This is a genomic window from Psychromonas arctica, from assembly GCF_038155225.1.
Lineage (GTDB): Bacteria > Pseudomonadota > Gammaproteobacteria > Enterobacterales > Psychromonadaceae > Psychromonas > Psychromonas arctica_B.
In genome coordinates, this window is the sequence record NZ_JBAKBA010000029.1 from 1 (window position 1) to 51,205 (window position 51,205).

A 51,205-nucleotide genomic window follows, 5' to 3' on the forward strand; every position below is an offset into this window, starting at 1 on the left:
ACGAGTTATTATTTCAATTGAAAAAGAAGATATCTAAGTTAATTAAGGCTGCACATTAATGACAACATTAAAGTGTCTGGCTTTGGTGAAAAGCATCATGTTGCAGATAATAGAAATATTCTAGGTAGGCAAGAAAATAGACGAGTTATTATTTCAATTGAAAAAGAAGATATCTAAGTTAATTAAGGCTGCACATTAATGACAACATTAAAGTGTCTGGCTTTGGTGAAAAGCATCATGTTGCAGATAATAGAAATATTCTAGGTAGGCAAGAAAATAGACGAGTTATTATTTCAATTGAAAGAAGATATCTAAGTTAATTAAGGCTGCACACTGTGTTTATCATAAGCGATTAGAATAAATAACTTAGCAATAGTATAAATAGGATTTATTCTTTTCTTGATGATTTGGCCCTGTATGACCTTACTGATTGATTGGAATATAAGTCATTTTATCGATTGTTTTTTCCAAGCCTGATAACTCTATCTGAGTAAAATTGGACAAGCGTTGTTGTAATACCGATTGCCTAGGTATAATTTCATGGCTACATAGAATCACAATATTACTATAATTATCAAACTCAATAATGGCTATGTTGATAAAGTGCTTTTTAATGATAAGTAGCATTTTCAGTAATTGCTGGTTATTTTCCGCTTTTATATTTAGAGATAGCACTGCTTTGTTAGTTGTTATTTCACATAACTGTTTATAAAAGCATTCAGTAAATAAAAAATCAGGGCTTTTTTCACCTATAAATAAATCACACAAAACAACATCATATTTAGCCTTAATACTTTCAACAAACTGTTCAGCCTGTTGGCAAATCACATCAACCTTGCCAGGCAAGTAAAAATAACGTTTAGCCATGTCAATAATAGGCTGAGAGGCTTCGATAGAAGTGATATGTAAATTAGGTATAGAAACTAAAGCACGCTCTAACGATGCTCCACCCAACCCTAAATTAAGTATTTTTTTGTGTTGATTATCCAATAACAAAAAAAGTAATAATGATTGAGAAACAGGCATTATTACTTGGTTTGGATTAACTTTCGACATTAAAGATTGGATTGAATGTCCATTATATTCAAACCACCTATAGTGTTCTGTTTCTTTCACCTCTAATAAACAACCACCAATTTCTTGTTGAAATAATAAAGTGTTGTTATTAGTAAATAATTGTTCGACATTCATAAATTAAGTAAAAGAAACTTGCTTGATATGTGGGTTTTCCACATCAACACTTAGCAACGCAATCTCATTTAATACAATATCAATATTCGTTCCCTTTACATCTAATTTAACACACTCGTCTCGTGAATCGTTACGTGCAGTATCTAAAGCAATCCCTTCGACGATCTGACCCGATTTTAAAGTTAATTTAACTGAATAGTGGTACAAACATACAATTTCAATATAATCATATTGATGACAACTTATCATTACATTTTCCTTTAATTGGCATGATCTTTTTCATTAAATAATGATAAAAATTATTCAGATCTCTTTATCCGAATTACCATAAGGATATTTAATATGGCCATAACGAATAACTAAAATAGCTATAACAATAATCAGAATTGAAGCTGATAATCCTAACATTCTCCAAGTATCTAGATTTTTCATATCTAATATCATATAACGAGCTAATGCAACGACTGCAATATAGAGTGGCATTCGAACGGGTAAGCGCCCTGACTTTAAGTACAATCCGACCATTGCAAAAACTTCTAAATAGATAAAGAGCAATAATAAGTCAGCTAAAGTAACTTCCCAGTTTTTAAACACTATCCAGACTTCATTTGCCATGGCGATAACGGTGAGTAAAGCAATAGTAAATAACGCAGTATGCTCAACCAAAGACAATGCTTTATAGCCCGCTTTTTTTATTTTCAACATTGTATATCCTTTATACAAATATAACTTCTATATAAACAACTGATTAATCGCCAGCTTTTTATTCTTAAGTAAAAATCACATTGTTCCACAATATAGTTTTTCAATGTAATTTTGTTATTTAATTTCATAGCTTGATTACACAACCTAATTTAAACCTTGCGAGCAAACGTAAAATAATTAAAAATCAAGATCACAATATCAAATTTAAACGTATAATCAATAAGTTAATAATTAAAGTAATCGTTAAAGTAATGAATATTACGAAGCCAAACCGGAAATATTGAACGCACCAATAATTCCTTCGATTATCATTTGAACGCCTATGACAGTTAAAATTAATCCCATTAAACGAGTAATAATGCTGAGCGTTCCTTCTCCTATTATCCCTAATATTTTTGAACTAAAAATAAAACATAAAAAGGTAATTAAGCACAAAAAAGCAAATACTGAAATGGTAATAATTAATCCAGTTGTTCCACCTGAAGCAGAGTAATTCATTGCTGTTGCGATGGTGCCGGGCCCTGCTAAAAGAGGTACAGCTAAGGGAGAAACTGCAATATCAGAGTCATCGTTATTTTCAGGAGAATGTAATTTAGAACCAGACCCGTTAAGCATTTGATAGCCAATTAAAAAGACTAAAAGACCGCCAGCGATCCTCAATGCAGGCAGTGTAATTCCAAATAAATGGAAAATAACTTTTCCGAGAATAGAGAAGAGCAAAATAATACCAAAGGTAATAATCAACGCTCTTGCAGCGATGCGTATTTTCTCTGTGTGAGGCTTATGCCCTACCAGTCCAACAAATGCCGCCGTATTAGCAATGGGATTCATTATAGCGAAAAAACCCATAAAAACAGTTATCAACTGCGTATACAAATCATTCATATAACCTCTTTAAAAAGTAAAAAATCAATTTTCGATTAAACGCTATCACAAGAGAAAAAATGGTTAATAAGAAATTAAATATCCTGTAATACAGTAAAGAAAGTTGCATAAAATTTCATAGAAACTCGATAAAATCTTAGACTTGCATATTTTGACTCATGATTGAAGCTACATTTGAAAACGCTTGAATCTGTTGAGGTGTTAAATTTTGGCACATTAACTCATTAACTTGCTGCTCAGCATTTAATAACTTATTGAAAAGTTCATTTCCTTGCACTGTAAACGATAAAATATAGCTACGCTTATCCTCTTCGCTAGCACGCTTATCAATTAAATTCAGACCAATAAGCTCTTTAACTAGGCGAGCAATTTGCGCTTTATCTCGTTGAGTTTGATTAACAATGTCATTTGCAGTACAGCCTTTATTACCTGCAATAATATGCAAGCAACGCACATGCATCGCATTTAGTCCTAACTCATTAGCATTAATTGCTTTACGGATAGTGACGCGATAGCTTTGCATTAATGTAAAAAGTGTATTGGCGATAGGTTTAACTGTATTCATGATGAACCTCAAAGTAGTTGACAATATCAATTAAATTGATATAGTTGATTTTATCAACCAAATGAAATTATTGCAAACATTAATAATATTATGGTCTAACAACTTTTAATAGCCGTTTAAATTAATCGCAAGTGAGATAAAGATGAGTAGACAAATTCGACAAGCCAAAGTACTGAGCACGCAACAAATAACACCTCATTTACAGCGTATTATCATTGGTTCAGATGAGTTTAAAGAATTTTCTGATGTATCCATGCCTAATTATATAGGCAACTATATAAAAGTATTACTACCCAAAAAAGGACAATCGAGTCTTAATCTAAATCCCAAAACGGCAGTCATGCGATCTTACACAATTAGAGACGTTGATAGCGAAACAGGCGCTCTTACATTAGACTTTGTGATTAATATGCACCAAGGACCCGCTACTGATTGGGCACAAACAACCCAAAAAGGAGATAGTTTAGCGATTGCAGGACCTGGGCCTAAGAAAATGGATGATTTTAGCCAACTACATTACATATTATTAGGTGATTTAACTTCAGTAAATGCGATTAAAGGTTACTTACAACAACTGCCTATCATAGCTAAAATTGAAGCTTTTATTCATGTGCCTTCCAAACAAGATATTATTGATCTTGACACGACGCGAGATGTTAACTGGATTGTTACAAATACTCCCAATCAAACCATGGAGATAGCATTAAACGACTTGACCATCACAGAGACATCTCCAACAGTTTTTATGGCGTTAGAAGCAGGATTAGTAAGCCAACTTAAAACAATGTTTGCTCAAAAATACGCGATACCCCGTTATAATATTGTGGCCTCAGGTTATTGGAAAAAAGGTGTTAATTCGGAACGCTATAAAGAACAGCGTCAGCAGCAACAGAAGAATCAAAACTCATAGATTTCATCTAATACCGATTACATTAACTAAATGATCTAAGTTTTGCGCAGGAAAAATGACTTAATTTAAGGTGTAAATTGCGGCCTTTCGAAGATTAACTTCGTTAATCTTCTATCGGAGAATTAACTAAAAGAGGTTAATTCTTTAATAAGATGTTCCCTTTACGAAATTTACAACGAAGAAATAAGTTATTTTAACCAATGAAATAGATCAGTTAATTAGTGTGGTTGGTATAATAGAGTCTCTTCACCTTGAATTAACATCAGCGCGCCCCATCTCTGATCATATACAGTATGTTTAGGTACATTAAACCTAATGACACTTTACTGAGAGGTACTATTTTGTTATCCAACATTCCTTTTTCATTATTAGATCTTACGCCTATGGTAAAAGGGGCAAGCGTATCTGAAACACTTAATAAAACGATTCAATATGCGCAAAAAGCAGATCAACTTGGCTTTAACCGTTTTTGGCTAGCAGAGCATCACAACATGCCAGGCATTATATGTTCAGCGACATCGATATTAGTAGGTCATATAGCAGGAAAGACTGAACGTATTCGAGTTGGTTCAGGCGGAATCATGCTACCAAACCATTCTACATTAGTGGTAGCTGAGCAATTTGGAACACTTGAAAGTTTATATCCAGGCAGAATCGATTTAGGGCTTGGTAGAGCACCAGGTAGTGACTCAATAACAAGCCAAGCTTTAAACAGTGACATGCGACGAGCAGACAACTTTCCAAATGAAGTCAGTGAATTGCAAAAATTATTAGGTCCTTATAACAGTACCAGCCAAATTAGAGCTATTCCTGGCGAAAATACCAATGTACCAATTTGGTTATTAGGATCAAGTTTATTTAGTGCACAATTAGCAGCAGAAAAAGGCTTACCTTATGTTTTTGCTGGACATTTTGCACCGCGCTTTTTACATGATGCCGTTGCGCTTTATAAGCAAAACTTCAAACCATCAAATGTGCTTAGTCAACCCTACTTCATGCTTGCGTTACCACTCGTTGCAGCAGAAACAGATCAAGAAGCACAATATTTATCAACAACATCAAAACAACGCGTATTAGCACTCATGCGTGGCAAAGAGTTATGGCTAACACCTCCCGTTGAAACAATGGATGGATTATGGACTGCGCAAGAGAAACAGCAAGTCGATAGCTTTTTAAGTTTAAGTGTAACTGGAGGCCCAGGCAGTATAAAACATAAATTAGAGGTGATAGCAGAACAGCTAGGCGTTGATGAATTTATATTTACTAATGATTTATACGAACCAGAAAAACGTAATAAAGCACTTGAAATTCTAATGGAAGCAAAAAAGTTAAGCAGTAATAGTTAGCTTTTGATAGTTAAATAGTAATGATTATGAGTGTGTAAATATTAAAGTATTACGTGGTGGTCATTGGCCATAAAAAGTCACTTTTTACAGTGACTTTATTCTGTAATGTTTACGCAGTTAGCGGTTGCTTGTTAAAGCAATTTTAGCACTCAGCCCCACTAAAATAGTACCAGAAACGCCCTCTAGTATTCTTGAGTATTTTTGTGCTTTAGGGCTACTAAACAACATACTGCCTAAACTGGCATAGAATAAATTACAACATGTCGCTAATGCACTAAATAACAACCCTAAAGTAAGCAATTCAGTTGTCGCGTTAGTCGCTGAAGGGTCAATAAATTGAGGAAGAAACGCTAAAAAGAACATCGCCACTTTAGGATTTAATACGCTAATAATAACGCCCTGTTTAAAAATATTTTTAGGTGGCTCATTAGATGTTTCAGCCGTTAATTTAGAATCGTTACGGTAACAATTTAATAATGAACTGATCCCTAAATACAATAGATAGAGTGCACCTAAATACTTAATAACAGTAAATAAGAATGCAGAGTTTAAAATTAATGCAGAAAGGCCTAACACAGCGGCAATAGTGTGAATTAAATAACCCACGCCCAACCCTAATGAAGCCTCAATACCAGACTTCATTTTATTTTTCATTGTCGTTGTTACGATGTAAATAACATCTGGACCAGGGATTAAATTGATAGAAAGTGCTGAAATAACAAAAAGTAGTAAGGTGTTTAGTTCCATGATAATCAAACTCCATATATAAATTAAAAACTTATCATTGCCAATCAGAAACAAATTACTGATTGGCCTTTATATTGTAAATTGAATAGGATAAAGCTAATAATAAACAAATGCTTGCAGGAATGTACAAGGCTTGAAATTTCAACAAATTAAAGAAATAAGCGCCGAATAGTCCACCAGAAATAAACCCAAAAATAATCAACAGAAATAATGTTAGTTTTCGTCTATCAAAGGGCTCCCCTCTTAATTTAGACCCCAACATAATCCCGATATCAGTAAATATTCCTGTTACATGTGTTGTTCTTACCACGGCTCCACTATAAGTAGTCGCTAGCGCATTTTGTAACCCACAAGCAGCTGAGGCTAAGTAATGCCCATTAACAGAGTCATTTGATAGGAAATAAATCGCACCAAACAAAAAAATGGCTTCTAAAGAAAGAAGTCCACTATAGTTACGACCTAATTTTAATGATCCGCCATTCAAGAAATACCCAGAAATAACAGAACCAGCTAAGAAACTAAGTAGGATAAAAACTAAATGTAAGGTATCTGAAAAGGTTGTGTTGATAAGGCCTGTGCCTAGTAAGGTTGCGGTACCAGACAAGTGTGAAACAGATTGATGTTGAAAACCTAATAAACCTACAGAATTAACTAAACCAGCAACTAGAGCAAGCACAAACGAACCGTATTCAACCCAACGAGGTAATTTTGAAATCACGTGAGTCCCTTTGGCTGATTGTGCTTAAATAAACAAAAAATAATAAGGTCTATAATCACCCAATACTATTTTCCATTATCGTCTATTACATTGTCGTCTACTAAATTGTAGTTTACTAATTGTAATAGATTATGTGTAACAGCTAATTATGCTGTTTTAGTCGCTCTTAACATCCAAGCAGTTTTTTCATGTATGCGCATACGGTCAGACACTAAAGAAGCAGTAGACTCATCGTCTGCCTCTTGTGCAACTTTCAATACTTGACGAGAAGTTTTAATGACCTGTTCGTGTCCTTTAGTCAACAACTCGACCATTTCTGCTGAACTTGGTACACCATCGACTTCTTTAATTGAACTTAATTTTGCAAATTCTTTGTAAGTTCCTGGAGCTGGAACATCAAGCGTTCTAATACGTTCAGCAATATCATCAACTGCAGTAGCTAGTTCCGTGTAATGCTCTTCGAACATTAAATGTAACTCACGAAATTGCATACCTGTTACATTCCAGTGAAAATTATGAGTTTGTAAATATAACGTGTAAGAATCAGCTAATAGTCGTTTTAAACCATCTGATATTTCCGCTCTATTCTCTTTACTTATACCAATATCTATATCAGCCATTTCATTTCCTCATGTTTATAATTGTAATCAAAAATAACAATTTATTAGGCAATTAAAAATACCACATTAATTGTGTAAGAATACATGTGCCTAAAGACGAATTAACATTATTAGAGTACTTGATTCATACTTATTCATCAACCACTGTGACACCAAAATAATGTCTATTTCCCTGACAATTAAAATGAAAATCCAAACTATAACCTGGAAAAAAATTTCCAATATAATGTCCATATAAATGAATGGTTAATGACTAAATTTAAAGTGAAAATTGAACCATAAAAAATAAATGTCTAATGACTTGATAACGACTATAAACTTTTATTATTTCTATACTCTTTATATTCTGTACAGCTATTTTTAGTTAACTGTTAGAATCCTGCTTCTTCCAATAGAGATTGACAAAAAGGCAACAAGAATGGATGCTTTAATTTCCAAGCAGATTGATGAAACATCACTAAGGTCGCCCCCTTGGACAACCATGGTATCAAATGATGATAATGCCTATATCGATTTTAAGAAACAACCTAAATTAATTCGTGGCGCATTAGAGGATCTTACTCCATTTAAAAAATGGGATTTTGTAGAAACGTTTTATTCCTTAATTGAATGGATAAACAGCGCTAGCTCAACATTAGAGAGTAATGATTGTGTCTTTAACCCTGTCGAAAAAAACACAGATCAACAATACCCTTACCCCAAAAAATGCAGTGCTCGTTTAATGATTTTATTTCGAGATATTCCAGAAAATTGCCAAGAAAAAAGTGTTGATTGGCTGAGCAATAAAATATTAACGTTAGTGTCAACTATGAAACCTAACTTTAAAGCTGGAGCAATTGCTTTATCCCATTCTCCAACCTGTTATTTAGCTTTAGGTGACCAACCGAATACAGGGGGAATGGGCTATCAAGTAACATTAACCTTTCTAGCCTATGGTAAAAATGAGAGTAAATGTTATGAGAATATGAAGGAAGTACTGAAGGTGGCACAAAGTAGCTTACAAGGCGTGAATAAAAGCATTCAACATGGTGAATTAGATTTATTATATAAAACATAACTAGGGCGAGTTGATCTTTGGTGCTCAATAATTACTCAGCATGTACAGGGAGCCACATAATAGTGAATGCTAAAGAAACCATACTTGCATAATTTTGTTCTAATTTATTGTATCTCATTGCTATTACTCGGAAATGTTTAGTTCTTCCAAATGCATTTTCAACTAAATGTCGACATTTATACAGGCACCAATCACTGTCATTGTTTCCTATTTTATTGTTTTTTCGTCTAGGAATGGTTGAAATGGTAGCTGTTCCATGCTGATCAGTACGAGTACGGCCTATACTATCGTCAATAAACAGCTATTCTGAATCTATATTTTTTGATAACCAATTAAATAAATTAAGTAAAACGCCTTTTTTACTATAAATTAAAGCACCGAAATACTGTACTCTATTGCCCAAATTCAGTTGGTTAATCTCGCTATGGACAACCGGTTCGCATCCTAAAAAGGATCTCCTCAAAGGTTATTCTATATTCAGGTTTATTATAAATTCTTCCACTGTGTTTTATTAACTGTAATAACTTTACCACAGTGTATCTGTTACCGTTGTTCTTGGTATGGTGGTATTCTTGTATGTTGATTTTTGTCGAAACCATTATACATTTCCACCATGCTGTTCGGAAATTACTCTTAAAAGATCAACACGCCCTAAAAATACAGAAAAATGATTGGCTCAAGTCAATATAGCCAATCATTTAATAGTATTTTTTCATAAATGAGGATTAAATTAATTAAATAATGAAGGTAAAAATAGTGTTATCCAAGGAATATACGTAATCAATAAAACAATAATCACATTAGCTAGAATAAACGGCAATATTGCTCGGCTAATTTTTTCCATCGACTCACCTGATATAATTGATGACGCAAACAAACAGCAACCTACGGGGGGTGTTGCCAGACCTGTAATTAAATTAACACACATGAAAATACCCGCATGTAATGGGTCAATACCTAACATGTCAAACACAGGTAGTAATACAGGTGTCACTATCATCAAGGCAGGAATCGAATCCATAAACATGCCCAAAAAGAATAATAAAATATTAATAAGTAATAATATTAACCAAGTTGATTCAATATTCTCTATTAAGTATTCTGCAAATATCATTGGCAACTGTTCATTTGATAATGCCCATCCAAAAATACCCGCTGCAGCAATGATAATCGACACGCTACCTGTTTCAACGGTTGATTCTCGAATAGCTCCCATTAACCTCTTCCAAGTTAAAGAACGATAGACAAAAATAGCAATAAAAATAGAATAAAATACTGCAATAACAGCCGCTTCAGTGGGACTTACCACGCCCATTAAAATACCACCGAGAATGATCACCGGTAGTAACATCGCATAAAAAGCACCACCAACAATATCGAAACCTTGTTTGCGTGTTATTTTTTCTTCTCTTCTTGGTAAGTCATTTTTACGGCCGTATAACCAAACAACGGCAATTTGAGCAAGTCCAACCATGACTCCAGGAATAGCACCCGCTAAAAACATATCTTTAATAGAAACTTGAGCAATTGATCCATACAGAATAAACATCAAGCTAGGCGGAATAATTGGCCCCATCGTTGAGGATGCAGCGGTGACAGCCGCACTAAAACTTTTTTTATAACCCGCTTTAGTCATCGCCGGGATCATTACAGAACCAACCGCGGTTGTATCAGAAATAGCAGTACCAGTAATACCACCAAAAAACATACTCACGACAATATTCACATAAGCAAGATTGCCTTTAACACGCCCTACTATTAAATCAGCTAAACGAATAATACGATCACTAATACCCGATTCAGCCATGACTTTGCCAGCTAAAATAAAGAATGGAATGGCTAAGAGTACAAATGAATCAAAAGAACGAAATAATCGAACCACCATAATACTGAGAGGAATATCAGCTCCAATGAAGTAAACAAGTGTTGACGCAAGCAATGCAAAAGGAATAGGTATTCTAATTGCCATCAACAAAATAAAACAAAGGATCATTAAAAAAATAAAAGTCATGAAGCACTCCGCTTGCTAAAAATTGAAATCATTTTTGTTAATAAATAAAGAAAAATTAAAAAAGCAAATATTGGAACAGATAGATAGATACTACCAATGGGAAGCCAAGGGATAATAGGTGGATGCACAGGCCACATCGTTACGGCATGTTGACTACCAACCACGATAAAAATAATGCAAAGTGCCATCATAATAATGCAATGAAAAAAATCGAAAACCTTTTTAGTCTTAGGCCCGACTCTGTCGTATAGAATATCAATTCGAGCATGGCTCTGTTGTGTATAAGCAATAGCGCTACCTACTAATGCAATAATGATGTAAATGTATCTTGATATAGTATTAGACCAAGCAATCGGTGAATCGAAGCTATACCGTAAGAAAATGTTAACTCCGAGTAATAAAATCAAAGCACACATTAATACCAGCAATGTCACGCCACATATGCTACTTATTTTGTTCATTACACCTTCGACTTTATTCTCTAGCACAGCTTTTTCTGTATCAGGCATACCGCTCACCTCATTATTCTTTGTTTGCTGTTAATTGATAGATCAACCTCTTTAGTCAAAAAGGTTGATCTTATTGAAGTGATTAATGATTATTTAAATGCCTTAGGAAGGCGGGCATTAGGATCAAGGTATTGAATTTCTTCATACCACGTTTTCCATTGAGGTTCTTTAGCAAACCATTTTGTATACACTGACTGCGATGCTTCTTTAAATTCATCAGTATTTGGATAAGTAATCGTTTGATCTTTATCTTCTTTTACTTTTTCGATGAACTTAGCTTCACGAGCATACTGCCAAGCGTCCGTTAACTCTATTGCTTCATCAGCAATATCAGTCACAATTACTTTTTGTTCTGCAGTTAATTTATCCCAGACTTTTGGAGACATAAATAATATTTTTTGCGTCCACATTTGATTCAATATTGCATAACTATCAACAACTTCACTCATTTTGAAAATATCGTTGCAATACACACCTAAATCATCAGCTTCTACCATGCCTGTTTGTAATGAAGTATAAAGTTCACCCCAGTCTGTTGGTGTCACCGTAAAGCCAAATGCTTCATAGATATCAATAAACAAAGGATTTTGCATCGCTCGTAACTTCACACCCTTAGCATCAGCTAAACTATTAATAGGCTTTTTACTGGCAATCGCAAAACCATTACAATCAGAATAGACGCCCAATGCTTTCATACCTGTTGCTTTACTGGCACCAGCAAGGATCTCTTTAACCACACTAGAACTTCTTGCTACTTTATAATGCTCCAAACTTTTAAATAAATAAGGAAGTTGAAGAAATTGAATGTCCTCGTAATAACCAGCAATATGACCCGCACTCGTCGCCGCTAGGGAAACCGTTCCAGCTTTAGCAAATTCCAACGCCTCTTCTTCTGACCCAGTTAAGGTACCTGGGTAAATTGAAACCTTTAGGTCACCATTAGTTCTTTCTTCTAATAATGTTTTAAAGGTTTCAGCCAATAGCTGATCAGCATCATAAACGTTATTTTGATGAGCAAATTTAAGCCTCATTGAATCAGCTTGCACGACAGGTGCTAACAGCAACATCACACAAGTGGTCGCAAGTGTGACTTGTTTAATTACTTTCTTTCTCAATATCATTATTTATATCCTTATTTAATGTATGTAGATGTGTGTTGAATATTGATTAAAATATTTTTAGCATTACTTTGTTAAATTGGGTTATACGCTTTTTTGAGCTTTCAACAGATCTTCTAATCGATTACCTGCTGCTTGATTTTCAAGAATTTCCATTACTTTTTCTGCAACAACACTGCCTCCTTCGATAGGCGGTAAACCTCCTTGGTAAATGTTAGTAATTAAAGTGTATTCATAACGAATTTTTTCATGTTCACTGTAAATTGCAGCGGCTTTTCTCGCCTTCTCATCCTTCAGCTTTAGCACCAAATAAGCAGACATACTTTTTGAAGAAAGAGCATCTCCCCCTGGTCGTTCTCCTGCCAATAAAATAGCAACATTACAGTCCAATACATCGGAGATACATTCAGCTAATTTAACGCGACCAAAGTGTGTAACGATAGGCTCGCCTAATGAGTAATGACGACTTTTTAATCCATCCATTAATACAGGGATCATATCTGGAACGTTATGATGAACGGCTTCAGCTGATAAACCATCGGTGATTATAATCTGTACATCATTACCTTCAGCAGAAAGACTATCTAGATCAGTTTTAGACAGTTTTGATCCAACTTCAGGATTTTTTAAATGCTCAGCATGATCAATAGCCGTAGAGACAAACTCTCTAAAGGTGAAACCAGTAAACAACTCTGGTTTAAGATGTGAATGGACCGCTTCTCGTCCTACCGATTGATTAATACGGATCACTTCTTGTACTTTATGCGCAGGACGTGGACCTGCATTTTCAAATCCAGGGGCATTTGGCGTTGCCTCATGCAGACGTTGAAACTCTAAATCACTCTTGATAAATAACCTTGGGTTTCCCCAATTTGGACCGCGCTCAACGTTACCATCGGTATGTTGAATATAAATACCTTTTTGAACTGCCCATTGTAAAAACTCAGGCGCAGGATTACGGTGATATATTTCCCTTAAGGTTTGATCGTCGTGCCCTGAATTCACAAAGTGAGCAAGCATACGATCGGTACCTAAATAGATATCCATAAAGAAGTTTGCCCCTGCCGCTGTAGCCAATTGCACAGCCATTTGCTGACCTTCTAAATGTGAATTTGAATGTAAGGTATAACTTGGGCTGATGCCCATCGGTAAGCCTAAGAGCTTCCCCATGAAGTGGTCTTGAAGTGTCGATACCATTAATTCAAAGTCATTAAGATGTGTTTCTGGACCAATGAAACCTGTTGCGTTATTGACCATAAAAGGATCATAACGTCGGCATAGTCCGTAACATAATGCTTCGCAAGTCGCCATATCCATACCGTTATGTTTACGGTAAGTCATTTCACTGCCTTGACCTGTTTCAAAGTACATAAATTGGTCCGCTATATCTTTTAGCGGACCTTCATTTTTCATGGTTTCCACAGCTTGATCTAAAAACTCTACCGTTACGTCGAACTCTCCGGTTAATGTTTCATCTGTACCTGCAAAGCTTTGGAATAAGATTTCAACTGGTGCGCCCTGTTTTAAGGCGGTAAGTTGACTTTTAATATGCCCAAGTACACAAATTTGAGTGGGAGCGCCTGTTTCGCGACGCAACTTATCTATATGCCAAAGCATCGCGGCTATATTATCGACTGACCCATCAGAGGGGTTAACACCAATTAAACAGTCCCCCATTCCCATGGCTAAATCGTTATAAACCATCATCGAAATAGCATCTAAATTATCTTTAGGATGATTAGGTTGAAGACGAAATGACAGTGTTTTAGGCGTACCAATCAAGGTTCTTGCTTTAGTTGGCCGAAATATTTTACCGGGTAAATAAACTAATTCATGTACATCCATTAACTTGGTTAAAGCGGATGCCATGACAGGTGTTAATGCTAAACCAATCGCAGCCACTCGCGTTCCATTACTGGCAAGCAAATGATCTTTAAGATCGCCCATAGTCATATGGGCAATACTTTGAAACAGTTCAAGATCTATCTCATAACCAGCACGCATGACAGAGTCAACACTGCCATCATCAGCAGTTAACGGATTATCATAAAGGTACTGCAATGTTAAAGAAGCTAGAATTGCTCTTGCCGCTTCTCTATCCATTGCATTTTTGGGTGCAAGGTCAGTTGTCCTATCCCCCGCTTTACTAATATCAGCGGCTCCTAATAGTTTTTTAAGCCCTTCAAAGTAAAAAATTTCATTCAATATTTTGAAAGAATAAACTTCATCAGGCCCTGGAACGGGAACATGAATATCTTTAAGTGGGATAATCTTTTTCATTAAATAAACCTTAAATTCTAATAAATACCATAAAAAGAAACGGGTACAACGCCGCGATACGGACTTCCAATATTTACAAACTGTGCATTACGATCTGGTATTTCATCTATGATCATTAATTTAGCGGATGATTTCCCCCAGTCCGTTGCATAGTTACCTAATGCTTTCCCAAAATTTCCGGGTACCAATATCACTAACGGTAAATCAATAGTGAGTGTCGCTAATGCTTGATTTATTCGATCACCAAGCGTTTTAATTTGTTGCAAAGAAGCAGGTAAAGCTCCCCCTTCTGAATCAGTTACTGGTAGCATTTGAATACAAGCTTTACCACTACGCTGTGCAACAACAGAAATAGAATTAAGAAGATCAGATAAGTCACAAGACATACTGAGTCGAGCAACAATAGGAACATCATTTAAAGGCAGTGCCGAGGTGTCTGGTAAAAATAAAGTTGCACCTGAAATTTCAGTATTATGAAGCGTCAACCCGTACACAGTTGCTCTACCCATATTTTCTGGGCGAATGGTTGTTATTTGTTTAGAAAAGAAAGGATCGGAGATAATTCTTTTAGCTAGGTCGATACCTAAATCACCATAAAAGGTGGTACTAGGTATCGGTTCGTTTTCAGTGATTTTATAAATAAGTTCGCCTACACCACCGGAAAATGTAATCAGAGGTGAATCAACGTTTGGAGGCAGTATAAAAGAAGTTTGGCAAAGACGCTGGCCAATATCGCTTTCAAAAAATGCTAGGCTTCCCCGAGCGATGGCTTTTAGTGCTTCAATGTAAAGGTCGAGGATTTTATTGAGGGTGCCAGCACAAAGAGTATCGCCAATTTCATTAGTTACCCCGATATGGTTTAACATTGAATAACCGTATTCAGAGATATTAATTAAGCGGTAAGTCCCTGGTTCAAAATGAAAATGCCTAGCGCCAATATAAAAACATCCCGTTGTTTTGACTTGTCCATTTTGACCTGCTGCGGGATTAGTTGTGCCGCCACCAATATCGAGATTAACGAGTGTTTCGTTCTTAAAGTGTCGAGATAATAATGCAGCACACCCCATGAAGGCTAACCATGACTCAAGATTTGGATCATCAACCGTTGCAATAACAGCTTGTCCGATACGCTCTTTAATTAAAGCGGCAATATGCACTGAGTTTTGTTGTAAAGCAGCTAAACCAGTAATGATCACTCCGCCAGAAAAAATGTTATCGCCTTTTTCTAACCAAGTATCTAATAGTTCAGCGATAGCGGATGCGTCAATTTCAGCACCTTTAAAAGGCGTAAATTCAACATTAGATCGATAGACAATTTCTGGTGCAGAGAATGCCATTCGCCCTGTCGCAGAGTTCATTCCAACTCCAGCAACAGCGATCATCGCACTGCTAGTGGTTGAACCGAAATCCATCCCTATCATTTTTACTTGTTCTTTTATGTTTTGACTATTTTCCATATGTCTATACATCACCTTGAACAATTTGAGTGCAACTGCAATCAAAAGATATGTCCAAAGCAACAGCATTAATTATACCAAGTGTATTATTAATGCTAATTTTTTGATCTCTATTCAACTTAAAGAGAGTGTATTAAATCACTGATAACAAGGAATCTATTCAAAAAAACAACAAATTTAAAAAGCGTCTAATATCATTTATTTTTTCACGTAATAAAAAGCCAAACCACCTATAAACACTCGCTTTCTATTAATTTAAATGAATTATTAACCGTCATCATAAAGTTAATAATGGTTAGTAAATATCAATTATTTTTAATTAATTAGTGATGAAAAATTTAAATTAAATCAATTTGAAATGTAATCATATTAATGGTGTTTTTTGACTAAAATTGAAATTATTATCGATTTAAATTGATCATTTATTGGATGGTATCGAAAGGAGGCTCCATATTAGCGCACTATCAATGTTCGCTTTCGCACTATTTCGGAGCGCATCGCTACATTAATAATGCAAATTGGTTTATTGCATAACCTCCGTCCTGGATAATGGAAGTGTAATACTATTAAATATCAACATGTTAAACTTTCATATTATACAGTATCGTAACTTTTGTGTAGTTCAAGGCAAATCATCGAAGCTATAACGAGTTATTCGAAGGCTATTTAACACAGAAATATGCAAAAAAAGTCCCTATAAATAAGGGGTCTGTATCGATTTATTTAACCAGAATTGAGGTAATATATGTCATTACAAAAAACTAGCAAATAACATTATATTCAAAATAGTTAAAATTAACCAAATAGATAACAACAAAAAATTCATCAACTTGGAGTTCCTATGTTTTCCCATTACCCTCTTCGATGAGGTTAAATAAATTTGTAAAAAAACGGTAATAGGTAATTGAATGCTGAGTACCATTTGAGAAATAATCAAACCTTTAAAGGGATCTGAAATCAAAAAAATAATCAATGTTGAAATAATTAATATACTCGCCACCCCCACTTTAATGTGGGTCGCTTTGATATTGTAAGGTTCTTTAAATAAACCGGCATAAACAGAGCCACCAGCCATACCAGCAGTAATAGTTGAAGAGATCCCCGCAAATAATAATGCAATACCGAATACAATAGCTGCTTTTGAACCCAACATAGGAGAAAGAAGGTGCTGTGCTTGTTCTAGTTCTGTCACCACTATATCGTTATCAAAAAAGGTAGCTGCAGCCAATATAATCATTGCACTATTAATAGCCCAGCCAATAATCATTGATACAAAAGTATCGGTAAACTCATACCTTAATTGTTTTTTAATAACGGCTTCATTGTCATTACTCCATTGCCGACTTTGAATGATTTCTGAATGTAAAAATAGGTTATGAGGCATAACAACAGCGCCTAATACCGCCATAACGATAATCATTGAACCATCAGGAATACTAACGGTTACCCAACTTCTAGCAGCCTCCGGCCAGTCAATATTAACAATGCTCATTTCATACAAAAATGAAAATCCAATAATTGACACAAAACCAATAATCAGTTTTTCAAGCTTGGTATAAGTATTGGTAAATAGTAAGAAAATGACGATAACAAGAATAATGACAGAACCAACCACTATCGGTATATCAAACAGTAATTGTAGTGCAATTGCCCCCCCCAATATCTCAGCTAAAGCAGTCGATATAACCGCTATGATACTGGTACAAAGTACAAACTGTGCCACATGAACATTGAGATTTTTCATTGCAGATTCAGCTAAACAATCTCCAGTAACAATGCCTAGGTGAGCAACATTATGCTGCAATAAAATCAACATTAGCGTAGACAGTGTTACCATCCATAGAAGTGTATATCCAAACATTGAACCCGCCGCAATATTTGAAGCCCAATTTCCCGGATCTATAAAACCAACAGTGACGAGTAACCCCGGCCCCATATATTTAAGGATTTCACTCAACCCATGTTTATTTTTATGCGAGGAATTTAATGTAAACAATGATCTTATTTTCATAGAGACTCTGAATGATGATGCATCAATGAACATATGATAGTCATAAAGACTACACTCTTAAAAACAGAGTAGAAAGGAAATAAACCGCTGGATAAGAAACTAATTTACGATGAGGTTGGAAATCGGCTTATTTTACAATACGCCTTTTTTTTCTGTAAGGCTTTTAACTTACTTCTTAACTTATGGCCTTTCTTGTCTGTATATATAACACGCATATTCTTTTTAGCCGTCATAATTTTTTCATCAATTTTCAAACATAAGCTTTTAGATACTTTGGTATTTTGTTTGGCCATTATATTGCTTGAGATAATAAGCACACAGGTGAATAAAATGATTTTATTAAGCATAGTATTTCCTACTTTTAATCGAATAAATGTAAGAGAAGAGGATCTATTAAACGTAAATCACAATTTAAAAATACGCAAATTTTAGCTAAGAATAATCAATAAATACATATTAAAACTCATTATCTTAGAATAGTAGTAACGAATTAAAATTATCACTTTTACAATACAAAACCTTTCCTATTCAATAAAAAATTCCCGCTAAAAAATAGGCTTAAATTACCAGTGAATAAGCAACTAACAACACATTTATGGTTTAATCTAACGAGTATTAAAATGTTAATCTCGTTAGATTAATTTTTGGTAGAAAAACTACAATTCAGAAATGAAGCACTGTATTTACTATTTAAAAATAAAGACTTAATCTAACTTCACTGCTAAATAATTAACATCGTTATCCGATGATTGAGGTAAAAAATAAATATCTTGGAACTTAAAATATTGTTCCCCGTTAACAACGACTAATTCAGCGCCTTCAGGTAATACAGAGTAACGTTGCCCAAGCTCAAAATAATCACTTTGTTGTTGCTCATATTGTGTTTCATCAATTACTGGCAATGCAGCTGTATCGCTGGATGGTTCTTCCACTACTTCGTAATATCCACCATTAGCAATATAATAAATACCTTGGAAAAAATAATAATGGATCCCATGAATAAAAATGTCTTCAAAACCCTGTGGTAAATAACGAATTTTCAGCCCCACTGGAGGATGCACGACGGTATATCCATTATTTAGATGGCGATAATATAACCCGCTACTAAAAATAAAAGAAAGTCCTGCAAAACGAAGCCTACGACCATTTCTTGGTAATTTATGACTCCTTAAACCTGTTTTATAAGTGGCACGTTTACGAAAACCTTTACTTCGTTGACTTTTTAACTTTTTAGCGGCTATTAATCTTTTAGCTTTCTGTTTATTACGCACCGCTGCATTTGGTGGTAACACTGACGTTTTTATAGTTGAACGATTTTTATTCAGATTACGTTTATAGTCAGTACGGTTATGGATTTTTCTATTAATGTTAGATTTTGAATTTTTATGAGCAATTGCTTTTTTATTGCTCTGCCTGTTTTCTTTATTACGAACGGCACGATTTTTTGGTAGCACAGAGCCATTTTCATAGATGATAGGTTTACGTACAACTCTATTTTTTTTAGACTCCAAATGCTTATGTACACTTGGTCTATTGTGATGTTTTTTATTATCTCTATTTTCAGCTGAGCTTATACTTAGAGAAACAAAGAAGCTCATGATAATTGCTAATAAGAATGTTAATTTCATTAGATTTCCTTTTAAAACTAACTAGATTTAAATCGGTAATACTTCTGTCGTCATAAATTGTTCTTTGATTCAAGAGAGACTCATTGCTCTCTCACTTACAATTAAGACCGTGTTTCATCTGGTTTTTAATTCAAAATTTTATAAAACCACAAATAAGTGACTAGTATGAATATGCTATTACGACAACGGTAAACGAAATTTAGTTGCAAGTATTATCAGATAGCTTACTAAGTATCCACTCACAGAAGTATTAAATATAAAGCTAATAACTCTCCCTTCTTACTTATCTATACCAAATACCTAGATATTTTTTGATCTCGAATAAATAATAAAAAGCTCAACAAGTTATTCTAAAGTTTGATAGAGTAATTAAAGTGTTAAAAGGATTAACATCTGCTTATAAAAATTAACAAATACTTATAAGAATTAGCATCGACTTGTAAATAGGGATATCTAATTTAAATACAAGATACAAAAGTGCGGCACATTATGTTCTAGCCACCCTATGCACAAGTAAATTGTAAATAAAAATCAAGGAGAAAGTATGAAGTTAGTAAAGAAAATATCATTAGTTGTTGCTTCCATTTCAGCACTCGGTGCATTTTCAAGCGCAAGTGCAGATCAACTAGATGATGTAATCAGCCGTGGCACATTAAACTGTGGCGTCGTGCTTGATTTCCCACCAATGGGTTACACAGACAAAGATAACAAACCTGCCGGTTTTGATGTTGATTACTGTAACGATTTAGCCACTGTTTTAGGCGTAAAATCAAATGTTATCAACCTAACTTGGGGCGACCGAATCCCTTCATTAATTTCAGCTAAAACCGATGTAGTTATTGGTTCGACGTCAGACTCATTAGCACGCGCTAAATCTGTTGGCTTTACTTATCCATACTTTGTTTTTAAATTTCAAGTAATTTCTAAGAAAGGTGTAAAAATGACATCTTTTGCTGATCTTAAGGATGTAAAAGTAGGTGCAGCACTAGGTACAACCTATGAAACAGAATACTTCAACTATGCAGATGCACAAGGTTGGGGAAGAGATAATTATACCGCATTTAAATCAGAAAATGATGCATTCCTAGGACTATACCAAGGTAAAGTTGATGCGCTTATTTCTACTAACACTAATATCGCAACTAAACTAACTTCTGGTCAATTTGATAATTTTGTTGCTGGTCCTTATGTACCAAATTACGATGATGTAGTAGGAATTATTGCTAAAAGAAGTGAACAGGCTTGGATTAAATACTTAAATCTTTTCTTAGTTCACCAAGTACGTGACGGTCGTTTAAACGAATTACATGTTAAGCATTTTGGTACGCCAGTTTCTGCTGATATGGTTAAAGCATTAAGAGAAAATAAGTAATTATTTTTGATTGTGTTAACTAAAAGTAAGTCATCCTCCAGTTCTGCTGGAGGATATCAATTTAGACATCCCAGGGTTAACCGACTACCCCTTCTGTTATAAACCATCTGAAAATAAAAATAGAATCAATACTCAAACATTATGCTTATTGTTATTGTTGAGTTATCAAAATCATTTAATTTAAGTTAGTCGTTTAGGCTCGTTGAGTTAGTTTAATAAAGTCAGTTAATAAGGTCAGTTAATAAGGTCAGTTAATAAGATAGTTTAATAAAGGAAAATAATTTATATCGCATTGTATTAGTCATTAAAAAATACGTCATAGAAACTTAATGATGCCCGATAATCACAATTATCGAAAACAATTGTCAAAAACAATGATACAACAGCATCAAATTTAATAGGTATGACTCAAAGCCAAATGGAAATGCTTTTAAAAGAGGATATATGGATAATTATGAATTTCACTGGAATGTAGTATTCGATGCATTCCCACAACTATTAACAGGGGCATTTACTACCGTTCATGTATCTGTTTTATCAATGCTAGTAGGTATCATCATTGCCGTATTATTAGCATTGGGAAAAATGTCAGAAACCAAAACTTTTTATCATATTGCCAATATTTGGATAGAAATCGCAAGGAATACCCCTGCTCTTTTTCTTATCTACATGGCCTATTTTGGTTTAGGGGCTTATGGCATACATCTTAGCCCGTACGTCTCGGTTTTTTCTGCTTTAGTCTTTATAAATGCAGGTTACTTAGCAGAAACATTCAGAGGTGGTTTTCAGTCCATTCCTAAAACCCAATATAGCGCAGCAAAATCCTTAGGTATGAATAATATTAAAGTCTATCGCTACATCATTTTACCACAAATGTTCCGTAGAATTTATCACCCAATGACCAATCAATTTGTTTGGTCAATACTAATGAGCTCACTTGGGATACTCGTTGGAATGAATGAATTATCTGGTGAAACACAACGATTACAATCAACTTCATTCAGAACATTAGAGTTCTTTATGGTAGCCGCTGTTATGTATTACGTGATCACTAAATTGGTATTACTCGCTGCTGATTTAATTGCTAAAAAAGTATTTAAAGGGGAGATATCATAATGAACTTATTTACTCCTTTATCGTGGAATGACACAGGGTTTATTTTAACGGGCATTTTAAATACCGTTTATATCTCTGTTATCGCTATTGTCGTCGGTAGTTTACTCGGACTTTTAATAGGATTTATCAGAGCAGAATCCAATAAAACAGTGAATGTTTGCTTAGGTGCTGTTTTAGATATTCTTCGTTCTGTACCACTCATTATTCAACTCATATTATTTAGTACATTTATCGGTGTAATGGGTTTCCCTTTACCACCTTTTTTTGCCGGCTCAATAATACTATCGCTTTACACAATGGCATTTATGAGTGAAGTGTTCAGAAGTGGCTTTAACAGTGTACCAACAACGATGATAAAAGCAGCCAGATCATTGGGTATGAATTACCTGCAAACGGTCAGATACATAAGAATACCCATTGGCATGAGAGCCGTCTTTCCATCTTGGATTGGTGTCGCCTTAAGTGTCATTAAAGACTCTGCACTTGTATCGGTTATTGGTTATATGGAATTACTAAGAACAGCAGAACAATTGATATCAAGAACGCAACAACCGCTTATGATTCTGATAGGTGTAGGGTTGTTTTACTTTATGATTTCTTACCCGTTGTCGCGTTACGGTAAATATATAGAAAGGAAAATGGAAATATGATTGAAATAAAAGGTGTTCATAAATCTTTTGGTGATTTAGAAGTATTAAAAGGCATTGATTTAACGGTAAACCGCGGTGAAGTAGTCAGTATTATTGGTGCGAGTGGCAGCGGTAAATCTACCCTTTTATATTGTATTAATGCGATAGAAAGCATCAATAAAGGTAACATTATTGTTGATGGTATCGATGTACATGATAAAAAAACAGATATCAATGCATTGAGACAAAACCTCGGTATGGTATTCCAACAATGGAACTCTTTTCCACATTTAACCGTATTAGAAAATGCGGCTTTAGCACCACAAGTTGTAAAAGGCTTTAGCAAAGAAAAAGCAGAAGCAATTGCCACAAAAGAACTGACTCACGTTGGCCTTGGTGACAAATTACACGAATACCCAACAAAAATGTCTGGTGGACAACAACAGCGCCTAGCCATTGCAAGAGCATTAGCAATGGAACCGCCCTACATGTTGTTTGATGAAGTGACGTCAGCCCTCGACCCTGAGCTTGTTGGTGAAGTATTAGATACATTAAGACTATTACGTGATGATGGTATGACGATGATTTGTGTTACCCATGAAATAGCCTTTGCAAAAGAAGTCTCAGACAAAGTAGCTTTTTTCCATGAAGGCCTAATTGAAGAGATAGGTACACCTCAAGAAGTGTTAGATAATCCTCAAAAAGAGAGAACACAACAGTTCTTGAGTAAAGTGCTTTAATGAAAGTTTAGTATTGGACTATGTCAGTACTAAACTTCACTGCTTAAGCTATTGAGTAAAACAATAATAGTCATAGCATTAAATTAAAAGAGAACGTAAAAACGTTCTTTTTTAAAATCCATAAGATACTGTGAGACTGTAATAAAAACTGGATATTATGTTTTGTAAACTAGTCATGAAATGGCTTCAAGTAAGCCCAATACACTAAATATCTAAACAGTAAAATTGACTTATTTTCATTCTGTTCTCATATACTAGGAAGCAATGATATAAATCCCCTCTTTAAATGAAATAATCTTGAAATAAACAGTTTAAAGCCTCAAACTTACTTCCTTTATTTTTATAGTCATTCAGCTTAATCATACTCAACATCTCTAATGACAACGTCAAAAAGATTAAAGATAATTATTCAAAATTGAAATAGGAAATGAATGTCACATCATATTGAAGATTTACTTTCACAGTGGAATAAATTCCCTAATGATAAATGGGTACTAGCCGTTATCACTCGGATTCAAGGCTCTTCGTATCGTAAAACCGGTGCAATGATGTTATTTCATTCCTTAGGTAAAAGTGTCGGACTTGTCAGTGGTGGATGTTTAGAAGGTGATTTACTGCGGCATGCACAACGAGCTATTCAACAAGATCAAGCCATTAATATCACCTATGACGCCAGTGATGAATCAGATGCTAGCTACCAATTGGGTTGTGGCGGTATTGTCGATCTATTATTAATTCCCGTGACTTCTGAAAATAACTATTTGCATTTGCAGGCGTTAATGGAGAAAGTAACGTCAACCAATTGTGAATATCATTTACCCTTAGTTAAAACAGGTACACCAGCTGCCTCTATCTCAGCGAATGTAATACCAATAAATAATAAAACTGATTATAACTTTAGTAAGAGTACTTACAGTACTGCTAAAGATGATTCAGATACCACTATACTTCAGATCCCTTGCCGAACGCGTTTTCATCTGGCTATTTTTGGGGGAGGTTTAGATGCGCAACCTTTAGCAAAGATGGCCATACAATTAGGCTGGAAAGTAACAGTATTTGATGAACGATCTAGTTATGCGCATCAGCATCATTTCCCAGATACCCATATCATTAAACAACCCATTTCTACATTAGAAACAAAACACTTGTTAGATATTGATGGTGTCGTGGTAATGCAGCATAATTTAAGCTTAGATGCATTAGCAATAAAACTGATTAGTCAAAGCAACCAAGCTTATATTGCATTGCTTGGTCCACTTCATCGTCGAGACCAGGTTTTTAGTAAAGCCAATATTACCTTGGATGACTTTAAAGGTTTCTTTTCAGCCCCTGCTGGATTCAATATAGGTGGTGAGCTACCTGAGTCTATTGCATTAAGTATATTAGCTGAGTGTCATGCAGTTTTTCATAAGCGAACTGATTTAATAAGCTAACAAGATGGATACTATTCACTTTTTCAATGGCGAGTATCCATAAGAAAGTAACATGGAGCCTTATGAATAAAAATCCTATTGAAATGAGAAAAGAAGAGCTTCGGTCTAATGCTATCGAACAAAAAACATTAACGTTAGTATTATTAGCGGCAGGCAAAAGTAGTCGATTTAACGGCATTAAATTAGCACAACCAGTGACAGACTTAAATGCCGATAATGTATTAGTCGATCAACCTTTATTACTACATAGTTTAGATAAATTAAACTATCTGGCAGACTACTTAACGTCGCATAATATAATAAGTAATGTTGTTGTCATATTAGGGACTCACCACAATATATTACGTCAACTACTGCCAACATCCACCGTTTCTATCATCAACGAGAAAAGTGATGCGGGTCTATCGACATCAGTTAAAGTAGGTGTTGAAGCCGCCCCTTCTGCTAATGGCTTATTATTAGCACTTGCTGACCATATTGGTGTGACTTATCAAGACTATATAAAGTTGGTTGATCTTTGGGTAACACAACAAAGCAATGTGTGTGCATCATACCAAAGCCAGTTAGGCGTTCCTGCTATCTTCAACAGTCAACAATTTGGGGCTCTAACACAACTTAAAGGTGACCAAGGAGCTAAACCAGTTCTACAACGATTAGCTGAGACTAATCAATTAACTTGTTTAAATTTACCTAATGCAATAAACGATATAGACACACTAGATGACCTTCTAAAATGGCAACAACTGTTAGAAAATTAATGGTCGTCAATAATAATACCAATCACAATAAATAGCTTATCTATTTTACTTGTTAAAACAGCCCACTTCCTCGTTATAAATTTCGTAAAGGGAACAGCCATTTACATCAATTTACGCCTTGAATTGAACTGTTTTTCCAGCGCAAAATTTAGATAACATATTTAATGTAATCGGTATAAAGATAAAACTTAGAACGAATCAAAAATAAAAGACAAAAAAGCCCGAATAAATCGGGCTTTTTTATGCAGAAACTAATGAGATTAACTAGGCTTTATCTAAAGCACTTTTTAATTCACTTGGCTTCATTGGGATTTTACGTAAACGTACTCCCACCGCTTGGTAAATTGCATTAGCAATAGCAGGTGCAACCGCCGTCACAGCAGGCTCACCTAATCCAGATGGCGGCATTTTACTTGCAATAAACTCAACTTGTACTTCAGGTGTTTGACCTAAACGCAAAGGCGTATAAGTATCAAAGTTAGTATCTTTATACTGCCCATCGCGTAGCTCTGTACCTTCATACAATGCCATTGATAACCCCCATAATGCGGCACCCTGACATTGTGCTTCAGCACCATTTGGATCAACGATAATACCAGCATCAATCGCAACAACCAGTTTCTTCACGTCCACAAGGCCGTTACTTTTATTAACTTGAACTTGCACGGCACAAGAGACCCAAGTTGGCATATCACGCTCTTGACCAAAGGTAGAAGCGATACCAAGTCCGGTATTTTCAGGTTGCTCAGAACCCCAACCAATCATTTCTGCAGCTTTTTTCAAAACCACTGCTTGACGTGCGGCACCACCTTCTGCAACAGGTGTTGTACCCGCATTTCGACCTTCTGCAATTAACATATCAAGACGGAATTGTACCGGATCTTTGCCGACATGATGCGCAGCCTCATCCATAAAGCTTTCAACAGCCCACCCTGTCCAACCTGGTCCTACTGAACGTAACCAACCCGGTCTAAAAGTGGCCATAGCAAGATCGTTAGAAATGGCACGCACTTTTTGTGCACCAACGCTATACCAATGATCCGCACCTGCGATAGCAAATGGGTCATAAGGTTCATCATTAACACCTTTAGGCATAAAACCAGGTGCTAATACTTGTGTTGGCCAACCTGCCGTTGCATGGTGTTCCATTGCGGTCACTGACTTCTTATCATCAAAAGCCATTCTTAACTGTTGAACTGAAGCTGAACGCGCACTATCGAATAACATATCTTGTGGACGCATTAACACCATTTTAACTGGCTTGCCACCTAATGCTTTAGACGTTAACGCAGCAGGAATAGTATAATCACCATTTAAGCGACGACCAAAACCACCGCCTAGCATATAAGTACGAATCACAATATTAGCCACATCTTCGCCCAATGCGGTAGCGAGTACAGGTAACGTAAGTGATTGCCACTGACAACCAGAATGCACTTCCCACACGCCATCTGAATTTTTAAATACCACGGCATTCACAGGTTCCATCTGAGCATGTAATACCGTACTAGTAATATATTCATGAGAAATCGAGCTACTAGCACCTTCAAATACAGGTTCAGTTTTAGTATTACCGGTATCTAAAATACTACCTTTGCTTGAATCGCTTAATAGTTTTTTACCATGATCTATAATATTAGCTTCAGATACATTAGCCGTTTCTCCAGCATCCCACGTTACTTTAACCAGTTTTGATGCTTTTTGTGCTGCAATAAAGCTACTCGCAATCACCATTAACCAACCAGGTACACTACCACTTGCATCATCTAGTACGATGGTTTTTTGATAACCTTTGACTGCTTTTGCAGCTGAGTCATCAAATGTTGCAACTTTAGAACCATAGCGAGTTGGTGGTAGAATAGGGTTCGCATATACCATGCCATCAACTTTAGCGTCGATACCGTATATCGTTTTACCATTCGTTTTATTAGCGACATCAAGCGACGTCACTTGTTGACCAACCAACTTAAGATCTTCATTTGCTTTCAGTGGAAGCGTTTTTAGTTCTTCTTCTGTAAATTGACGTGTTAACCCTAAGCTTACTAATTCACCGTAAGATAACTCACCTTTACTTGAGATAATTTTACCGTTTTTCGCTTCACACTCTTTGGTTGTAATGCCCCATTTCTTAGCCGCCGCTTCAATAAGCGCTGTACGACCTGCTGCACCTGCTTGACGATAGACAGGCCAACTTTGAGAAATAGACCAACTACCGCCAGTGACCATGTAACCCCAACGAGGGTCACTATCAACATGGATAATTTCAACATCATCCCAATCCGCTTCTAACTCATCAGCAAGAATACGTGCGATAGCCGTACCCACATGCTGGCCCATTTCTGAGCGCATAATATTGACTTTAATCTTGCCGGCAGTATCAATTGAATACCACAATGACGGCTCATAAAGTTCACCTTCACTAGGCAGTACTTTACCGTCTGGACTTGCAGGGTCCATTGCCGCCATTAAATGACGTGGAAAACCAAAACTGATACCAACCGCAGTCATACCAATTAAAAAACCACGACGGGTTATACCCGGTGAATTACGTTTAGGTAATCGACTCATGATTGCTCTCCTTCAATGGCATTTGCTGCTTCATGAATGGCACTACGGATACGCACGTAAGTCATACAACGGCATAAATTACCGCCCATTACTGCATCGATATCTTTATCCGTTGGTTTAGGAATGTCTTTCAACAATGCAGCCGCTTGCATAATTTGTCCTGATTGACAGTAACCACATTGTGGCACCTGTAAGTTTTTCCAAGAAATTTGCAAAGGATGATCGTCTTTTTCAGATAACCCTTCAATCGTCGTAATCTCAGCACCTTCAACTGATGATACCGGCGTAATACATGAACGTGTAGCACGCCCACCTACATGTACAGTACAAGCACCACAAGTACCAATACCACAACCAAATTTAGTCCCCGTCATGTCTAATTCATCACGAATAACCCACAGTAAAGGAGTATCACTTTCTACATCGGCAGTCATCGACTCGCCGTTTAAAATAAATTTTGCCATTGTCACTTCTCCTGTGAATTATTGCTCGAATCGAGGTTGGTTGCGGATTTCACTTACTTTTTGTTGTAATTCCGGCCAAGCACTTTTACCTGCCGCTTGACGTAAATACGCGGCGATGGCAGAGATATCTTGATCACTAAGCGCATCACGGAATCCAGGCATAACCACACCACTTATACCTTGGTCGTTACGTACACCGTCCAGTATGACGTTAACCAAGTTAGTCGGTTGATCAAGGTGAGTTGCAGAACCCAACGTCAGTAATGGACGTCCTTTTACTAACTCATCACTGCTGTAATGACATGCTTGGCAAGCCGTTGCATATAAGCGAGCACCTTCATCAATACGAAGATCGGTTTGTATATGTTGCGCAGCAATTGCCGTTTGCAAATTACTATTTGCAGCAGGATCATCACTTTCTTTCGCATCTGAATGATCTGCAAAATAGTAACTAATTGCTTCAACATCACTCTTAGGTAACGCAGATAAACCTTTATGCATAACAGGCGCCATAGGACCGGCTGCACTGCCATGGTATGGAGAGTTACCTGTTGTTAAGTATTCATAAAAGTCTTGTGCTCGCCAAGGGATTGGAGAGGTACTCGTAGACGTTAATGATGGAGCAATCCAACCATCAATTGCGGCACCTTGATACATTTGGTCGTATTTCTCACCACCTAATGCATTACGCGGAGTATGACAAGCCCCACAATGGGCAACACCTTCAGCTAAATAAGCACCACGATTCCACTGATCAGACTTATTCTCATTAATTTCAAAGCTCTGTGTATCTGCGAATAATAATTTCCAGCCCGCTTGCAACCAACGAATATTAAGCGGAAATGGAATACCATTTTCTTTTTTAACTTGGTTAACAGCAGGAATTGACGTCATGATATAAGCGTAAATAGCACTAATATCGTCGTCACTCATTTTATTAAAATGCTCAAAAGGAAATGCGGGTAATAAATGATGTCCATCTCGACTTACACCGGTACGCATAGCACGATTAAAAGCAGCTTCAGACCAGCCACCAATACCCGTTTCAACGTCTGGCGTAATATTACTTGAATAGATAGTGCCAAATTCAGTGTGCATTTCATAGTTACCTGCATAAGCCTCTCCACCTGGAGTGGTATGACAAGTACTGCAATAACCTGCAGCAGCAAGTATTTTACCTTGCTCGATAACTTGTGGAGGGTAGTCTGCGTTAACTGGTGGTGCAATGGGATCAATTGAGGAATTCCAAGCATAAAAACTGAATAAACCAAGTCCAACAATAACTGCGCCAGATACGCCATAAACAATACGTTTTAGCATATTAAATAGCCTTATTTTAAAAATTTCGGGGGGGTGGGAATTGCTGTCCAACATTCCCTGTTTGGCTTTGCAGTATAGGTAATATAAATGATGAATTATAAGATGAAAAATAAAACCTATAAGCCTACCCAATTTTAATGTTAATAAAATGTGAAAGCAACCTTAGTCAATCATCTTTGACCGAACAAGTAACATGATTTTTTATAACGTACTTAAAACAAACAATTTTAGTTAATCATTTAAGCAATGCACCCACAGAGGAAACCCGTTGTTCAGTAAAGTGTTGCCAGCGCTATAAAAAAGCTAAGTCAGCAAGGCCAATCCACAGAGTTAATCATTCAATTTTATAGCAACAATAACCTTGTTTATTTTTTAAAAAACTCAGCACCCGCCACTTCCTAAAGTACACAATTCAATCGTCACTATCCCTCTAAAAAACTTTTAGCTTAAAATTGATTCACTTTTTTATATAAAGAACTAAGTAATTAATGCAAAATGAAAAACTTAACCGTATTGTTCTAATCGTGCTTAACATTATATATAACCTAGCAACAGCAACTTACGCCCTTTTATAATCATTAATAAATGAGATATTTCATGTTTTTTGAATCATTACAGTTTTCGTTTTCCATTGTAGGGCCGATTTGCCTATTACTTTTTTTAGGGTGGTTTTTAAGAAAAACGAATACGATTAATGATGCTTTTATTGAAGTAGGTTCGAAGTTGGTATTTAAAGTGACCCTGCCGGCTTTACTTTTTCTAGGCATTGTAAAAATGGACCATGAAGCAGTCATAGACTTTGACCTGATCGCTTATGGCTTAATCGCCAACTTCCTATTCTTTATGTTATGTATCTTAGTCACTAAATATTGGATAAAAGACAAACACCATCATGGTGTCGTTATTCAAGGTGCATTTCGAAGTAATACCGCCATTATTGGTTTGGCGTATATGGCGAATGTTTATGGTGAAGCGAGTTTAGGACTAGCAGCCGTTTATGTTGCTGCACATACCGTACTTTATAATATTTTATCAGTGATTATATTATCGCCTAAGAAAGAAGGCTTTAATCCCAAAATGCTGATCGGCTTAATGAAATCTATTCTTAAAAACCCACTGATTATCAGTATTATTTTAGGATTAATCTTCTTTGTATTAACGATTCCAGTACCTGATATCGTCATTAATACAGGCCAATACTTTTCTGATATGACATTACCTGTTGCCCTGTTATGCACTGGCGGAAGTTTGAGTATTAAATCTTTGAAAGATAATAGTCTTAATTGTCGTTTTTCTACTATATTAAAAATTGTTATCGGGCCAATATTCATCACTGGTGGCGCATACTTTTTAGGTTATACCGGTGAAACACTTGGGTTAGTTTTCTTCATGTCTGCCGCACCAACAGCAGCAGCAAGTTATGTGATGGCGAGAGCAATGGGGCACAGTGCAGCACTAGCAGCAAACATAATTGCTATGACAACAATTGGTTCATTAGTGACTTGTAGCCTTGGAGTGTCATTATTATATTGGCTACAGTTGATGTAATAAAAGCTTATACAAAAGACAGTCTTCCATCATTAGAACATTGGATAAGATTATCTTCTAAAATTAAATAAGTGCTTAAATAAATTGGGTAGGTCATATCTGCCCTTTTAGCCACAGAAATCCCCTTCCTTTTTTCCTATCTTACTTTTTCCTATCTTACTTTTACTATTTTACTTAAAGCAATGCTATTTAATACAACGTCGCTTAATGCAACGTAGCTTAATACATCCTTGCTCAAATCATTTAAAACACGCATAGAAAGCAAAATTTAGCGTAATTACATAAATAAAATACAATAAAAAACCGCTCTGATACGAGCGGTTTTAAATAGAGTTTAAAGTTATTTACAAAACTATTTATTTCAATAGCAGCAAAGCATTTAAACCAGCATTATGATTTAGCTTGCTTTAGCATTTGCCAGTACTTTTCATAAATAGCATTCACTTCACCTAAATCTCTATGAAAAGAACCTTTTTCAATCACTTCTGCAGGTGGAACAACCATTGGATTGTTGCGCATCTCTTCACTTAATAATGGAATAGTTGCTCTATTAGGTGTTGAATTCCCTACTCCTTCTAAAATGATTTTTCCAATATCAGCACGTAAAACATAATCGATAAACTTATGAGCATTTTCAACGTTTTCCGCACCTTTTGGAATCACAAAACTATCCACCCAAAGCGTAACACCTTCACTTGGGTACACATATTCAACGGTACCTAACTCAAGTTGTGCCATATAGGTTTCGCCATTCCACATAACGCCCATTGGTACATTGCCTTGAATAAGTGGCCCCTTTGGTGAGTCAGACAAGAACAATTTAACATTAGGTAATAATTCAACTAATGCTTCATAAGCTTGACGAATTTCGTCTTCGTTAGTTGTGTTATTCTCAAAGCCTTTTGCTTTTAATGCCATTAAAAAGATATCTCGAACATCATCTAATAACAGGATTTGATCTTTAAACTCTGGTTTCCAAAGATCCTTCCACGACGTAATTGATGACGCATCCATCTCATCCGTATTAACGGCAACCGCAGTACTACCCCAAAGATACGGAATACTATATTTATTCTCAGGATCGTAAGCCTGATTCAGTAAGGTCGGCTCTAAGTTTTTAAAGTTCTTTAACTTAGATTTATCGATAGGCTGTATCAAATCCGCACGTTTCATTCGTTCAATAAAAAACGTAGTCGGAACCGCTAAATCATAGCCTTTACCATTAACTAATTGTAATTTAGCAAACATCGTTTCATTACTATCAAAGGTAGCAACTTCAACTTTAATACCCGTTTCCTTGGTAAACGAGCGTAATACAGAATCAGGGATATAATCAGCCCAGTTATAAAGCACAACCTTTTCTTGTGCCATTGATGAAAAACTGATCAGCATTGTTGCTGTTAGGGTTAACCATTTCTTCATTACAAACTTCCTTTTTTACGTAGTAGTAGTTGTGATATTACAATTAACATTACCGAGCCCACAAAGAGCAAGGTAGAGATAGCATTAACCTCTGGTGACACACCAACACGTACCATGGAATAGACTTTTAAAGGCAATATTTCATAGCCCGGTCCCGTCACAAAGGAACTTACAATTACATCATCTATTGATAAGGTAAAACTTAACAACCAGCCAGAAGCAATAGCCGGCAAGATCATCGGAAAAATGATTTTACTAAACACATTCCATTCATTAGCGCCCAAATCTCGTGCAGCTTCAGTCACGGACATATCCATGCCTTTTAAACGTGAAAACACACTGATAATCACAAAAGGCAAACAAAAAGTAATATGGGCAATTAATAACGACATATAACCAAGCTCAATACCTAAAGTGATAAATAAAATGAGCAACGCAATAGCCATCACAATATCAGGCGTTAGCATACTCACGAACACCAGTGATGAGACTGCACCTTTACCATAAAAACGGTAACGCTGTAATGCGACTGCCGCTAAAGTACCAATCACCGTAGCCGCTGTTGCACTAGTAAGCCCCACTTGTAATGTATGCCAACCGGCCTCCATTAAAGAGTCATTCTCAAATAGTTTTTCATACCATTTAAAGGTAAAGCCGTCCCATTTATAACCATAACGAGAAGCATTAAAAGAGTTCGTCACTAAGATTAAAATCGGTGTATATACATATAAAAGCACTAAACCGATAAAACCTAATTTAAAAATTCGAGTCATTAATGCCTCCAGCGCGATTCGACATTTTAGTCGCACGGTAATAAAGCCAAAGCATAAATGACAACAATGCGATCATTAATATGCTCAGTGCAGCGCCGAATGGCCAGTCACGAGTTTGAATAAACTGATTCTTAATAACATTCCCCAACAATGCATGCTTAGAGCCGCCTAATAAATCAGCCACAAAAAACATCCCCATCGCAGGTAAAATAACCATCAAACAACCGGCAATAATGCCAGGCAGTGTTAGCGGCAAAGTAATGCGTAATAAGCGTTCAGTAGCATTCGCCCCCAAATCTTTTGCAGCATCTAATAATTTAAAATCCAACTTTTCCATAGAGGAATAAATAGGCAAAATCATAAAAGGTAGCAAGATATAACTCAGTCCAAAAATCACAGCAAACTGGCTGTATAATAAGTCTAACGGTTTATCAATTAAGCCAATAAATTCTAGCCCTTGGTTAATTAACCCTTTTTTACCCAACAAAAATTGGATCGCATAAATACGAACCAGTGAATTGGTCCAAAAAGGCACAATCAACAGGAACAAAATAATACTACGCCAGCGTTGTGGTAAGCCCATTAGGCAGATTGAAAAAGGGTAAGCAATACTCAAACAAATAGCAGCCGTCATCATTGCCATGAAAACAGAGTCCCACAACAATGAAATAAAGCTCGGATCAAGTACACTCTTCCAGCCTTCTAAACTAAATTGATACTGGATTAAAAAATCAGCATCACGCGTTAAAAAGCTCGTAACTAAAACCATTAAGCTCGGCACTAAAACGAACAGTGCTAGCCAGCTTGTTGCTAGGCCAATCGCCCAAAAACGAAACTGATTAAATTGTTTGTTCATATGGCAATACCACTTCCCAACCAGTTATCCATTGTAATGCGACCTTTTGTCCTAAACGGTAATCAAAATCAGGGTCGTCTTCGTCAAAAAACTCACTCGCAATCACGTTTGTCCCCGTTGATAAACGAATATAAGAATCTAACGTTTTACCTTTATAGTTACACTCATGAATGTGCCCTTCTATATGTACTGTATTTTCAGCTAACTCAGGCTTAGTTAAACGCACATCTTCAGGACGCAGTAATACATGTACTTTGTCATCAACAGCAAAAGGATAATCAGTTTGTACTACCCAATCAGCCCCTTCTGCGGTCACTTCAACATGCTTATCATCAATTCGACGCACAACATGGCCATCAAATTGGTTGATTTCACCAATAAAACGCGCCACAAAAAGGTTCACGGGCGTTTCATAAATCTCACGCGGCGTACCAATTTGCTGCACTTTACCTTTATTAAGTACCACGATACGGTCTGACATCGACAACGCTTCTTCTTGGTCATGCGTTACGTACACAAACGTAATGTTAAGTTGGCGCTGTAATCGTTTTAACTCAACTTGCATCTCTTGACGCAATTTATAATCAAGCGCACTTAAAGATTCATCCAACAATAATAAACGAGGGCGATTAACCACTGCACGCGCAATAGCAACACGTTGTTGCTGTCCGCCAGACAATTGATGTGGTTTACGTTGTGCAAAGCTCTCTAAACGCACCATTCGAAGTGCTTCAAGTACACGTTCATTGATCTCTTCTTTTGCTACTTTATGCATTTTCAAGCCAAAAGCGATGTTGTCATAAACACTCATATGAGGAAATAACGCATAACTTTGGAATACAGTATTCACTGGGCGATGTTCAGCCTTAAGGATAGATATATCTTTATCGTCCAGCAGCACTTGTCCTTGGTCTTGTTGTTCAAAACCGGCAATAATGCGTAATACAGTGGTTTTACCGCAGCCTGAAGGGCCTAATAAAGTAAGAAATTCACCGTCGTAAATAGTAAGGTCTAAAGCGTCTAATACCGTATTATCGGCAAACGTTTTACTGACCCCATATAGTTGTAAAAGAGGTTGGCACTCAGTCACATTCAATATTCCAAAAGTCGAACCATAATGGCAGTTAAAATAAGCTTAAACTTGATAGGGTTTAAGAAAGTATAAAAAATAATAGATAGGATAAAGTGAAAACGCGATAGAGCCACTAAATTTAGGTGTTAGGTGAGTAATATCTTGTGTTTTTATGGGTGTAAAAACGGCCAAAATATTGCAAAAAATTAACCCCTTCTATTTTTTGCAGATTGTACATAGAAATTCTCTAAGCACAACGAAATAATTAAGCGATATCTAAGTTATTTATTAGCTTTTATTGGCGACTAAACATCAAAAAAATAAAGGAGTATTAAAGAGTGGCATCAAGGTTATTTTGATGTTCAAAATGAACGGCTTTTAGCGCTTTATTTGATAATAATAAAATTTATATTAAGACAGTTTAAAAGCAGGTTACGTTTTAAAATATAGTCTTTATTACGCGGTCTAAATAGAAGCACTTTAATCATCACCACTCATTTAAAATCACTCATTCTTTGAGCAGCTTAGGTTATTTACAAGGCTATTTTACGTGCACTTCTTTCTAAAGTGAGATTAATACGAATAAACATCCCCTGAATCGCTTCTACTTGAGCAGAGTCGCCGACTTCAGAAATGAGCTCTTGCGATAATAAATCAGAGGTTTGTTTAAAATCGTCATTACACTTGCCTTTGCTAGCTAATAAGAAGGCATCAGCCAATTTATGTTGCCATTGTTTTAAATACTTTAAATTTTTACCTGCTAAGTTTTCGCAAATTGACTGTACCCGAACCGTGGCATGACCTAAATTAAGTCCGGTTAAAGCAAGGTCGGTAATAGCACGAGAATGAGAACCTTGATCGTAATTAATCAATCTTAATAATCTATCTGACATTCGACGGTTGTACCAAATTGCAGGCGCTTTCTGGTGTTCAATGTCTATCAAGTCTTTATGGGTCGCTTTAAAAACTCGGCTTACTAATAGCTGAATACTAGGCCCTGTAAACAAATGAAAAATCCAAAACAAAATACTCACTCCGGCAAAAATAGCCATTGCCGCACTTAAGGTGTAATCAATTGAAAATGCCAAACTCATCTCGGTACTGGGTCTCACTAAAATCGAAAACGGCACACAAAAGCCTAAGCCATACGGTAATGTTTCACGATCAGCAAGTAATAGTAGCCCCAAAAAATAAGGGCCGGCTAATACCAACAATAATATTTCCAGCTGTCCGCCACTTTGCGATAGTAAATTAAGTGCGAAGAAAATCGTGACAAAAGAAGCCACCACCACCCCCATTAATAAGCGTTTAATCACCACACGTAAAACAGCTAAAGGTATACGCGCTAACATAATAGAAAAAATAACCGGTAAAATCATGACCATCAACGCAGCAGATAAACCAGTACTTATCCAAATACATGCACCAATAACAAATACCAATAACGTTCTAAAACCAACAATCACGCCCGCTAAAGGATCTCGGTAAGTCAGCATACTTGGAGCATTCAACAAGGTTTTATCACGCTCCTCTAGTGCTTTATATGCACGTAGTAAAATAGTTAAATCCGCTGCTATATCTAAAGCAACATTAAACATGTGTGATTCAAATGGCGCCTCGCATGTGTTATTGACTCGCCATTCAGTTAACTCTTTACGAAAGTGTTTAATTTCCTTAGCGCAAAATTCATAATTATCCGATGCAGCAATACTTGTCAGTACAGCTTTAAGTCGATCAAACAATTCTTTTAAATCAGAAGTAATTAGCGCTGAATGATTACGTTGTAAACGTCCAAAAATTTGAATCAATGCCAATAAAGATAATACTTTTTGTGCTAATTGATTGGCCGCTCTTGAACGACCTGGTCCTTTTGGCCCTTCATAACGTACTGCACTGGAGTCGTCGTTGATAGCGCCTAACGTAGCCATCACACCATCGATTTGAGTATGGCGTTTTTCATGTGTCCCTTTAGTATCGAGTTCTTTCACGAGATAATCTAACGTTTGGTTTATCACCGTTCTCGCTTGATTTTGTAGTGAGTGTTTTATTTTTACAGGCCAAAATAAATGGCTAACAAGACCGGCGCAAATAGATCCTATAATAATCTCACTCATGCGAGCTTGAGCGACATCGAATATACCTTGGCTACTAACAGAAGTGGGATCAACCATTACTAAAAGGACAATAATTTCCGCAGTTACCGCGGCCATTGCAAAAGCATAAACAAAATTAGCTTGTCTCACCATGGCTGATAATGCTGAATTTAACCCTAACCAAATAGCCAGCGTACCTAATGCTAAATACGGGTAAGGCATCAACATACTTAACAATAAGATGCCAAATAAGCCCCGATAATGGTTCCTATTATTTGGCAAATTGCTTTTTCAATGACTAACCCACTTTCAGGACGTAACTGTAAAAAAATAGCAGAGACTAATGCCCAATAAGGTCTTTCGAGATTAAGCGCCATTGCGATAGTTAACGCCATGGCCATCGCAAGCACACCTTTTATCGCAAAAATAACGGCCTGTTTTTTCGGAAAAAATAAATTACGTAAAACGACACCCAAAGTCTTCTCCTTATTGTGTCGCGAGATGTATGGTGGCTGTCATACCGGCACTCAGTTGAGTGTCTTGTGGTAGTTCGTCTAACTGAATATCAACAGGAATACGCTGTGATAGACGTACCCAGTTAAACGTTTGTTGAACCTGTGGTAACAGTTGGCTATTACTTTGTGTATTAGTATTCGCAATGGCTTTACCGACACTCACCACATGCCCGGTGAGTTGTTTACCTCCACTCAGCAATGCTATTTTGGCTTGTTGATTTTCATGAATCAGTGGAATTTTGGTCTCTTCGAAATAACCTGTTACATAAAAAGAGTCAGATTTTACAATGGCAAAAACTGAAACGCCCTGCGCTATGTAATTACCTTGGCGTAAATTCAAATTAATTATTTGGCCCGACACAGAGGCAACAATCTCAGTTCTATCAACATTTAACTGCGCTAAATCCTGCTCTGTTTTAGCAAGGTCATAACTTGCTTTTGCAATGTTTCTATTGATGCGAGTTAGTTCTAAATCTTCTTCACTGATTGCTTTCTGAGTATTTAATGCTACTCGGCGGTTGTATTTATGCTTAGCTAACTCCCACGTTAATAATGCACTTTCCGTATTCGCTTTGGTCTTTTCTAAAGCGGCTTGATAACGTTTATTATCCACACTAAAAAGTAATTGTCCTTTCTTAACGACTTGACCATCTTTCACATTTAAAGTGGTCACCCAACCTGAGACATCTGCCGCTACGGTAACAATATCTGCTCGAATCCGTCCGTCACGAGTCCAAGGTGTATGCATATAATCAGTCCAAACCCAACGCCCAGCAAACACAGCAGCAATCACGATAGCAATGGTAAAAGTAATACGTAGATATTTTTTCATAAAATTTATCTTCCACTCAATAAATAGACAGTTAAGGCGAAATAGCAGACAAAAAGTGACACTTCAAACCATGCGACTTTCCAAAGTCGATCATGCCAATCTAGACGGTGTAAAGTAAAACGAGTTAATGCAGATAAGAGAAAAGCTATCGGAATATAAATAACCAAAGGACTAAACGCCATCCCACCTAAGACCACTGCTTGCATCATCAATATATATCCTATATTTCATTTGTTAGAAAAGGCCAGTCGTAAAATGAATACACCAAGATTTTTAATTAGGTAATCGAAATAATTAATCAATGGTCAGAAGAAAAGAACAATAAGAGTAGAGTTTCGTTTATTTGACATTGTTTGTTACCGACAATGACATACAAGTTTACTAATAAAGCACCTCTTTTTAAAGTAACTAAACGTTTGTTTAACAATTAAAGATCACTACAACCTTACAATAAATAAAGCGTAACAACCTTTTTCTTGGGCATTATCATCAATCAAAAAATCATGAATAAATAGTTTATGTTAATAAATACAAAATAATTGAAATTTAAAATGATATTCAAGGGTCTGTAGTGGAACGGTCTATTTCTATTTTCAAGTGTCAAACCGTTTTTCGTTTACTAAAGTACTATAACGTCGTTTATAGGCTTTATTTAAAATCTTTACAATTTAACTTACAGGTATTTTTTATAATGATTCGTTTTAAAACTCTTATGATTGGCTTATTGATGTCGATGAGCTTAATGTCAACCGTTGCACACTCTCAAGATTCAACTTCAAGTCAGCAAATAAAACCAAAGGTCATTTTCTTTGATGTTAATGAAACACTGCTAGACTTAGGCAACGTAGGTAAATCAGTGTCTGAAGCACTAGGTGGAAGAGATGAGCTCGTCCCTTATTGGTTTACTACCATGCTACATTACTCATTAGTAGGTAACGTAACAGGCGAGTATAATAGTTTTGCTGAAATTGGTATTGCATCATTAGAAATGATTGCAAACCAGCAAAACATCAAACTAACACCAGAAGAAGCGCGCACAGCAGTATTAACTCCCTTCAGAGACTTAGCACCGCATAAAGATGTTGTTGAAGGTTTGAAAAAATTACGTGCAATGGGATACACCATGATCACGTTAACTAACTCATCTGATGCAGGTATCGCGGCTCAACTTAAAAACTCAAATCTAGCGCAATATTTTGATGGTTCATTAACGGTTCAAAACTTAAAAACATTTAAGCCTGATTTAAAAGTATATGAATGGGCACAAAAAGAAATGAATGTAGCACCTGAAGATGCAATGTTAATTGCAGCACATGCTTGGGATTTAGCAGGCGCAGATAAAGCAGGTTGGAAAACTGCATTTATTATGCGTCCAGGTAAAGCACTTTACCCACTTGCAGCAAAACCAGACCTGATTGGACGCGATCTTATTGAGATAGCAAACCAATTAGAAGCAAGCGCTAAATAAGTATTAAGTTAAATATTCACTTTTATTCTGTTATTGAAATGGAGTCAAGAGAAGTGATATATCAAAACTGATTTAATATTATGTTGAACACCTTAGCCTTATATTAGGTTCTGGTGTTCGATAATAATTTTTCCCGCTTTATAAATTTTGATACTCTTATCTCTTTATAAGAATTAATCTCTTGCCATGTTCACTTTATAATTCATCATTTTATAAAGCTTTGCCTCCACACGATGATGTCGAACGTCCATTTTAAAGTCAATATATTAAAATCGGCCAAATATCAAACAAAAATATTGAATAGTAACTTTACTCAATAAAAATAATCTGCTCCCTGTTTTTATGACTATTTACAGCCTCAGGTCACTACCTATAACTTAGTACTCCTAGCAACAACCCTCTATTATCGCCTACAAATCATCCAACATTCATAATGATTAACATTGATTTTCATATTAAATGAAAATTAATAACAATTTATTAACAATTTCATTGGAAAATATTTATACTAGTCTAGAAACCAAAAAATGTGACGCAGATCCGAAATGGTGACGTTTTTTGCAAAGTCAGACAATTCTCAATACCGACCTTAATCTGGAGAAACCATGAAAGCTGTAAAAATCATCGATAGAAAACAAGTTAGACCCACTGACGCTTATATCGAAGACAATATGGAACCAAAAACAATTGCATTCAGTACCATTACGGTTGTTCAACAAATGATGGATGTCGACGCTAACATCGCCGGCAATGTTCATGGTGGTTCAATAATGAAATTAGTCGACAATACTGCTTGTATGGTTGGCATGCGCCATACTGGTGGCAATGCCGTCACGGCTTCGCTTGACCGTTTAGATTTCCACTCTCCTGTTTATGTTGGTGATATCCTAAGAATAAAAACAAGTGTTAATTATGTTGGCTCAACATCAATGGAAATTGGTGCTCGAATTGAAGCTGAAGCAGTATTAACCGGTGAAGTTCGACATACTGCATCTGCCTATCTCACCTTTGTTTCTCTTGATCCAGAAGGGAAACCTCGTCATATTCCGCAAATTATTTGTGAAACGGATAGAGAACGAGAACGTTTTACAGCAGCGTTAAAGCGTAAAGAAAAACGTTCAGAAGCAAGACAAGAAGTAAAGGACAAAGCAGAAGCGAAGCACCCACAAACTGAAAAAAGCGCTTAAATAATCAATAGTCTTGTAACATCATAAAATGAAGAAAAATTAAGCACTAATAGTTAAAAAGGTTAAATTAGCCGTTGAGACCCTGTAAATAATTCTCTCAAATCTACATCAGCTAAAAATTTAACCTTTTAACCTTTTAACCTTTTAACCTTTTAACCTTTTAACCTTTTAACCTAGCAATAAACCCTCAACAATTTCCAGTAAGCAAATAAATAATCCAAATTACCCATTAATATATTTAATATCGCTTGAATCTAAGCCTTTATATTGAAAAGAACATTGTTCAAAAAAAGTGCAGATTAATAAAATTCAAACCAGATTGGTGCTAAACCATTAATTGCATTAAAGACAATATTAGTAAACCAATGATAACTAAGCATAAAATATTAAAAATTTATTGGCATAATTCTTTCATTAACTCATTTATTCGGCGAGATCTCTAAATAATCACTTAATTGAAGTTAACAATATTTTACAGCCCTATTACCTAAAAAATGAATCACATACAAATAATCTTGGTATTGCCATAATGAAAGTGAAACAACCACTACATTAAAGCCATCTCTATTGGAGTTATATGTTACGTGCACTAATCCCGATTTCCTCATTACTCATGTCTAATGCCTTTTTATTACTTGGGCACGGCTTGTTATTAACATTGTTACCGATTGCGGCTAGTGAAGCAGGTTTTTCCGATACTCAGGTCGCATTGACAGGTTCAGCCTACTTCTTGGGATTTGTATCGGGATGCTTAGTAACCCCTTATATGCTAAAAAGAGTTGGCCATATCCGAAGCTTTGCAGTACTAGCAACCTCCTATTCTGTCGTGATCTTAATTTTCCCTTTATTACCTGAATTTTATAGTTGGATGTTACTTCGATTCGTCATAGGTGTTGTTATTTCAGGCTTATATATGATCATAGAGAGTTGGTTAAATGGTAATGCAACGCCACAAAATCGCGGTTCAATACTTTCTATTTACACAACCCTCAATTTAATCATGGTGATGTGTGGGCAACAATTATTTAACTTAGGGGCAGCTGTAGAAGATGTCATGCTATTTAGTTTAGCAGCGATATTAATATCCATTGCGATCATTCCTGTTTCACTTACACGCTCTGCAGCACCGGCTGTGGTACATCAAGTGAAATTAAATATGGTCAAGGTTTGGCAACACTCACATATAGCCCTTATTGGAGCTATCGTAGCAGGATTAGTGACAGGTGCTTTTTGGTCTTTAGCCCCGATATATGCGACGGATAATGGTTTTGATAGCAGTCAATTAGGTCTATTTTTATCCGCAACCGTACTCGGAGGAGCTTGTTTTCAATTACCGTTAGGAAAACTATCAGATAAGTTTGATAGAAGAACGGTGTTGATGTATGCCGCTTTAATGGGATCAGCCGTTTCACTATCATTCGTTTATTTACCTCATTTTGTTAGTATCTTTGCAGGTTGGCCGGCTTTTATTTCTGCTTTTTTCTGGGGAGGTAGCTGCATGACCTTGTATGCAATATGTTTAGCTCATGCAAACGATAACGCAACATCTGATGATTTTGTGGAAATAAGCAGTGCTATGCTTATCACATTAGGATTATCATCGGCTATTGGCGCTCCCTTAGCATCATTAACGATGGGTTTAATGGGGGCCGATGGACTTTATGCTTTTACTAGTGGATCACTTATCATCTTTTTTATCATCGTTTTATTTAGACGTCGTAGTCATATTCCACCATCAACGTTAGAAGAAAAAGAAGAGTTTCGAACCGTGACTGATATGGCAGGACCTGCCGCCTATGAAATGGATCCTCGAACAGAAGTTGATGCTATCGAAGAGAATGAAAAATAAAAATTAAACGGTTATCACATTTAATGATAGCCGTTTAATTGGAGCAGAAAGTTTAAAATGAAGTGATAATGGTCGTATTAATGGCAACTTTAAATTCTATCTGACATAACCATGATGAGATGGTAGGTGAGGGTTATAAAAACCTAACTTCATTTTTAAAATCACTTCCCATATTATCACTTGATTGAACATTACTATCGTTCAAACTAACAACATCACCTGTTTGCTCTAAAATAGCCCTCTCTATTTTTTCATTCGTTACTTCACCATCGATGTACACAATATTTACATCATCCTCATTAACAGAAGCTGAACCACCAGGTAAATAGATAGTGCCATTATTAAAATCAACTGCAAAGGCAATCACTCCAGGCACAAGAAAGAACAATAAGCCGATAGCGTTTAATGCCACAATCCCTACATCAAGTTGACCTGAACTTTGGCCTTTTCTTTCTGGTTTTAAAATAGTGCCGCAGCCTGAAAGCTGAATAGTCAGAGCAAGGGTCAATGGTATAGCAACAGACTTTTTAACTTTGATGTTCATTATATTTTCCTTAGATTATAAAATATTATTGTGTGGCAAGCTAACGTGGTTAAACCGAACTACTTTCTCAACATCATGTGAATAAAAGTTTCATATTTAAAAAGTATGTAGCTAAAGGCTACGTGATTAAAAGCTACGTAGATAAAAGTAATGGGGAGATAGTATTTTCTATGTTCACTCTATTTTATTGAGTTTCCAAAGCCTCATACAACCCTGAATACTCAAACCACACTCTTTTACGTGTGCAACCATGGTCTTTTAATACACGTTTAGTTGACGCTGGATTATTTTTTAAAGCCACTACAGGACGAATCGGACGTTGAACCAAATTTCCTGAACAATTAGGACAAGTAAAATCTAATATTGTTTCCGTACAATTAAAACAGAATGTACATTCAAAACTACAAATAAAAGCATCAACAGACTCGGGGGATAAATCTTTATCACAACATTCACAGTTAGGTCTTAGTATTAACATTTAAAACTCCATTCTAAATAAACATATAAAAGTGCTTAAGTAGATAACATTAACGTTATAACAAACAAATAACGATTCTCTGTTTATTACAGAATAAGTTATACATTAAAGCCCTGTCATAAGATCACTTTATCTTAAAAGCTCAGCGAAATAACTGAGCATAAAATTTTAGAGTTGAATCAAGAATAACATTTCATTATTTTACCTCCTTTCCCCCTAACAAATACTTTATCTACTCACTTTATTTTTTGTAATAATTTACCTACCAACATCGACACGCACAACTACATAAGTGATAATGACGCCCCATTAATCATTGCAAACAATTTACTGTTCTATTTGTAGTACTGTTTCGTTCACTTAAAAATAAACACTAAACGCTGCTAAAACCACAAGAGTAAAAAATGACTGTAAAAAATATAGTAAATGAAAGCAGCAAAAGCGAAGCTAGTGATTCAAAAATACAAATGAGTAAAGAAGACCTTAGACAAAGTAAGCCAACAAGAAACGAATATCTAGACAAAGCCAAAACGCCCTTAATAGTTGTCTTAGATAATGTCACTAACAGCTATAATATTGGCGCTTTTATTCGCTTAGCTGATGCATTTGCTATCGAAAAAGTGATTATATGTGGCGCAGGTGCTTTGAGTATTTCAGATAAAAAAATGAAAAAAGCATCTCGAAATGAAGCAAAATGGGTAACAGTTGAATATAGAGATAGTACAACAGCAACCTTAAAAACATTCATAGATGAAAGTTATACTGTTTACAGTGTTGAACTATGCCATGGTTCTGTTGATTACAGCGAGGTTAAGTATTCACGCAAAACAGTTTTAGTCTTAGGTAATGAACGTAAAGGTGTAAGTGAAGCGGCATTAAAACTCAGTCACCAACATATACACATTCCTATGTTTGGTATGGGGAACTCACTTAATGTATCCACCGCAGGGGCTATTGTATTAGCTGAATGTGCCAATCAAATCAGAAAGCAGTAAACCAAAGGTAGTAATCTGATTAAGGATTAGTTTTAACATATCTTATTAAAGAATAGTTACCTATAAAGCAGTTCAATATTAATAATAGCTACATCAAGAATACAGTCCCAATATCGATGTATAGTAAACACATGCACTAGACATAAAGTACAAAACCACTTTATTTTACTTGCTATGGATAGCGAATTCGTCAAAATCTATCACCATTAATTAAACAGCGATGTAACTATTTTAGTTTTTTTATTGGCTCCTCACTACTAAATTTTATTACTACCTAATCTCACCCCTGAATAATAAAAAACACAATATCATCAAATATCAATATGTTAAGATCTTAATATTATACCGTACTATTAATTTTTCTTATCCGAAATTGAGATTGCTTATATAATTAAGCCAATCTGGATAAATAAATGACTAGATAATTACTTAGATTGGTATTAAAACCATTTTAAAAAATAAATCAGGTTAAATTCATTTACATTCGCTTGTTTAAGATAAAACCACTTAATATCAACACAATATAGGTTAGTTAAACCTCACAACACACAAGAAACAGTGTTTTACTCTGCACATATAATATATTCAGCACAATAAACTACCATCGCAGAAAAAAACCTTTAAATTCAGTTAATGAAACCAAAGAAAAATACCTATACTATTTAGACAAGAAACAACTTGTTTAAAATCAAATAACCTACAAGGAAGTAAATATGAGAAATATACGAGAAGTTTTATCTGTATTTTTATTAGCCTTTAGTACCAGCGCTTTTGCCGAAGAAGCCGGTTCTTTTGGTCAGTCTATTGCAGCATTTAGTGAATTAGTCGATGGTTTTTTTAATGACTATACGGGATGGTTTGTTGCTTTAATTTTTAAAAGTGTACCAATTGGCGAAGCTAACTTTCCTCTTATCGTAGGTTGGTTATTATTAGCAGCACTCATCTTTACTATTTACTTTGGTTTTATTCAATTTAGACGTGCAGGCATGGCGATTGATATTGTTAAAGGTAAATACACTGATCCTAACTCTAAAGATGAAGGTGAAGTATCTCATTTTCAAGCATTAACAACTGCGCTTTCAGGGACTGTTGGCCTAGGTAATATTGCTGGTGTAGGTGCGGCTCTTGCGATTGGTGGCCCAGGTGCAACATTCTGGATGATTCTATGTGGCTTATTAGGCATGGCATCTAAATTTTGTGAATGTACTTTAGGTGTTAAATACAGAACGATTTTGCCGTCAGGCGTTGTTTCTGGTGGTCCAATGTATTACTTAAGCCAAGGTTTAAGCGAGAAAGGTTTAGGCGGTCTAGGTAGAGCATTAGCGATCGGCTTTGCATTAATGTGTATTTTAGGTGCGCTAGGTGGCGGTAACATGTTCCAGGCTAACCAAGCACACGCAATGTTAACGTACGCTTTTGATGTACCAAGTGAATACGGTATCATCACTGGTGTGGTATTAGCAGCATTAGTATTCTCTGTTATTGTGGGTGGTATGCCTTCAATTGCATCAGTAACAGAAAAAGTGGTTCCTTGGATGGCTGCTCTGTATGTTGGTATGGCCGTTATCGTTATTGTGGCTAATATCAGTCAAGTTGGTCCTGCATTCGCCGCTATCTTCGAAGGTGCATTCACAGGTGCAGGTGTTGTAGGTGGTTTTGTTGGTGCGTTAATTCAAGGTTTAAAACGTGCAACTTTCTCCAATGAAGCAGGTGTTGGTTCTGCAGCAATTGCTCACTCAGCAGTAAAAACAAAAGAGCCAATCACTGAAGGTTTAGTATCATTACTAGAACCATTTATTGATACGGTTGTGATTTGTACAATGACAGCATTAGTTATTACCATTGCTGGTTTAAACGTTGCACCATACGATGGTAGCGGTTTAACAGGTGTAACACTAACTGCCGCTTCATTTACTGAAACAGCTGGTGTATTTAAATACTTACTAGCATTAGCAGTCGTTATGTTTGCATTCTCAACAATGATCTCTTGGTCTTACTACGGTCTAAAAGCATGGACTTACCTATTCGGTGAAGGTAAAAGTAAAGAGTTAGTATTTAAACTAATGTTCTGCGTATTTGTTGTTATTGGTGCGACGATTCAGTTTGGTGCCGTTATCGACTTCTCTGATGCAGCTATCTTTGCAATGTCTATTTTCAATATCATTGGTTTATATTTCTTAATGCCAGTTGTGAAGAAAGAACTACAATCTTTCATCGCACGAGTTAAATCAGGCGAAATAAAAACCTACGAAAAGCATTCTAAATAAGCATCTAAATAGAGTTATGATTGTTAATGTCCAACATTAACAATCAATTCATTAAACATGCGAGTACCGACATGTTTTAAAATGAATATTTCACTTATCCTAAGGCTAGCGCAATAAAATGCGCTAGCCTTTTTTTATACAAAAATTTCTGCTTTGTATATGTTATTTGTAAACATAACATCCTATACTCATGTTTTTTAAAATATGACATCAGCCTAAAAAGTAAACCAGACGGAACATGGTTAACCAAGCTCTCTATAACGAGAGAACATACGGTGGAAAAGGATCAATATGCAAAATACGGCCAAACTAACCATTGATTTAAATCGCCCTTTACTCAAGGATGGTCCAAATTTTTTATCTCATACTGTAATTGTTGCAGACGATTTAGCACACTTAAAACCAACGATTACTGCTATGTTATTCTGCATGGTATATATTGTAGTCGGCAGTTTTCTACTGATTCTTGCTACTTACCTATTAATCGTGACAACCATGTATGATCTTGTTATTTTTGTAGGTGGCTTTGGTATTGCTATTGCAACTTTTGGTTTATCTCTAATTCAGCCTTTTTTGAAACGAGCTAGTTTCAATAAAACATCGGGGCTTTTTGATAACCATAGAGATAGAGACGTAAAATTACACCACATTACTTCCTTACAAATTAACAACAAAATTATCCAGTCTAAACACGCTCCAAATTATCACTGTTATGAACTCAATTTATTAACAGAGCATGGGCGAAGAATTAATATTTTAAATCATAATAATCAACAGCAGCTGTTACAAGATGCTGAATTATTAGGAGATTTCCTACAGGTTGAAGTAAATGATTGCCGTAGAGAAATCATCTTATAAGCTCAACAATATAAAATTTAAGCACAATGTTAATCTACATTGATTAGATAATAATGAAGTATTTTGTAGACAATAGTTATGAAGCTTATGGTAATAACAATAAAGTTTATAGAAGATTTTAAGCCATTGGTTAAATCATTCCTCTTTCTTTAAAAGGTTTATTTTATTAACAATGAATTAGAGCGTTATATGAATGCAATTTTTAAATAATTCTATTAATTATCGCTTTTATATTAAGCACCTATTGTTATATTATTGATTGCATTCTTTCAATCGTTGTTCACAACAAATCTCTCCATAAACGATTTAAATAATGACAAAAAATACGCAAAAATACGCTTAGTAACGTTCATTAATACTCTATTTTATTCATACACTACAATATAAAGAATTTACAATATGACCACTTATTTTATTCAAGCTGCTCTTTACCTTTTAGTCGCGGTAATATGCGTTCTTTTTGCTAAAAGATTTGGATTAGGCTCAGTGCTTGGTTACCTCAGTGCAGGTGTAATCATTGGCCCTATTACCGGATTAGCAGGCGAAGAAACAAACACTATTCAGCATTTTGCAGAATTTGGTGTTGTCATGATGCTCTTTATTGTTGGTTTAGAGTTATCACCTAAAGCCTTATGGAATATGAAAAACAGATTGATTGGCTTAGGTGGTTTACAGATTGGGTTAACAACATTAATTATCACTTCCCTGGGTGTCGCATTTGATTTTCCATGGCAGCCGTCACTGGTGGTCGCCCTTATTTTTTCTCTGTCATCGACAGCGATTGTAATGCAAAGTTTTGCAGAAAAATCGCTTAATAAAACAGATGGAGGTCAGGCAGCATTTTCGATCTTGTTATCGCAAGATATCGCAGTAATCCCGATGCTTGCAGTGATCCCATTATTAGCTATTCCGGCGTATTTTGGTATGCCTGAAGCCAGCTCATTAATCACAGACCATCATAATGTATCGTTGGTTGAGAACTTATCGGGTTGGCAATATGCAGGCGCGATTGTAATCGTGATTGGTTTGATCATCGCTGCTGGACATTATATATCTAAACCCTTATTTACATTGGTTGCCAAATCTGGTCTACGAGAACTTTACACTGCTACAGCATTATTATTAGTTATTTCTATTTCAGCATTAATGAGCGTCGTTGGTTTATCGCCAGCGTTAGGGACATTTTTAGCAGGTGTTGTGCTAGCAAACAGTGAATTTCGCCATGAATTAGAAAGTAATATTCAACCTTTTAAAGGATTATTGTTAGGTTTATTTTTTATCACTGTGGGCGCAGGTATTAGCTTTGCTGTAATTAGTGATAACTTCTTATTAATCAGTGGATTAACTATTTCAGTAATCGTTATAAAAGCAGCCGTATTGTTAAGTTTGGCTGTTATTTTTAAGATAAAAAAATCAGATGGTTGGTTATTAACATTAAGCTTAGCGCAGGCTGGTGAATTTGGTTTTGTGGTATTAAGCTTTTCATCACAAAGTCAGGCGTTACCACCAGAATGGGTTGCTATTCTCTCCCCTGTTATCACGCTTTCTATGTTCTTAACGCCACTTTTATTCATATTCTATGACAAAGTGATCACCAAAAAATATCTCGTTGTTCAACCGAAAAAAGAAGCAGATAGTATTGAGAAAAAAGGCCAAGTCGTTATTGCAGGCATTGGTCGTTTCGGACAAGTCATCAATCGCTTGTTGATGGCAAATGGTTTTGAAACAACCGTAATAGATCGTTCAACCGATATGATTGACCGTGTTAGAAAAGTGGATATTCATGCTTATTATGGCGATGCAACAGATTCCAGTTTGCTATATACAGCCGGCCTTGAAGAAGCGTCGTTATTAGTGATTGCCATTGATGGCCCAGAAAACATATTGCACTTAGTAAAACATGTGAAGCAATTCCATCCGCACCTACCTATCGTTGCCAGAGCGTATGACCGTGGACATGCCTATCTTCTCGAAGAAGCAGGAGCAGACCACGTATTTATTGAATCTTACTTTACGGCATTAGAAATGAGTAAAAGCGCGTTAAAAGTATTAGGCTTTGATGAGAAAAAAGCTGAAAAAGCCAAAACTCTTTATTATCAAACTGAACTAGATCACCATGAAGAACTGCATAAAGCTTGGAATGATGCGAATAAAGAAAGCTATCTATTTAACGACTTTATTGAATTGTTTGTTTCCTTAGAAAAAGAGATGAGAGCAGCAATGAAAGAGCAGATAAGTAACGATAGTAACGATAGTAACGATAGTAACGATAGTAACGATAGTAACGATA

44 protein-coding genes and 2 pseudogenes are annotated in these 51,205 nt (G+C 35.9%); 17 read left to right on the forward strand and 29 right to left on the reverse strand.

The genetic code is table 11. The features are described from left to right. Positions 1-423: 423 nt before the first annotated feature. From V6255_RS12350 to V6255_RS12370, 5 genes are all read right to left on the reverse strand, one after another. Entirely contained in the window at positions 424-1,116 is a 693-nt protein-coding gene (locus V6255_RS12350) for a hypothetical protein (protein ID WP_341628438.1), read from the reverse strand. 78 nt (positions 1,117-1,194) lie between these two features. Beyond that, entirely contained in the window at positions 1,195-1,440 is a 246-nt protein-coding gene (locus tag V6255_RS12355) for a Rho-binding antiterminator (RefSeq protein WP_341628439.1), read from the reverse strand. A 54-nt stretch (positions 1,441-1,494) separates the two neighbouring features. Continuing rightward, complete coding sequence (locus V6255_RS12360) at positions 1,495-1,896, reverse strand: phosphate-starvation-inducible protein PsiE (RefSeq protein WP_160061267.1); 402 nt, start codon at positions 1,894-1,896, stop codon at positions 1,495-1,497. A 258-nt stretch (positions 1,897-2,154) separates the two neighbouring features. Continuing rightward, positions 2,155-2,781 carry a MarC family protein gene (locus V6255_RS12365; protein WP_341628440.1) on the reverse strand — a complete coding sequence of 209 codons (627 nt, stop codon included), beginning with the start codon at positions 2,779-2,781 and terminating at the stop codon, positions 2,155-2,157. 136 nt (positions 2,782-2,917) lie between these two features. Beyond that, positions 2,918-3,346: a MarR family winged helix-turn-helix transcriptional regulator gene (locus V6255_RS12370; RefSeq protein ID WP_341628441.1), complete on the reverse strand. Its 429-nt coding sequence runs from the start codon at positions 3,344-3,346 to the stop codon at positions 2,918-2,920. Between the two features lie 142 nt (positions 3,347-3,488). Between V6255_RS12370 and V6255_RS12375 the strand changes: the two genes are divergently transcribed. Both V6255_RS12375 and V6255_RS12380 read left to right on the forward strand, forming a co-directional pair. Continuing rightward, positions 3,489-4,256: a siderophore-interacting protein gene (locus V6255_RS12375; RefSeq protein ID WP_341628442.1), complete on the forward strand. Its 768-nt coding sequence runs from the start codon at positions 3,489-3,491 to the stop codon at positions 4,254-4,256. A 341-nt stretch (positions 4,257-4,597) separates the two neighbouring features. Continuing rightward, complete coding sequence (locus V6255_RS12380; RefSeq protein WP_341628443.1) at positions 4,598-5,602, forward strand: LLM class flavin-dependent oxidoreductase; 1,005 nt, start codon at positions 4,598-4,600, stop codon at positions 5,600-5,602. Between the two features lie 117 nt (positions 5,603-5,719). Here V6255_RS12380 and V6255_RS12385 read toward each other — a convergent pair whose 3' ends face one another. The 3 genes from V6255_RS12385 to V6255_RS12395 all read right to left on the reverse strand — a co-directional run bounded on the left by V6255_RS12385 (position 5,720) and on the right by V6255_RS12395 (position 7,687). Continuing rightward, a complete protein-coding gene (locus V6255_RS12385) occupies positions 5,720-6,349 on the reverse strand; it encodes a LysE family translocator (RefSeq protein ID WP_341628444.1) in 630 nt (209 codons plus the stop codon). A 55-nt stretch (positions 6,350-6,404) separates the two neighbouring features. Beyond that, positions 6,405-7,067 (reverse strand): YoaK family protein, encoded by a 663-nt coding sequence (locus V6255_RS12390; protein ID WP_341628445.1) that lies wholly within the window; start codon positions 7,065-7,067, stop codon positions 6,405-6,407. A gap of 146 nt (positions 7,068-7,213) precedes the next feature. Then, the gene (locus V6255_RS12395; RefSeq protein ID WP_160061260.1) at positions 7,214-7,687 is read right to left on the reverse strand and encodes a Dps family protein; all 474 of its coding nucleotides are present in this window, start codon (positions 7,685-7,687) and stop codon (positions 7,214-7,216) included. A gap of 418 nt (positions 7,688-8,105) precedes the next feature. Here V6255_RS12395 and V6255_RS12400 point away from each other — a divergent pair, with 418 nt between their 5' ends. Beyond that, complete coding sequence (locus V6255_RS12400) at positions 8,106-8,744, forward strand: hypothetical protein (protein ID WP_341628446.1); 639 nt, start codon at positions 8,106-8,108, stop codon at positions 8,742-8,744. A 31-nt stretch (positions 8,745-8,775) separates the two neighbouring features. Here the strand turns inward: V6255_RS12400 and V6255_RS12405 are convergent. From V6255_RS12405 to V6255_RS12445, 9 genes and pseudogenes are all read right to left on the reverse strand, one after another. Then, positions 8,776-9,306 (reverse strand): annotated as a pseudogene (locus tag V6255_RS12405) (transposase). A gap of 168 nt (positions 9,307-9,474) precedes the next feature. Continuing rightward, on the reverse strand, positions 9,475-10,755 hold the full coding sequence (locus tag V6255_RS12410; protein ID WP_341628447.1) for a TRAP transporter large permease: 1,281 nt from the start codon (positions 10,753-10,755) through the stop codon (positions 9,475-9,477). Further along, complete coding sequence (locus V6255_RS12415) at positions 10,752-11,264, reverse strand: TRAP transporter small permease (protein WP_341628448.1); 513 nt, start codon at positions 11,262-11,264, stop codon at positions 10,752-10,754. The genes V6255_RS12410 and V6255_RS12415 overlap by 4 nt, the downstream gene beginning before the upstream one ends. Positions 11,265-11,353: 89 nt before the next feature. After that, the gene (locus V6255_RS12420; RefSeq protein ID WP_025565394.1) at positions 11,354-12,385 is read right to left on the reverse strand and encodes a TRAP transporter substrate-binding protein; all 1,032 of its coding nucleotides are present in this window, start codon (positions 12,383-12,385) and stop codon (positions 11,354-11,356) included. 81 nt (positions 12,386-12,466) lie between these two features. Further along, positions 12,467-14,662 (reverse strand): ethanolamine ammonia-lyase subunit EutB, encoded by a 2,196-nt coding sequence (gene eutB, locus V6255_RS12425; protein ID WP_341628449.1) that lies wholly within the window; start codon positions 14,660-14,662, stop codon positions 12,467-12,469. Between the two features lie 17 nt (positions 14,663-14,679). Next, complete coding sequence (locus V6255_RS12430) at positions 14,680-16,119, reverse strand: ethanolamine ammonia-lyase reactivating factor EutA (RefSeq protein ID WP_341628450.1); 1,440 nt, start codon at positions 16,117-16,119, stop codon at positions 14,680-14,682. 751 nt (positions 16,120-16,870) lie between these two features. Further along, positions 16,871-18,130, reverse strand: a complete 1,260-nt coding sequence (locus V6255_RS12435; RefSeq protein ID WP_341628451.1) for an Nramp family divalent metal transporter — start codon at positions 18,128-18,130, stop codon at positions 16,871-16,873. Between the two features lie 104 nt (positions 18,131-18,234). After that, positions 18,235-18,477, reverse strand: coding sequence for a hypothetical protein (locus tag V6255_RS12440; protein ID WP_341628452.1), 243 nt, complete (start codon positions 18,475-18,477; stop codon positions 18,235-18,237). Between the two features lie 357 nt (positions 18,478-18,834). Beyond that, positions 18,835-19,758 carry a DUF6515 family protein gene (locus tag V6255_RS12445; RefSeq protein ID WP_341628453.1) on the reverse strand — a complete coding sequence of 308 codons (924 nt, stop codon included), beginning with the start codon at positions 19,756-19,758 and terminating at the stop codon, positions 18,835-18,837. 544 nt (positions 19,759-20,302) lie between these two features. Here V6255_RS12445 and V6255_RS12450 point away from each other — a divergent pair. From V6255_RS12450 to V6255_RS12475, 6 genes are all read left to right on the forward strand, one after another. Then, the gene (locus tag V6255_RS12450; RefSeq protein WP_341628454.1) at positions 20,303-21,130 is read left to right on the forward strand and encodes a transporter substrate-binding domain-containing protein; all 828 of its coding nucleotides are present in this window, start codon (positions 20,303-20,305) and stop codon (positions 21,128-21,130) included. A 444-nt stretch (positions 21,131-21,574) separates the two neighbouring features. Next, on the forward strand, positions 21,575-22,246 hold the full coding sequence (locus V6255_RS12455) for an amino acid ABC transporter permease (RefSeq protein WP_341628455.1): 672 nt from the start codon (positions 21,575-21,577) through the stop codon (positions 22,244-22,246). Continuing rightward, a complete protein-coding gene (locus tag V6255_RS12460) occupies positions 22,246-22,896 on the forward strand; it encodes an amino acid ABC transporter permease (RefSeq protein WP_341628456.1) in 651 nt (216 codons plus the stop codon). The genes V6255_RS12455 and V6255_RS12460 overlap by 1 nt, the downstream gene beginning before the upstream one ends. Next, positions 22,893-23,615 carry an amino acid ABC transporter ATP-binding protein gene (locus V6255_RS12465; RefSeq protein ID WP_298941779.1) on the forward strand — a complete coding sequence of 241 codons (723 nt, stop codon included), beginning with the start codon at positions 22,893-22,895 and terminating at the stop codon, positions 23,613-23,615. The genes V6255_RS12460 and V6255_RS12465 overlap by 4 nt, the downstream gene beginning before the upstream one ends. A gap of 431 nt (positions 23,616-24,046) precedes the next feature. Then, positions 24,047-25,048, forward strand: coding sequence for an XdhC family protein (locus V6255_RS12470; RefSeq protein WP_341628457.1), 1,002 nt, complete (start codon positions 24,047-24,049; stop codon positions 25,046-25,048). 62 nt (positions 25,049-25,110) lie between these two features. After that, on the forward strand, positions 25,111-25,806 hold the full coding sequence (locus tag V6255_RS12475; protein WP_341628458.1) for a nucleotidyltransferase family protein: 696 nt from the start codon (positions 25,111-25,113) through the stop codon (positions 25,804-25,806). A 264-nt stretch (positions 25,807-26,070) separates the two neighbouring features. Here V6255_RS12475 and V6255_RS12480 read toward each other — a convergent pair whose 3' ends face one another. Genes V6255_RS12480 through V6255_RS12490 form a run of 3 tightly spaced genes read right to left on the reverse strand, consistent with a single transcriptional unit; the run spans position 26,071 to position 30,158 of the window. Continuing rightward, positions 26,071-28,374: a xanthine dehydrogenase family protein molybdopterin-binding subunit gene (locus V6255_RS12480; protein ID WP_341628459.1), complete on the reverse strand. Its 2,304-nt coding sequence runs from the start codon at positions 28,372-28,374 to the stop codon at positions 26,071-26,073. Further along, a complete protein-coding gene (locus V6255_RS12485) occupies positions 28,371-28,838 on the reverse strand; it encodes a (2Fe-2S)-binding protein (protein WP_341628460.1) in 468 nt (155 codons plus the stop codon). The genes V6255_RS12480 and V6255_RS12485 overlap by 4 nt, the downstream gene beginning before the upstream one ends. Before the next feature lie 18 nt (positions 28,839-28,856). Continuing rightward, positions 28,857-30,158, reverse strand: a complete 1,302-nt coding sequence (locus tag V6255_RS12490; RefSeq protein ID WP_341628461.1) for a cytochrome c — start codon at positions 30,156-30,158, stop codon at positions 28,857-28,859. A gap of 597 nt (positions 30,159-30,755) precedes the next feature. Here V6255_RS12490 and V6255_RS12495 point away from each other — a divergent pair. Continuing rightward, the gene (locus tag V6255_RS12495; protein ID WP_341628462.1) at positions 30,756-31,706 is read left to right on the forward strand and encodes an AEC family transporter; all 951 of its coding nucleotides are present in this window, start codon (positions 30,756-30,758) and stop codon (positions 31,704-31,706) included. Between the two features lie 390 nt (positions 31,707-32,096). Here the strand turns inward: V6255_RS12495 and V6255_RS12500 are convergent, their stop codons facing one another. The 7 genes and pseudogenes from V6255_RS12500 to V6255_RS12530 form a co-directional block, all read right to left on the reverse strand. Continuing rightward, positions 32,097-33,128, reverse strand: a complete 1,032-nt coding sequence (locus tag V6255_RS12500) for an ABC transporter substrate-binding protein (protein ID WP_341628463.1) — start codon at positions 33,126-33,128, stop codon at positions 32,097-32,099. Further along, positions 33,128-33,901, reverse strand: a complete 774-nt coding sequence (gene potC / locus V6255_RS12505; RefSeq protein ID WP_025564883.1) for a spermidine/putrescine ABC transporter permease PotC — start codon at positions 33,899-33,901, stop codon at positions 33,128-33,130. Before potC ends, V6255_RS12500 begins: the two co-directional genes overlap by 1 nt. Beyond that, complete coding sequence (potB, locus tag V6255_RS12510; protein ID WP_025564884.1) at positions 33,885-34,757, reverse strand: spermidine/putrescine ABC transporter permease PotB; 873 nt, start codon at positions 34,755-34,757, stop codon at positions 33,885-33,887. The genes potC and potB overlap by 17 nt, the downstream gene beginning before the upstream one ends. Then, entirely contained in the window at positions 34,741-35,847 is a 1,107-nt protein-coding gene (gene potA / locus V6255_RS12515) for a spermidine/putrescine ABC transporter ATP-binding protein PotA (protein WP_025564885.1), read from the reverse strand. Before potA ends, potB begins: the two co-directional genes overlap by 17 nt. Positions 35,848-36,362: 515 nt before the next feature. Beyond that, positions 36,363-38,323, reverse strand: a pseudogene (locus V6255_RS12520) (FUSC family protein). Positions 38,324-38,408: 85 nt separating this feature from the next. Then, entirely contained in the window at positions 38,409-39,269 is an 861-nt protein-coding gene (locus tag V6255_RS12525; RefSeq protein WP_341628464.1) for an HlyD family secretion protein, read from the reverse strand. Between the two features lie 5 nt (positions 39,270-39,274). After that, positions 39,275-39,478, reverse strand: coding sequence for a DUF1656 domain-containing protein (locus V6255_RS12530; RefSeq protein WP_025564888.1), 204 nt, complete (start codon positions 39,476-39,478; stop codon positions 39,275-39,277). 482 nt (positions 39,479-39,960) lie between these two features. Between V6255_RS12530 and V6255_RS12535 the strand changes: the two genes are divergently transcribed. From V6255_RS12535 to V6255_RS12545, 3 genes are all read left to right on the forward strand, one after another. After that, the gene (locus tag V6255_RS12535) at positions 39,961-40,737 is read left to right on the forward strand and encodes a haloacid dehalogenase type II (protein WP_341628465.1); all 777 of its coding nucleotides are present in this window, start codon (positions 39,961-39,963) and stop codon (positions 40,735-40,737) included. Between the two features lie 605 nt (positions 40,738-41,342). Next, positions 41,343-41,924: an acyl-CoA thioesterase gene (locus V6255_RS12540; protein WP_341628466.1), complete on the forward strand. Its 582-nt coding sequence runs from the start codon at positions 41,343-41,345 to the stop codon at positions 41,922-41,924. Positions 41,925-42,501: 577 nt separating this feature from the next. Further along, on the forward strand, positions 42,502-43,773 hold the full coding sequence (locus V6255_RS12545; RefSeq protein WP_341628467.1) for an MFS transporter: 1,272 nt from the start codon (positions 42,502-42,504) through the stop codon (positions 43,771-43,773). 133 nt (positions 43,774-43,906) lie between these two features. On the opposite strand, the gene V6255_RS12550 is transcribed toward V6255_RS12545, so the two are convergent. Both V6255_RS12550 and V6255_RS12555 read right to left on the reverse strand, forming a co-directional pair. Next, positions 43,907-44,317, reverse strand: a complete 411-nt coding sequence (locus V6255_RS12550) for a hypothetical protein (protein ID WP_341628468.1) — start codon at positions 44,315-44,317, stop codon at positions 43,907-43,909. Between the two features lie 184 nt (positions 44,318-44,501). Further along, positions 44,502-44,795 (reverse strand): DUF1272 domain-containing protein, encoded by a 294-nt coding sequence (locus V6255_RS12555; RefSeq protein ID WP_341628469.1) that lies wholly within the window; start codon positions 44,793-44,795, stop codon positions 44,502-44,504. Positions 44,796-45,199: 404 nt separating this feature from the next. Here V6255_RS12555 and V6255_RS12560 point away from each other — a divergent pair, with 404 nt between their 5' ends. From V6255_RS12560 to V6255_RS12575, 4 genes are all read left to right on the forward strand, one after another. Continuing rightward, positions 45,200-45,790 (forward strand): TrmH family RNA methyltransferase, encoded by a 591-nt coding sequence (locus tag V6255_RS12560; RefSeq protein ID WP_341628470.1) that lies wholly within the window; start codon positions 45,200-45,202, stop codon positions 45,788-45,790. Between the two features lie 713 nt (positions 45,791-46,503). Next, entirely contained in the window at positions 46,504-48,057 is a 1,554-nt protein-coding gene (locus V6255_RS12565) for an alanine/glycine:cation symporter family protein (RefSeq protein ID WP_341628471.1), read from the forward strand. Positions 48,058-48,348: 291 nt separating this feature from the next. Next, positions 48,349-48,915: a hypothetical protein gene (locus V6255_RS12570; RefSeq protein ID WP_341628472.1), complete on the forward strand. Its 567-nt coding sequence runs from the start codon at positions 48,349-48,351 to the stop codon at positions 48,913-48,915. A gap of 399 nt (positions 48,916-49,314) precedes the next feature. Beyond that, the coding region (locus V6255_RS12575) for a cation:proton antiporter (protein WP_341628473.1) at positions 49,315-51,205 on the forward strand (1,891 nt) is incomplete at its 3' end.

Excerpts from the sequence above, each read along its gene's own strand:
- V6255_RS12365 (WP_341628440.1), bottom strand. The coding sequence starts at position 2,781 with ATGAATGATTTGTATACGCAGTTGATAACTGTTTTTATGGGTTTTTTC.
- V6255_RS12385 (WP_341628444.1), bottom strand. The coding sequence starts at position 6,349 with ATGGAACTAAACACCTTACTACTTTTTGTTATTTCAGCACTTTCTATC.
- V6255_RS12480 (WP_341628459.1), bottom strand. The coding sequence starts at position 28,374 with ATGAGTCGATTACCTAAACGTAATTCACCGGGTATAACCCGTCGTGGT.
- V6255_RS12565 (WP_341628471.1), top strand. The coding sequence starts at position 46,504 with ATGAGAAATATACGAGAAGTTTTATCTGTATTTTTATTAGCCTTTAGT.
- V6255_RS12360 (WP_160061267.1), bottom strand. The coding sequence starts at position 1,896 with ATGTTGAAAATAAAAAAAGCGGGCTATAAAGCATTGTCTTTGGTTGAG.
- V6255_RS12500 (WP_341628463.1), bottom strand. The coding sequence starts at position 33,128 with ATGAAGAAATGGTTAACCCTAACAGCAACAATGCTGATCAGTTTTTCA.
- V6255_RS12445 (WP_341628453.1), bottom strand. The coding sequence starts at position 19,758 with ATGAAATTAACATTCTTATTAGCAATTATCATGAGCTTCTTTGTTTCT.
- V6255_RS12450 (WP_341628454.1), top strand. The coding sequence starts at position 20,303 with ATGAAGTTAGTAAAGAAAATATCATTAGTTGTTGCTTCCATTTCAGCA.
- V6255_RS12560 (WP_341628470.1), top strand. The coding sequence starts at position 45,200 with ATGACTGTAAAAAATATAGTAAATGAAAGCAGCAAAAGCGAAGCTAGT.
- V6255_RS12535 (WP_341628465.1), top strand. The coding sequence starts at position 39,961 with ATGATTCGTTTTAAAACTCTTATGATTGGCTTATTGATGTCGATGAGC.
- V6255_RS12455 (WP_341628455.1), top strand. The coding sequence starts at position 21,575 with ATGGATAATTATGAATTTCACTGGAATGTAGTATTCGATGCATTCCCA.
- V6255_RS12495 (WP_341628462.1), top strand. The coding sequence starts at position 30,756 with ATGTTTTTTGAATCATTACAGTTTTCGTTTTCCATTGTAGGGCCGATT.
- V6255_RS12475 (WP_341628458.1), top strand. The coding sequence starts at position 25,111 with ATGAATAAAAATCCTATTGAAATGAGAAAAGAAGAGCTTCGGTCTAAT.
- V6255_RS12540 (WP_341628466.1), top strand. The coding sequence starts at position 41,343 with ATGAAAGCTGTAAAAATCATCGATAGAAAACAAGTTAGACCCACTGAC.
- V6255_RS12550 (WP_341628468.1), bottom strand. The coding sequence starts at position 44,317 with ATGAACATCAAAGTTAAAAAGTCTGTTGCTATACCATTGACCCTTGCT.
- V6255_RS12465 (WP_298941779.1), top strand. The coding sequence starts at position 22,893 with ATGATTGAAATAAAAGGTGTTCATAAATCTTTTGGTGATTTAGAAGTA.
- V6255_RS12440 (WP_341628452.1), bottom strand. The coding sequence starts at position 18,477 with ATGCTTAATAAAATCATTTTATTCACCTGTGTGCTTATTATCTCAAGC.
- V6255_RS12530 (WP_025564888.1), bottom strand. The coding sequence starts at position 39,478 with ATGATGCAAGCAGTGGTCTTAGGTGGGATGGCGTTTAGTCCTTTGGTT.
- V6255_RS12370 (WP_341628441.1), bottom strand. The coding sequence starts at position 3,346 with ATGAATACAGTTAAACCTATCGCCAATACACTTTTTACATTAATGCAA.
- V6255_RS12395 (WP_160061260.1), bottom strand. The coding sequence starts at position 7,687 with ATGGCTGATATAGATATTGGTATAAGTAAAGAGAATAGAGCGGAAATA.
- V6255_RS12435 (WP_341628451.1), bottom strand. The coding sequence starts at position 18,130 with ATGAAAATAAGATCATTGTTTACATTAAATTCCTCGCATAAAAATAAA.
- potC (WP_025564883.1), bottom strand. The coding sequence starts at position 33,901 with ATGACTCGAATTTTTAAATTAGGTTTTATCGGTTTAGTGCTTTTATAT.
- V6255_RS12485 (WP_341628460.1), bottom strand. The coding sequence starts at position 28,838 with ATGGCAAAATTTATTTTAAACGGCGAGTCGATGACTGCCGATGTAGAA.
- V6255_RS12470 (WP_341628457.1), top strand. The coding sequence starts at position 24,047 with ATGTCACATCATATTGAAGATTTACTTTCACAGTGGAATAAATTCCCT.
- V6255_RS12375 (WP_341628442.1), top strand. The coding sequence starts at position 3,489 with ATGAGTAGACAAATTCGACAAGCCAAAGTACTGAGCACGCAACAAATA.
- potB (WP_025564884.1), bottom strand. The coding sequence starts at position 34,757 with ATGAACAAACAATTTAATCAGTTTCGTTTTTGGGCGATTGGCCTAGCA.
- V6255_RS12355 (WP_341628439.1), bottom strand. The coding sequence starts at position 1,440 with ATGATAAGTTGTCATCAATATGATTATATTGAAATTGTATGTTTGTAC.
- V6255_RS12555 (WP_341628469.1), bottom strand. The coding sequence starts at position 44,795 with ATGTTAATACTAAGACCTAACTGTGAATGTTGTGATAAAGATTTATCC.
- V6255_RS12410 (WP_341628447.1), bottom strand. The coding sequence starts at position 10,755 with ATGACTTTTATTTTTTTAATGATCCTTTGTTTTATTTTGTTGATGGCA.
- V6255_RS12525 (WP_341628464.1), bottom strand. The coding sequence starts at position 39,269 with ATGAAAAAATATCTACGTATTACTTTTACCATTGCTATCGTGATTGCT.
- V6255_RS12430 (WP_341628450.1), bottom strand. The coding sequence starts at position 16,119 with ATGGAAAATAGTCAAAACATAAAAGAACAAGTAAAAATGATAGGGATG.
- eutB (WP_341628449.1), bottom strand. The coding sequence starts at position 14,662 with ATGAAAAAGATTATCCCACTTAAAGATATTCATGTTCCCGTTCCAGGG.
- V6255_RS12545 (WP_341628467.1), top strand. The coding sequence starts at position 42,502 with ATGTTACGTGCACTAATCCCGATTTCCTCATTACTCATGTCTAATGCC.
- V6255_RS12570 (WP_341628472.1), top strand. The coding sequence starts at position 48,349 with ATGCAAAATACGGCCAAACTAACCATTGATTTAAATCGCCCTTTACTC.
- V6255_RS12420 (WP_025565394.1), bottom strand. The coding sequence starts at position 12,385 with ATGATATTGAGAAAGAAAGTAATTAAACAAGTCACACTTGCGACCACT.
- V6255_RS12460 (WP_341628456.1), top strand. The coding sequence starts at position 22,246 with ATGAACTTATTTACTCCTTTATCGTGGAATGACACAGGGTTTATTTTA.
- V6255_RS12490 (WP_341628461.1), bottom strand. The coding sequence starts at position 30,158 with ATGCTAAAACGTATTGTTTATGGCGTATCTGGCGCAGTTATTGTTGGA.
- V6255_RS12415 (WP_341628448.1), bottom strand. The coding sequence starts at position 11,264 with ATGCCTGATACAGAAAAAGCTGTGCTAGAGAATAAAGTCGAAGGTGTA.
- V6255_RS12400 (WP_341628446.1), top strand. The coding sequence starts at position 8,106 with ATGGATGCTTTAATTTCCAAGCAGATTGATGAAACATCACTAAGGTCG.